This window comes from Streptococcus sanguinis (genome assembly GCF_003943655.1).
GTDB classification, from domain to species: domain Bacteria; phylum Bacillota; class Bacilli; order Lactobacillales; family Streptococcaceae; genus Streptococcus; species Streptococcus sanguinis_F.
In genome coordinates, this window is record NZ_RJMM01000019.1 from 1 (window position 1) to 46,400 (window position 46,400).

45 protein-coding genes, 2 pseudogenes and 1 riboswitch are annotated in these 46,400 nt (G+C 44.1%); of the genes and pseudogenes, 46 read left to right on the plus strand and 1 reads right to left on the minus strand.

Annotation, left to right across the window (positions count from 1 at the left end):
* The 40 genes and pseudogenes from D8886_RS08280 to recG all read left to right on the plus strand — a co-directional run.
* A pseudogene (locus D8886_RS08280) lies at window positions 1-298 on the plus strand (hypothetical protein); the annotation flags it as partial.
* Between the two features lie 95 nt (window positions 299-393).
* On the plus strand, window positions 394-954 hold the full coding sequence (locus D8886_RS08285) for a hypothetical protein (protein WP_125435066.1): 561 nt from the start codon (window positions 394-396) through the stop codon (window positions 952-954).
* Between the two features lie 198 nt (window positions 955-1,152).
* Window positions 1,153-2,469, plus strand: a complete 1,317-nt coding sequence (locus tag D8886_RS08290; protein WP_125435068.1) for an HAD family hydrolase — start codon at window positions 1,153-1,155, stop codon at window positions 2,467-2,469.
* Between the two features lie 39 nt (window positions 2,470-2,508).
* Complete coding sequence (locus tag D8886_RS08295; RefSeq protein ID WP_125435122.1) at window positions 2,509-2,943, plus strand: EutP/PduV family microcompartment system protein; 435 nt, start codon at window positions 2,509-2,511, stop codon at window positions 2,941-2,943.
* A 64-nt stretch (window positions 2,944-3,007) separates the two neighbouring features.
* On the plus strand, window positions 3,008-4,102 hold the full coding sequence (cobD, locus tag D8886_RS08300) for a threonine-phosphate decarboxylase CobD (protein ID WP_125435070.1): 1,095 nt from the start codon (window positions 3,008-3,010) through the stop codon (window positions 4,100-4,102).
* Window positions 4,095-4,961, plus strand: a complete 867-nt coding sequence (locus D8886_RS08305; RefSeq protein ID WP_125435072.1) for a GHMP family kinase ATP-binding protein — start codon at window positions 4,095-4,097, stop codon at window positions 4,959-4,961. The genes cobD and D8886_RS08305 overlap by 8 nt, the downstream gene beginning before the upstream one ends.
* Window position 4,962: 1 nt before the next feature.
* On the plus strand, window positions 4,963-6,030 hold the full coding sequence (gene cobT, locus D8886_RS08310) for a nicotinate-nucleotide--dimethylbenzimidazole phosphoribosyltransferase (protein ID WP_125435074.1): 1,068 nt from the start codon (window positions 4,963-4,965) through the stop codon (window positions 6,028-6,030).
* Window positions 6,031-6,042: 12 nt separating this feature from the next.
* Window positions 6,043-6,642, plus strand: coding sequence for a cob(I)yrinic acid a,c-diamide adenosyltransferase (locus tag D8886_RS08315; RefSeq protein WP_125435076.1), 600 nt, complete (start codon window positions 6,043-6,045; stop codon window positions 6,640-6,642).
* A 260-nt stretch (window positions 6,643-6,902) separates the two neighbouring features.
* A riboswitch (adenosylcobalamin (AdoCbl) riboswitch) is annotated at window positions 6,903-7,051 on the minus strand.
* A gap of 310 nt (window positions 7,052-7,361) precedes the next feature.
* A complete protein-coding gene (locus tag D8886_RS08320) occupies window positions 7,362-8,504 on the plus strand; it encodes a 1-propanol dehydrogenase PduQ (protein ID WP_125435078.1) in 1,143 nt (380 codons plus the stop codon).
* 96 nt (window positions 8,505-8,600) lie between these two features.
* Window positions 8,601-8,945 (plus strand): BMC domain-containing protein, encoded by a 345-nt coding sequence (locus D8886_RS08325; protein ID WP_002898216.1) that lies wholly within the window; start codon window positions 8,601-8,603, stop codon window positions 8,943-8,945.
* A 24-nt stretch (window positions 8,946-8,969) separates the two neighbouring features.
* Window positions 8,970-9,545: an ANTAR domain-containing response regulator gene (locus tag D8886_RS08330; protein ID WP_125435080.1), complete on the plus strand. Its 576-nt coding sequence runs from the start codon at window positions 8,970-8,972 to the stop codon at window positions 9,543-9,545.
* The gene (locus tag D8886_RS08335; RefSeq protein ID WP_125435082.1) at window positions 9,545-10,981 is read left to right on the plus strand and encodes a sensor histidine kinase; all 1,437 of its coding nucleotides are present in this window, start codon (window positions 9,545-9,547) and stop codon (window positions 10,979-10,981) included. The genes D8886_RS08330 and D8886_RS08335 overlap by 1 nt, the downstream gene beginning before the upstream one ends.
* Before the next feature lie 113 nt (window positions 10,982-11,094).
* Entirely contained in the window at window positions 11,095-12,528 is a 1,434-nt protein-coding gene (gene eutA / locus D8886_RS08340) for an ethanolamine ammonia-lyase reactivating factor EutA (protein WP_125435084.1), read from the plus strand.
* Window positions 12,529-12,559: 31 nt separating this feature from the next.
* Window positions 12,560-13,930, plus strand: a complete 1,371-nt coding sequence (locus D8886_RS08345; RefSeq protein WP_125435086.1) for an ethanolamine ammonia-lyase subunit EutB — start codon at window positions 12,560-12,562, stop codon at window positions 13,928-13,930.
* 16 nt (window positions 13,931-13,946) lie between these two features.
* A complete protein-coding gene (gene eutC / locus D8886_RS08350) occupies window positions 13,947-14,867 on the plus strand; it encodes an ethanolamine ammonia-lyase subunit EutC (protein ID WP_002919542.1) in 921 nt (306 codons plus the stop codon).
* Between the two features lie 15 nt (window positions 14,868-14,882).
* Window positions 14,883-15,536 (plus strand): ethanolamine utilization microcompartment protein EutL, encoded by a 654-nt coding sequence (eutL, locus tag D8886_RS08355; RefSeq protein WP_009659835.1) that lies wholly within the window; start codon window positions 14,883-14,885, stop codon window positions 15,534-15,536.
* A gap of 15 nt (window positions 15,537-15,551) precedes the next feature.
* Window positions 15,552-16,115, plus strand: coding sequence for a BMC domain-containing protein (locus D8886_RS08360; RefSeq protein ID WP_125435088.1), 564 nt, complete (start codon window positions 15,552-15,554; stop codon window positions 16,113-16,115).
* Window positions 16,116-16,121: 6 nt separating this feature from the next.
* Window positions 16,122-17,600, plus strand: coding sequence for an acetaldehyde dehydrogenase (acetylating) (locus tag D8886_RS08365; protein WP_053092753.1), 1,479 nt, complete (start codon window positions 16,122-16,124; stop codon window positions 17,598-17,600).
* A 34-nt stretch (window positions 17,601-17,634) separates the two neighbouring features.
* Complete coding sequence (gene pduA, locus D8886_RS08370; protein WP_125435090.1) at window positions 17,635-17,910, plus strand: propanediol utilization microcompartment protein PduA; 276 nt, start codon at window positions 17,635-17,637, stop codon at window positions 17,908-17,910.
* A 197-nt stretch (window positions 17,911-18,107) separates the two neighbouring features.
* Window positions 18,108-18,749 carry a hypothetical protein gene (locus tag D8886_RS08375; RefSeq protein ID WP_125435092.1) on the plus strand — a complete coding sequence of 214 codons (642 nt, stop codon included), beginning with the start codon at window positions 18,108-18,110 and terminating at the stop codon, window positions 18,747-18,749.
* Between the two features lie 23 nt (window positions 18,750-18,772).
* A complete protein-coding gene (gene eutD / locus D8886_RS08380) occupies window positions 18,773-19,399 on the plus strand; it encodes an ethanolamine utilization phosphate acetyltransferase EutD (RefSeq protein WP_002896361.1) in 627 nt (208 codons plus the stop codon).
* Window positions 19,400-19,430: 31 nt separating this feature from the next.
* On the plus strand, window positions 19,431-20,078 hold the full coding sequence (locus D8886_RS08385; RefSeq protein WP_125435094.1) for an ethanolamine utilization protein: 648 nt from the start codon (window positions 19,431-19,433) through the stop codon (window positions 20,076-20,078).
* A gap of 14 nt (window positions 20,079-20,092) precedes the next feature.
* On the plus strand, window positions 20,093-20,374 hold the full coding sequence (locus tag D8886_RS08390; RefSeq protein WP_011836570.1) for a EutN/CcmL family microcompartment protein: 282 nt from the start codon (window positions 20,093-20,095) through the stop codon (window positions 20,372-20,374).
* 16 nt (window positions 20,375-20,390) lie between these two features.
* Window positions 20,391-21,485 carry an ethanolamine utilization protein EutH gene (locus tag D8886_RS08395; RefSeq protein WP_125435096.1) on the plus strand — a complete coding sequence of 365 codons (1,095 nt, stop codon included), beginning with the start codon at window positions 20,391-20,393 and terminating at the stop codon, window positions 21,483-21,485.
* Window positions 21,486-21,502: 17 nt separating this feature from the next.
* Entirely contained in the window at window positions 21,503-21,952 is a 450-nt protein-coding gene (locus tag D8886_RS08400) for a EutQ-related cupin domain-containing protein (RefSeq protein ID WP_002898196.1), read from the plus strand.
* Window positions 21,953-22,386: 434 nt separating this feature from the next.
* A pseudogene (gene pduB / locus D8886_RS08405) lies at window positions 22,387-23,097 on the plus strand (propanediol utilization microcompartment protein PduB); the annotation flags it as partial.
* A gap of 21 nt (window positions 23,098-23,118) precedes the next feature.
* Entirely contained in the window at window positions 23,119-24,780 is a 1,662-nt protein-coding gene (locus tag D8886_RS08410) for a propanediol/glycerol family dehydratase large subunit (RefSeq protein ID WP_125435098.1), read from the plus strand.
* An 11-nt stretch (window positions 24,781-24,791) separates the two neighbouring features.
* Window positions 24,792-25,460, plus strand: coding sequence for a propanediol/glycerol family dehydratase medium subunit (locus D8886_RS08415; RefSeq protein WP_125435100.1), 669 nt, complete (start codon window positions 24,792-24,794; stop codon window positions 25,458-25,460).
* A gap of 30 nt (window positions 25,461-25,490) precedes the next feature.
* Entirely contained in the window at window positions 25,491-26,006 is a 516-nt protein-coding gene (locus D8886_RS08420; RefSeq protein WP_125435102.1) for a diol dehydratase small subunit, read from the plus strand.
* Between the two features lie 88 nt (window positions 26,007-26,094).
* Window positions 26,095-27,951, plus strand: coding sequence for a diol dehydratase reactivase subunit alpha (locus D8886_RS08425; protein ID WP_125435104.1), 1,857 nt, complete (start codon window positions 26,095-26,097; stop codon window positions 27,949-27,951).
* Window positions 27,932-28,312: a glycerol dehydratase reactivase beta/small subunit family protein gene (locus D8886_RS08430; RefSeq protein ID WP_125435106.1), complete on the plus strand. Its 381-nt coding sequence runs from the start codon at window positions 27,932-27,934 to the stop codon at window positions 28,310-28,312. The genes D8886_RS08425 and D8886_RS08430 overlap by 20 nt, the downstream gene beginning before the upstream one ends.
* Before the next feature lie 58 nt (window positions 28,313-28,370).
* Window positions 28,371-28,904: a GlcG/HbpS family heme-binding protein gene (locus D8886_RS08435; protein ID WP_125435108.1), complete on the plus strand. Its 534-nt coding sequence runs from the start codon at window positions 28,371-28,373 to the stop codon at window positions 28,902-28,904.
* A 188-nt stretch (window positions 28,905-29,092) separates the two neighbouring features.
* Entirely contained in the window at window positions 29,093-29,806 is a 714-nt protein-coding gene (locus D8886_RS08440) for an MIP/aquaporin family protein (protein WP_125435110.1), read from the plus strand.
* 133 nt (window positions 29,807-29,939) lie between these two features.
* On the plus strand, window positions 29,940-31,139 hold the full coding sequence (locus D8886_RS08445; protein WP_125435112.1) for an acetate/propionate family kinase: 1,200 nt from the start codon (window positions 29,940-29,942) through the stop codon (window positions 31,137-31,139).
* 275 nt (window positions 31,140-31,414) lie between these two features.
* Window positions 31,415-33,934 carry a preprotein translocase subunit SecA gene (secA, locus tag D8886_RS08455; RefSeq protein WP_125435114.1) on the plus strand — a complete coding sequence of 840 codons (2,520 nt, stop codon included), beginning with the start codon at window positions 31,415-31,417 and terminating at the stop codon, window positions 33,932-33,934.
* A gap of 20 nt (window positions 33,935-33,954) precedes the next feature.
* A complete protein-coding gene (locus tag D8886_RS08460; protein WP_002919532.1) occupies window positions 33,955-34,986 on the plus strand; it encodes a 3-deoxy-7-phosphoheptulonate synthase in 1,032 nt (343 codons plus the stop codon).
* 1 nt (window position 34,987) lies between these two features.
* Entirely contained in the window at window positions 34,988-36,019 is a 1,032-nt protein-coding gene (locus tag D8886_RS08465) for a 3-deoxy-7-phosphoheptulonate synthase (protein WP_125435116.1), read from the plus strand.
* A gap of 107 nt (window positions 36,020-36,126) precedes the next feature.
* Window positions 36,127-36,489, plus strand: coding sequence for a holo-ACP synthase (gene acpS, locus D8886_RS08470; protein ID WP_002903921.1), 363 nt, complete (start codon window positions 36,127-36,129; stop codon window positions 36,487-36,489).
* Window positions 36,479-37,585: an alanine racemase gene (gene alr / locus D8886_RS08475; protein WP_009659698.1), complete on the plus strand. Its 1,107-nt coding sequence runs from the start codon at window positions 36,479-36,481 to the stop codon at window positions 37,583-37,585. The genes acpS and alr overlap by 11 nt, the downstream gene beginning before the upstream one ends.
* 105 nt (window positions 37,586-37,690) lie before the next feature.
* Window positions 37,691-39,706: an ATP-dependent DNA helicase RecG gene (gene recG, locus D8886_RS08480; protein ID WP_125435118.1), complete on the plus strand. Its 2,016-nt coding sequence runs from the start codon at window positions 37,691-37,693 to the stop codon at window positions 39,704-39,706.
* A 716-nt stretch (window positions 39,707-40,422) separates the two neighbouring features.
* Here recG and D8886_RS08485 read toward each other — a convergent pair.
* The gene (locus D8886_RS08485) at window positions 40,423-41,385 is read right to left on the minus strand and encodes an asparaginase (RefSeq protein WP_125435120.1); all 963 of its coding nucleotides are present in this window, start codon (window positions 41,383-41,385) and stop codon (window positions 40,423-40,425) included.
* Window positions 41,386-41,565: 180 nt separating this feature from the next.
* Between D8886_RS08485 and D8886_RS08490 the strand changes: the two genes are divergently transcribed.
* The 6 genes from D8886_RS08490 to D8886_RS08515 all read left to right on the plus strand — a co-directional run bounded on the left by D8886_RS08490 (window position 41,566) and on the right by D8886_RS08515 (window position 46,338).
* Window positions 41,566-42,963 (plus strand): Cof-type HAD-IIB family hydrolase, encoded by a 1,398-nt coding sequence (locus D8886_RS08490; protein WP_048774157.1) that lies wholly within the window; start codon window positions 41,566-41,568, stop codon window positions 42,961-42,963.
* A 77-nt stretch (window positions 42,964-43,040) separates the two neighbouring features.
* Complete coding sequence (locus tag D8886_RS08495; RefSeq protein WP_002910455.1) at window positions 43,041-43,391, plus strand: TIGR04197 family type VII secretion effector; 351 nt, start codon at window positions 43,041-43,043, stop codon at window positions 43,389-43,391.
* Window positions 43,392-43,394: 3 nt separating this feature from the next.
* Window positions 43,395-43,742 carry a DUF3958 family protein gene (locus tag D8886_RS08500; protein WP_002910452.1) on the plus strand — a complete coding sequence of 116 codons (348 nt, stop codon included), beginning with the start codon at window positions 43,395-43,397 and terminating at the stop codon, window positions 43,740-43,742.
* Window positions 43,743-43,744: 2 nt separating this feature from the next.
* A complete protein-coding gene (locus tag D8886_RS08505; RefSeq protein ID WP_002910451.1) occupies window positions 43,745-45,520 on the plus strand; it encodes an RING finger protein in 1,776 nt (591 codons plus the stop codon).
* An 11-nt stretch (window positions 45,521-45,531) separates the two neighbouring features.
* Complete coding sequence (locus D8886_RS08510; protein ID WP_002898147.1) at window positions 45,532-45,855, plus strand: hypothetical protein; 324 nt, start codon at window positions 45,532-45,534, stop codon at window positions 45,853-45,855.
* Window positions 45,856-45,915: 60 nt separating this feature from the next.
* Window positions 45,916-46,338 carry a DUF4304 domain-containing protein gene (locus tag D8886_RS08515; RefSeq protein ID WP_002910450.1) on the plus strand — a complete coding sequence of 141 codons (423 nt, stop codon included), beginning with the start codon at window positions 45,916-45,918 and terminating at the stop codon, window positions 46,336-46,338.
* Window positions 46,339-46,400: the final 62 nt, after the last annotated feature.

Sequence of the window (46,400 nt, forward strand, 5' to 3'; positions counted from 1 at the left end):
CCTTTTTATCTTTGCTTGTGGCCTCTATGCTTGGTATTATCTCCCAAAGAATCAAGGAAAAGTCTGGACTTTTAATCAAGTAAAAGAGGGAAATAGAAAGAAAACATGGTGGAATAATTTTGCTGTAGCTTTTGCGGGTGCAACAATCATTCCCTCTCTCCTAACAGGCTATATTCAGATTGCTTTTGGTGTTTTATTGGGAATTTTGTTGACCTTGACTTTGCCAGCTGTCATAGTAGATGCGGTTTATGCAGCTATTTATATAAGGAAGCATCCGAAAAGTGATGAACTAATTTGAGGTGTTTTTAGTAACTGACAAAAAGTTGAGTGGTGTACCGAATATACCCAATATAGTTAAACAATGATAAAAAATATACTTTAAAAGGAAAATGAATGAAGAAATATTCTAATTTAGTAAACTTAGGCTGGTATCAGGGTAAGGCCCTTTATTATGATTTAGAGAAGGAACAATTAAAACTATCTAACGTTTTACAAAATACTGAGAAAATTCAGACCTATACCCCTGCCTTTATACTGATAGTTGGTCCATTGTTAAAGATGATAGCAAAGAAACTTGTAGTAGATTCTTTTAACATTCGATTAATAATACTAATTTTAACCATCTTTCTTACTGGGATTATTACTAGAATGGCAATGGTTTCTATGAAAAAGAAAACCACTTTTTCTATAGTAAATTTAGAAAGTTCTGAGGGAAAGGAGTTTATAGAAAAAGCAAAAAAACATTATAAAGTAATTAGAATAACACAATTACTTGGTACCCCATGTGTGGTACTACTTTCCATATTGTATTTAAAAGATGGTGAGATGATGATGATGATACTCGGTAGTATTTTAAGTTATGCGCTTATTATGATTCATTTTGACTACCAAATGTCTAAACGTAAGAAAATCTTGCAACATTTAGAAGAAAACTTTGCTAAGGTAGAGAAATAATTTTTCTCTGCCTTTATTTTTTTACAAATCTGAAAGCGCTTCATTGACAAAGTCTGTCAGATAGTTTATAATATAATAACAGTATAGAAAATGGCAAGGAAGCCTGATTTGATCGCAATGAAGCGAGTGTTTCAGAATCAAAGGGGTTTTCTATGCCATTTTTTTGCGCACTATTATTTTTTATGGAGGATTGTTTCTATGCGGACAAAAGGAATTGTGCTGCTTTGTAGTTTGGCTTTGCTTCTGGGAGCTTGTCAAGCGGGGAATAACAAGACGACGACGGAGTCATCCTCGGCTAAGACAGAGACAACGGATAAGGACAAGGCTAAGACTTTGGATAAGGGCGTTTGGGAAGACAAGCTTTATGCCCGTCTGACCAAGCTCATCAAGGAAAATGGGAACACCAGCTCTAGCTATGATAAAAATAAAAAACCTTATGCCGTCTTTGACTGGGACAATACGACAGTCATTAACGATATTGGCGAAGCAACCTTTACCTATCAAATTGAAAATCTGGCCTTTAAGATGACGCCGGAAGAATTTGACCAAGCAGTGCGGACCAATATACCGAGCGACGATTTTGTTGAAGATTTCCATAACAAAGATGGTGAACCAGTGAACATTGACAAGATTGCGGCTGACCTGCTTTCTGACTACACGGTTATTTACAATAGCTATAAGGGAATGCAAGGAGACAAGTCTCTGGAAGAAGTCAAAAAGACCGATGAATACCAAGACTTTGCTGCTAAACTCCGCTATCTTTACGAAGCGATTGGTGATACCTTCAGCTCTGACATCAGTTATCCATGGGTGACCTACCTCTATGCAGGTATGACTTCTGAAGAAGTTCAAGCTCTATCTGAAAAGTCTATTGACCAAGCTCTCCAAGACAAGCTAACTTCTGAAACTTGGGAAAGTCCAGAAGGCTTGAAAGGTGAGTCAGGCCAAATCACTGTGACCTTCAAGCGCGGTGTTCGCTCAGTCAAGGAAATGCAAAATCTCTATAAGACTCTGATGGCTAACGGCATTGATGTCTATATCTGCTCAGCGTCTTATATTGATGTGATTATCCCTTATGCTAGCAATTCTAAGTATGGCTACAATATTCCTAAAGAAAATGTTACTGGTATGCGCCTGAAAAAGGATGATAAGGGTGTGATTCAGCCAGAATATGATACCAACTATGCTCAGACTCAGGGTGAGGGCAAGACAGAGACTATTAAGAAACTGATTGCTGTCAATCATGATAATCAAGAACCAATCCTGATTGCCGGTGACAGTAATGGCGACTATGCTATGCTCAAGGACTTCCCTAAACTGCAAATGGGTATTATCTTCAATCTTTTGAGAGATCCTAGCAAGGGAATCGGTCTTCTGCAAACCAAGGCAATTGAAACTTACGGCCAGGAAGATGCCCTTTACTACCTGCAAGGCCGCGATGAAAATAAAGGTGTACTGCTCAACGGCAGGGAAACTATCAAACTAGATAGTAAGGAAGCCCAGCTAAGCAGATAGCAGGCAGTTCCCTGTCATAGAGAGGAATGGATGCAAAATATGAAAAAAATCATGTTTGTCGGTCCAGTCGGAGTGGGTAAGACTACTCTGACCCAGCGACTGAAAGGCTTGGAGCTAAGCTACTTTAAGACTCAGGCTATTGAGTTCTATGATGCCATCATTGACACGCCTGGAGAATTTCTCCAGCATCGTAAGTATTATAATGCTCTGAACGTGACGGCAACGGAGGCTGATGTGATTGGTCTCTTGGTGGCGGCTTCCAATCAGATGCAGACCTTTCCTCAGGGCTTTTCTTCCCTCTTCAATAAAGAAGTGATTGGCATTGTCACCAAGATTGATATGGCTAAACAGCCAGAGCAAATCGAAAAAGCACGGCGGCAGCTGAAAGCGGCTGGAGCCAAGGAAATTTTTGAAATATCTGCGACGGAAAACGAAGGGATTGATAGTCTTCAGGCTTATCTGGAGGCAGACTAAGGACGAAAAAGCCGAATATGGTATACTAGATTCTAACAAGGAATCGAGGAAGGAATGTCTATTTATGAAAGTAGAGCACGGTGGGAATGCGGCAGCTTTGGCTGAGGAATTTGGTTTTTCTCTAGAAGACTGTCTGGATTTCAGTGCCAATATCAACCCTTTGGGGATTTCTCCGCGGCTGAGGGCTTGTCTGACCGAGTCCATTGATTGGCTGGTTCATTATCCAGACATCAGCTACAGTCGCTCCAGAGAGCTTTTGGCACATCATCATGGACTAGAAAAGGACAAGGTCCTGTTGGCAAATGGTGCGGTAGAAGTCTTTTATGAGCTGGCCCGCTTCCTGCGTCCAAAAACGGTCCTGACTCTGAGTCCTACTTTCATGGAATATGAAAAAGCCTTTTCGCAAGTGCAGGCCAAGGTGGAGCGCTTTAGCCTTCCTTCTCCATCCTATGAGTGGAATCTAGCTGACATGTTGCCAGCCTTGGATTCACTGACTGCAGGAGACGCTGTACTCATCTGCAATCCCAATAATCCGACGGGTACCTTGATTCAGCGTACTGAGTTAGAAAAGCTAGCTGAGGATCTGCAGGAGCGGCAAATCTTTTTGATACTGGATGAGGCTTTTATGGACTTTCTGGACGATGAGGAGGACTATAGCTTCGTCTCACGTCTGGCCACCTATCCAAATGCAGTAGTGGTGCGGTCTCTGACTAAGTTTTATGCCATTCCTGGTCTGAGATTGGGCTATGCTCTCAGCTGTCATCCAACTTGCTTTGATGAGATAGAGGGGAGCCGCGCTCCTTGGTCGGTCAATGCTATGGCGGATCACGCCCTACCTGTCCTTTTGGAAGACCAGACCTATCAGCAAGCTACCAAGCAGTGGCTTCGAGTAGAAAGAGACTTCCTTTTTCAAAGACTGACTGCATTTTCACAGATTCGGCCGGTCACGCCTAGTGTCAACTATATCTTCTTTGAGTATTTGGGGCAGCAGGACCTGCGTCAGGAGCTTCGGCAGAGAAAGATTTTTATCCGTTCCTGTCAAAATTATCATAATCTGACAGACCGGCATTACCGCATAGCCATCCGCAGCCATCAGGAGAATGAACAGCTTCTGGCTTGCCTGACAGAGGTCTTGGCGAAAGAGGCTCCTTATGACTAAGGGGATCGTGTCTTGTCCGGGTTCCTGCGGTGAATTATTTCAAGGTCTAGTAGGAGAGCAAGAGGTCCTGCTCTCCTATGGGATTGAGAAGCGTAGTCGGGTTAGATTGGACGGAACTTCGTCTCTCGCAAGGCAAGCTCAAGGTGAAAAGGTAAGGCGAGCTTTGGAGCTCCTGCCTGAGTCCAATGATTTCTCTTTTGTTCAGGAGTCAGACCTGCCTATCAGCAAGGGCTATTCTAGCAGCACAGCAGATATGGTTAGCTGCCTGCAGGCAGCTGCTCTGGGGCAGAAGCAGCCTCTAAAGGCATCAGATTTGACTTATCTCTGTGCCAAGATTGAGCCTACTGACTCGGTTGCTTTTGCGGACTGGACGGTCATTAATCCCCTGACTGGTCAAGTGGTCTGGCAGACAGACTGGCGACCGGAGCTCTATGTTTATATCTTGGAGCCTGTGGAGATGGTGACAACTCTTGACTTGGTTCGGATGAAGGACAGTCCTAGCTATCCGCTTGAGGAGTCAAAGCGCTTGCTTCCTCTCTTTCAGGCGGCTTGTCAGGAGAAGAGTTTGGAAAAACTTGGCCATTTAGCGACCTATAGTGCTTTGTTGAACAACCAACGGCTGCCCAAGCCCTATCTGGAAGAATTACTGAATTTGGTAAAAAAATACCAATGCTTAGGGATCAATGTTGCCCATAGTGGCACATTAGTTGGTCTGCTGCTGAGCAGGGAACAGCTAGAAGTCTTGCCCAAGCTAGAGGCTGAACTAGCTCGCTCAGCCAGCGGGGCTTATTATCAGACTCGGACCTTGAGCAGGATTATTTTTGAAGGGGTGCAGCCGGTCAGGGAGGAGATAGACTAGTTTGAAAGACTTAGAAAAAATTATTGAGCAGATTCTTCCGATAGACAGAGACAAACTTCAAGAAGGCCAGCGCTACTGTGATCAGCTAGGAAAGCCGCCAGGTTCCTTGGGAAAGCTCGAGACTATCTATGCTCGCTTGCATGCCATGTTTTCTGGTCCCATTGATTTGGAGAAGAAGATTGTCCTCGTCTACGTAGCGGATAATGGCATCGTGGCTGAAGGCGTTTCAGCCAATCCTCAGGAAACGACCTATACTGTTGCTCGTAATATTCTAGCAGGGAAATCAGGCCTGTGCGCTATTTCCAAACATGCAGGTTCAGACATCTGCCTAGTAGACATTGGCTGCAAGAAGGATATTTTTGAGGAAAATAAGGACAAGGTCTGTCATGGGACGCGTAACATGCTCAAGGAGCCGGCCATGGCCCGCGAGCAGGCTATAGCGGCAATTCTAGTCGGCTACAAAAAGACAGAGGCCTTGATTAAAGACGGCTATCGTCTCTTTGGAACAGGAGAAATGGGGATTGGCAACACCACCACTTCGGCTGCTGTCATTGCAGCGGTTCTCGGTCTTAAAGCAGAAGACGTCACAGGCTATGGAGCTGGTCTGACCCAGGATATGAAGGCTCATAAAACAGCCATTATCCAGCGGTGTCTTGATCGTCACGCTCCTTATGGAGATATTCTGGATCTGACCGCTAAGCTTGGTGGGCTGGATATGCTGGCTATGGCAGGCACTCATCTTGCCTGTGCCCGCTATCAGCTGCCTTGTGTAGTGGATGGCCTTATCTCTCTAACGGGGCTTCTGATTGCCCATCAGCTGACTCCTCATGTCTTGGACTATACCTTTGCTTCCCATGCTTCGACGGAGCCTGCTTACAGACTGGTCAGTGACTTTCTAGGACTGGAGCCCATGCTTTTGCTGGACATGCGGCTAGGTGAAGGTTCAGGCTGTCCTTTGGCTTTCTTTCTGCTGGAAAATGCTGTTTATACCATGGAGCACATGCCAACCTTTGCTGAAGGCAGCTTGAAAGAAGAAGATTATGTTGATATTCGCAAAAATGTGACTTAAAGGAGGAAAAATATGCAACTCTATACAAAAACAGGTGACAAGGGCTTGACTAAGCTAGTTGGCGGTCAAAGTGTTGCCAAGGATGCAGAACGAGTTAATGCTTACGGAACCATTGATGAGCTGAACTCTTGGATTGGTTATACCATTACCAAGCTGGACAAGGATGATAAGCTGAGAGATGAGCTGCTCCAGCTGCAGCATTATCTCTTTGACTGTGGTTCAGACCTCTCTACTCCTAAGGGAGTTTACCCTTATAAGGTCGATCAGCAGCTGATTGACTGGATTGAGGAGAGGATTGATACCTACTCAGAAATTCCACCGGCTCTGGAAAGGTTTATCCTGCCAGGCGGTGACGAGATTGCTTCCATGATTCATGTGGCTCGGACCATTGCAAGACGGGCAGAGCGCCATATCGTAGGGGCTATGTGGACTACAGAAATTAACAATAATGTCCTGATTTTTGTCAATCGTCTATCAGATTATTTCTTTGCCTTGGCTCGAGTAATCAACTTTACTAAAAACCAAGAAGACATCGCCTATGAAAGAGGTGCTAAGGTCTTCCACAATATCACCAAGGCAGATGTTGAGCGTTGGGCAAGCAAACGCCAGTGACAAAAAGAAACAGAAAAAGTTCTGTCTTTCCAAATTGACTCCTACTGAGTCTTGGAAGGACAGAACTTATTTTAATCTTCTAAAAAAGAAAGCCGCCTATACATCATTGTATCTTCATGCTAAGCTTCGTTGATTAGCACTAGCTTTCCAATTATTGACTCTGCTCCTTTGCAGAAAGACAAGTGAAACCTCATCTTTAGAAAATTAACGTACTTAAACGTAGAGTCAATAATGGAAACTAAGCTAAAATGTTTGTTCCAAACTGACATCACTACCTTACATCGAGGCATGAAATCTACTAAAATTTAAGAATAAAGACCTGACTTAAAGCTGAAAAGCTTATCACAGTGGCGGGACCGCGCTGGATTTTCACCAGACTTCCATATCCTTAAAAGTACTAAAATCAATTTCCTAGTAACTAGATTGTAACACCTTTCACAGGTAATTACAAGGAAAACGAATCAAATTTTAATAAAAATTTAATCCTTCAAACAAGCTTGTTTTTGAAAAGAGAAGCAGCACTAAAAACTTCTTATATTAATGACTTTTTTATTGCCATGAAAGCGCTTTTGTGTTATAATTCAATATAGTACAAAGGGGTACTGAAGATAAATAAGCAATGAAGCTATATGAAAATGCTGTGACGTGTGTAGGGGAGCAGTCTTATTTTCATATAGTTTCTTTTTGTTTAAAAATAGATACAACAGAAAGGAGAAAAAATGTATAAGATTTCCTATAAGACTGAATTGCATGTGGGCAAGGGCGCTCTGCAGCAATTAAGCCATTATAAAAACGAGCATATCTTAGTCGTTGCCGATCCTTTTTTGAAGACATCTGGCACGCTGGATGCTATTTTAGCCAACTTTGATGACAGCAATGATATTGTTGTTTTTACAGATATTGTGCCTGATCCGCCAATCGAAACGGTTGTGGCTGGTATCAAGAGTGCAGGAGACAAGCCGATCAGCATTGTGCTTTCTATTGGCGGAGGCTCTGCCATTGATGCTTCCAAGGCTATGTATTATTTTGCCAAGAAGCAGGGCGCCTTCTCAGAGGCCATTCTCATTGCTATTCCGACGACAAGCGGAACTGGATCTGAAGTGACCGACTTTTCTGTTATCACAGATGCAGACAAAGGCACCAAGTATCCGTTGGTGACTAGTGAAATTCTGCCGGATGTTGCTATCTTGGATGCGGATTTGGTTATGTCTCTTCCTAGCAACATCACAGCAGATACAGGAATGGATGTGCTGACACATGCTATTGAAGCCTATGTATCCACTGAGGCGACCGACTTCTCCGATGCCTTGGCTGAAAAGGCAATTAAGCTGGTCTTTGAATATCTGCCTAAAGCCTACAAAAATGGTCAGGATGTAGAAGCGCGTGAAAAGATGCACGCGGCATCCACTCTGGCAGGGATGGCCTTCAATACGGCTTACTTGGGTATCAACCACAGTCTGGCTCATGCGGCAGGTGCCAAGTTCCATGTTCCTCATGGTCGTTTAAACAGTATTTTAATGCCCCATGTCATTCAGTATAATGCTGGTATCGATCTTAATAATAGGGGCCGGCAGGCAGCGGACAAGACTGTAGCCAGCCGTTATCAAGATATTGCCAAACTACTGGGATGCAGTGCTTCAAGCCCTGTGTCAGGAGTAAGACAGCTGGTTGAAGCTATCAAGAAGCTGCAGAGAAAGCTGGAGATGCCAACTTCTCTAAGAGAATATGGTGTGAAAGCAGATGCTTTTGCTCAGTACAAGGTAGAAATTTCAGAAGCTGCTCTGCATGATGGCTGTACTCCGACGAACCCTCGTGTCCCTACGGCAGAAGAACTGCTTAAAGTATTAGAGAAAGCGTTTTAATCCTCTGAATTGCTGTTATGCCAAAATTATTGTATAATGATTAAGAGCATGCAGTACACTTCTGAAGGTTTAAAATCATGAAGAAGGTTTACTAAATTGGAAGAAAAACAAAGAATGATACAGGAATACGTTCCTGGGAAACAAGTGACCTTGGCGCACCTTATCGCTAATCCTGATGAAGTCATTTTTGAAAAATTGGGATTGCAGGCAGAAATCAAGGATGCGATTGGAATCTTGACGATCACTCCGAGTGAAGCGGCTATCATTGCGGTTGATATTGCGACCAAGGCTGCGGATGTTCAAGTTGGTTTTGTGGATCGTTTCAGCGGCTCTGTCGTGATGACAGGTGATGTTTCTTCTGTTGAGGCAGCTCTCATTGCCGTTTTACAAGGTCTGGAAGAGATTTTGGGCTTCTCCAGTACTGTCGTAACGCGGACATAAAAAATCAAACTGTCGAGGGGAAGTATGAAGGGCAGAATACTAATTGTTGATGATGATCCAATTGTAAGATTAGATATCCGAAATATATTAGAAGCAGCTGATTATGAAGTGGTGGCTGAGGCATCCGATGGCTTTGAGGCTATTGATTTGTGTCAGAAATATCGTTGTGACTTGGTCATGATGGACATCAAGCTTCCGCTTTTGGATGGCCTGACAGCGGGTAAGAAGATACTCGAAGATGCTTTAGCCTACAGTGTGATTCTACTGTCAGCCTACAGTGAAGAACACTATGTTCAAAAAGCTAAAACCAATGGGATTAGTGCTTACTTGGTTAAACCTTTGGATGCCAAGTCCTTGATTCCTATGGTAGAGGTCTGCATTGAGAAAGGCCGCCAGCTTCAGCAGATGTCCAATGAAATGGTCAAGCTGTCAAAAAAGATAGACGATCGGATTGTGATTGAAAAGGCCAAAGGCTTACTGATGGCTCGTGATCATTTGTCAGAGCCAGAAGCTTTCAAACGCATTCGGACAATTAGTATGCAAAAGAGAGTGCCAATGATTGAGATTGCTAAATTGCTGGTGCTCCAAGATGATGTGTAATGATGTATAAAGATAAGATAAAGCAGCTTTGTCAGGAACAGACAAATTTGGATGAGGCTGATATCGAGCATCTTGTCCAACAGGCTGACGAATTATTGAAAAACTCAGCTTATGCCAATGAAGATGTCTTCATTGACGTAAAGAATATCTTTTCGGAACATGCCATTGTCATCTTTCACAAAAAACCGGAAAGCAAGCTCAGCTTGTACGAAAACTCGGTCGTAGGTGCTATGGCCTATCTGGAAAATGAGCCAGGTGTTATCCGGACCTTGGAGACGGGCGCTCCCTCGATTGGGCTTTCGGCCAGATCGCAGGAGGGCTTAGCCATCCACCAGACGGTCTTTCCGATAGTGAGAGAAGAGCGCGTCATCGGAACGCTGATTATCGAAAGAAATGCTCCTCAGACTTTACCGGACCACTTTTCTTTAGATAAAGAGAACGACGGTTTTGAGTTACGGAGCACTCCTGAGATTTCAGCTCAAGAGCAGTTTGTTTTATTTGATCATATTGACGAAGCTTGTCTGGTCTTTGACCAGCAGGGTTATCTCAAGTATTTCAATCAAGCAGCTGCCGACTCTTATCGTCATAAGCTGGGCTATATGGACTCGATTGAGGGAATGCATTATAGCAATCTGGTCTTAGACAGTCTGACTTTTGAAGAAATCCAGCAACTGGGACCGCAAGCCCCTCAAGAAAAACCTCACCAAGTTGAGGTACATTATGGCACATATTGCTTTTTGGTCAAACGCTATTTGCTGGCTGAGAGTGAAAATGTGGTCATGATCTGTAAGGATATTACAGACATCAAGGAAAAGGAAGCGCAGCTCTTAACCCATACAACTACCATTCGTGAAATGAACCATCGGGTAAAGAATCACTTGCAAACCGTTGTTTCCTTGCTGCGACTACAGGCTCAGCAAAGTCCAGGAGCAGACACCAAAAAAGCTCTTAATGACAGTATGAATCGTGTGCTCTCCATAGCTGCGACTCACGAGCTCCTGTCTTCTCAGCAGGATGACAGCATTCAGATTGAGCATCTGCTGAAGAAAGTTATCGAAAATGTTCAGCGCTGTTTTTCTGGGCATAGGGAAATAGCCCTGACCTACAGCTTGGAACCGGAACTCTGTCTTGACAGCAGCCGGGCTACTTCACTGGCGCTAATCGTCAATGAATTACTGCAGAACAGCTATGAACATGCTTTTAAGGACAAAAAATATCCAGAAAAACAGCAAATCCATTTGCAGGTTGGATTTAAAAATGATATAATAACTTTAAAAGTACTGGATAATGGTAGCGGTTACAATCAAGAGCATTCCTTTGAGAATCATTTGGGTCTACTCTTGGTGGAGCGCTTTGTCCAAGGAAAATTGTTTGGAACCTTGTCTATCCACTCAGACCATGAGGGGACGATAACGACCATTCGTTTTAAAAAATAAATACTACCAGACTAACAATGATGTCAGTCGAAAAAAGCAATGACGCTTGAAGAATGTAAATGAACTCTGTTTGTTTGCATTGCTTTGAGCGTCTTTTTTTGGAGGTTTTTAGTATGTCAGATAAAATTTTGAGTGTGGGGCTTGATATCGGGACAGCCACTACACAGCTGATCCTTTCAGAGCTTACCATCGAGAATATTGCTTCTGTGTTTACTATTCCTCGTGTCTATATTACAGATAAAAAAGTTCTTTATAAAAGTGAAATTATCTTCACACCAATTTCGGATCAACTTTTGATCGAGGTAGATAAGATCAAAAACTTTGTTCTGAATGAGTATGCGAAAGCAGGCATTCAGAAAAAAGATATTCAGATGGGGGCAGTCATCATTACTGGTGAGACAGCTCGAAAGGAAAATGCCAGTCAGGTGCTGCAAGCCCTGAGTGGCTATGCTGGTGACTTTGTCGTTGCGACGGCCGGCCCAGACCTTGAGAGTATCATCGCTGGTAAAGGGGCCTGCAGTCATCAGTATTCCCAAGAGCATCATACATCAGTGGTCAATATTGATATTGGTGGGGGGACTTCCAATCTGGCAGTTTTCCGAGAAGGAGATGTGATTGATACAGGGTGTTTTGATATCGGAGGTCGGCTGATAAAGATGGATCCGCAGACCCAGCGGATTAGCTATATTGCTCCAAAACTGCAGACTATCATTGCAGAGCAGGGACTTCAGTTGGCAGTCGGTGAAACGGTCCATCGGGCTGATTTGGATCGGCTGATTCAAGAAATGGTCTCCGTATTAGAACAGTCTGTAGGAATTGACAATCACAGTCCTTACTATGAGCTCCTACAGACCAACCACGGTCTCAAGTTGAACTATGATCTCCACTGTGTATCTTTCTCAGGTGGTGTAGCTGATGGAGTATACTTGGAAACGACCTCGGCGGATGATTTCCGCTATGGGGATATTGGTATCCTGCTAGGCAGGGCGCTGAGAAAATCCAAGATTTTTGATCAAAAGAAGGTCATCCAGTCAGCTGAGACCATCCGGGCAACCGTTGTCGGAGCCGGCAGCCATACGACCGATGTCAGCGGCAGTACCATCACCTACATCTCCGATATCCTCCCTATTAAGAACATTCCAGTTCTCAAACTGGCTGCTTCTGATGAGCATGAGGACAAGGAGGGGCTGCAGCAGATTATCAAGGACAAGGTAGCCTGGTTCACACTGGAAAATGAAGTCCAGCAGGTGGCTTTGGCAATCAATGGAGAAAAAAGCCCAAGCTTCGCCCGAGTTTTGGAATATGCAGAGGCTATTGTCAAGGGAATGAGCGAAAGCATTGAAAAGAAAATTCCGTTGCTAGTGGTGGTCAGAGAAGATATGGCCAAGGTTCTAGGCCAATGTCTCTTTGCTCAATTGCCTAAGGATTATCCATTTGTCTGCATTGACTCAGTGGATGTTCAAAATGGCGACTATATCGATATTGGTAATCCAGTCATTGAAGGATCGGTCTTACCAATTGTCGTGAAAACATTGGTGTTTAATTAAACTTTTATTTACACAAAGGAGGAAGTAATCCATGATTTTGAAAACAAAATTGTTTGGTCGGCTTTACGAATTTAAATCCGTAAAAGAAGTGCTGGCCAAATCCAATGAGTACAAATCCGGGGATCAGCTAGCCGGAGTAGCAGCAGAATCTGCCGAAGAGCGTGTCGCTGCTAAGGTTGTACTAGCTCAGCTGAAACTGTCTGATTTGTTCAATAATCCAGTAGTGCCTTATGAAGAAGATGAAGTAACACGGATTATCATTGACGACGTCAATCTTCGTACTTACGAAAAGATTAAGAATTGGACAGTAGAAGAATTGCGTGAATGGATCTTGGATAACAAGACTAAGAACGTAGATATTCAGTGGCTGTCTCGTGGGTTGACTTCTGAAATGGTAGCAGCGGTTGCTAAGTTGATGACCAACTTGGACTTGATTGTAGCTGCCAATAAGATTGTCATTACCAAACATGCCAATACAACGATTGGTATGCCGGGAACATTCTCTTCTCGTCTTCAACCAAACCATACCACAGACGATCCAGACGGTATCATGGCTTCTACTATGGAAGGTTTTGCTTATGGATGTGGGGATGCTCTTTTGGGATTGAACCCAGTAGACGACTCTGTGGAAAGTACCAAACGGGTCTTGCATAAGTTTAACGACTTCATCGAAGAGTACAAGATTCCAACTCAGCACTGTGTGCTAGCTCACGTTACTACTCAGATTGAAGCTATGAATCAAGGTGCTCCGACAGGATTGGTCTTCCAGTCTATCGCTGGTTCTGAAAAAGGAAATGAAGCCTTTGGTTTTGATGCTAAAATCATTCAAGAAGCTTGGGATACAGCTCTGAAAGTGGGAACAGCTGCTGGACCGAATGTCATGTACTTTGAAACAGGTCAAGGTTCTGAACTTTCATCTGACGCTCACCATGGAGCAGACCAAGTGACTATGGAAGCTCGTTGTTATGGTTTCGCTAAACGCTTCGATCCATTCTTGGTAAATACCGTTGTTGGATTTATCGGACCTGAATATCTCTATGATTCTAAGCAAGTTATCCGTGCTGGTTTGGAAGACCACTTCATGGGCAAACTGACTGGTATCTCAATGGGTTGTGATATCTGTTACACTAACCACATGAAGGCTGACCAAAACGACGCTGAAAATCTCTTGGTTCTTCTCGGAGCAGCTAACGTTAACTACATCATGGCGATTCCTCATGGTGACGATATTATGCTTAACTATCAAACAACTGGTTACCATGAAACAGCAACCATGCGTTCACTTCTCAACAAACGTCCGATTAAGGAATTTGAAGAGTGGATGGAAAAAATGGGCTTGATGGAAGATGGCCACCTGACAGAAATCGGCGGAGACGGCTCCATCTTTATGAAATCAAATTAGCAAGGAGGAAATCATTGTGGATGAATTGCAATTAAAAGAAATGATTCGCTCATTGTTAAATGAGATGGGCGGTGACTCAGCTGTTAAAGAAACAGCAGCGACTGACCAGAACAAAGCTGAAAAACCTGCAGTTTCTCTGCAGGAAGAAGTCAAACAAGACACTTCAGTGATTGAAGATGGCATTATTCCGGATATAACAGAAGTAGATATCCAGGAACAGTTCTTAGTTCCGAATGCCATCAATGAAGAAGCTTACCGGAAAATTAAGAAATTTACTCCGGCACGTCTGGGCTTATGGCGGGCAGGCGATCGCTACAAGACACAAAGTGTTTTGCGTTTCCGTGCAGACCATGCGGCAGCTCAGGATGCGGTCTTCTCCTATGTTTCAGATGACTTTATCAAGGAAATGGGCTTCATCCCTGTACAGACCAAGGCGACTACTAAAGATGAATATTTGACACGTCCAGATTTTGGCCGGGTCTTCCCTGAAGATCAGCAGGCGATTATCAAGGAAAAATGCAAACCTAATGCCAAAGTTCAGATTGTCGTTGGTGATGGTCTTAGCTCATCAGCTATCGAGGCTAACGTCAAAGACTTCCTGCCAGCTCTGAAGCAAGGTCTGAAAATGTTCGGGCTGGACTTTGGCGAAGTACTCTTTATCAAGCATGCTCGGGTTGCAGCTATGGACCAAATCGCAGAGCTGACTGGTGCAGAAGTTATTTGTATGCTGGTTGGTGAGCGTCCAGGTCTGGTAACAGCTGAGTCCATGAGTGCTTATCTGGCTTACAAGCCAACAGTTGGTATGCCGGAAGCGAAACGGACCGTTGTTTCCAATATTCATAAAGGCGGAACACCAGCCGTTGAAGCTGGAGCCTATGTAGCAGAAATCATTAAGAAGATTCTTGATAATAAGAAATCAGGAATTGATTTGAAATAATAGGAGGTAGTGGCTTTGAAAAATGATCGATTAGGTGCAAATGTATTAAGTGCCCTTCTGATTTCGAACGTGGATGCAGGTTTGGCAGCTTCTTTGGAGCTTAAACCACATCACAGAAGCCTGGGAATTATCACTTCTGACTGTGATGATGTCACTTATGTAGCCTTGGATGAAGCAACCAAGGCAGCAGATGTCGAAGTTGTCTATGCTCGCAGTATGTACGCTGGTGCAGGCAACGCTTCAACTAAGCTGGCTGGTGAAGTCATCGGTATCTTGGCTGGTCCAAACCCAGAAGAAGTTCGCAGCGGTCTGGATGTAGCAGTCTATGAAATCGAAAATGGGGCTAGCTTCTACAGTGCCAATGATGATGACAGCATTCCTTATTTTGCACATTGTATCTCTCGTGCGGGCTCTTACCTGTCAGAGGGAGCTAATGCAGAAGAGGGAACAGCGATTGCTTACTTGATTGCTCCACCGGGTGAAGCTATGGTGGCACTGGATGCAGCTTTGAAAGCGGCAGATGTGCAGGTTGGAGCCTTCTATGGACCACCAAGTGAAACCAACTTTGCCGGCGGACTTCTGGTCGGATCACAGTCAGCCTGCCGAGCTGCCTGCGACGCATTTGCGAATGCAGTTATCGCAGTAGCAAATGATCCTAAAAGTTATTGATTAGGAGTTGATTAAATGGCAGATAGAGCACTAGGTTTAATTGAAGTAAAAGGTTATCTAGGTGCTGTAGTTGCGGCAGATGCGGCTTTGAAGGCTGCCAATGTATCATTGCTTAATATTGAAACGGTCAAAGCTGGTTTGAATACGGTTCAATTAATAGGCGATGTCAGTGCAGTCCGCTCAGCGGTTGATGCGGCAGTTGAGTTGGTACAGGATAAACCTTACTATCTGGCCAGCCATGTAATTTCTAGGTTGGATAACCAGACAGACCTTCTCTTTGTACCAAAGAGAAACAGTAAAACAGCTAAAAAAGAGATTGCTTCTACGGCGGAAACAATCCCTTCAGAAAAAATCAAAGAAAAGCCTCAGCCTGTAAAGGAAACTAAGGCTAAACCAGCAGAGAAGCTTGAAGGAGAGACAAGGACCTACACCAGAGAAGAACTGGAAAAACTAAAAGTCGTCGAACTACGCAGCCTTGCCTATCATCAAGAAGGTATCCGTCTCAGCAAGAAAGAAATCAAATTTGCCAACAAGAAACTTCTCGTTGAGACTTTGATGGAAACAATAGGAGAGGAGTAATTGCGGATGTTTTTAGAAGATAAAGATTTGGTATCGATTCAGGAAGTAAGGAATTTGATTCGGGATGCAAAGAAAGCCCAAGCAGAACTTGCTAAAATGAGCCAAGAACAAATTGATACCATTGTAAAAGTAGTAGCGAAAGCTTGTTATGATGAGCGTGAACGTCTAGCGAAGATGGCAGCTCAGGAAACAGGCTTTGGCCGCTGGGAAGACAAGGTATTGAAAAATGCTCTTGCTTCCAAAGGTATTCTTGAAGAAATCAAGGATATGAAAACGGTTGGGGTTCTCAACGAAGACAAGGAAAAGAAAGTCTTGGAAGTTGGAGTTCCAGTTGGTGTCATTGCTGGCTTGATTCCATCAACCAACCCGACCTCAACGGTTATGTATAAGGCTTTGATCGCTTTGAAGGCAGGAAACAGTATCGTCTTCTCTCCTCACCCAAATGCTCTTAAGTGTATTGAGGAAACAGTGGAAATCATCAAGAAAGCTGCTAAATCAGCTGGCTGTCCGGATGGAGCTATCAGTGCGATTCATCGTGTATCCATCGCAGCTACAAATGAGTTGATGCGACACAAGGATACAAATCTCATTTTGGCGACTGGTGGAAATGCCATGGTCAAAGCGGCTTACTCATCTGGTACACCAGCAATCGGTGTAGGTCCTGGTAATGGTCCAGCCTTCATCGAAAGAACAGCAGATGTGCCAAAAGCAGTTCGTCAGATTTTGGATTCTAAAACCTTTGACAATGGTGTGATTTGTGCATCTGAGCAGTCTATCATCGTCGAAGAAGATATGAAGGAAAAGGTTGTAGCAGAGTTCAAGAAACAAGGTGCTTACTTTGTTCCAGCAGAAGATGCTAAGAAACTGGGCTCCTTCATTATCCAGCCGAGTGGTGCGATGAATCCGAAGATGGTTGGTAAAACACCTCAGGTGATTGCTGAGTTAGCTGGTATTTCAGTTCCAGCTGATGCTCGGGTCTTGATTGCAGAAGAAACAGGCGTCGGCAAGCAGTATCCATATTCTATGGAAAAACTGGCTCCAGTCTTAGGCTTCTATACTGTCAAGGACTGGTTGGAAGCTTGTGAGCTGAGCATTAAGATCTTGCATCACGAAGGTGCAGGCCACACTCTTGCTATTCACAGTCAAAACGAAGAAATTATTCGTGAATTTGCACTGAAAAAACCAGTATCTCGTCTGCTGATCAATACGCCAGCAGCTCTGGGTGGTGTCGGTGCAACGACTGGTCTCTTCCCAGCCTTTACTTTGGGTTGTGGAGCTGTGGGTGGCAGCGCGACATCTGATAATGTCAGCCCGCTCAATCTCTTCAATATCCGTCGTGTAGCTTACGGAACAGCTGAACTGTCAGACCTGCGACAAGCAGAAAATATGGCAGTGGAAGAACCAAAAGCAGTAGCAGTTGACGGATCAAACGAAGAAGAACTGGTAACCTTGTTGGTTCAACGCGTATTGGAAAAACTAAAATAGTCAATATTAAACATTAAAATTGGAGGATACAATCATGGCAATCACAAATGCATTAGGAATGGTAGAAACAAAAGGACTCGTCGGCGCAATCGAAGCAGCTGATGCAATGGTTAAAGCCGCTAACGTAACTTTGATTGGTAAAGAACAAGTCGGNGCTGGATTGGTAACNGTNNTNGTTCGTGGTGATGTCGGCGCAGTNAAAGCAGCGACAGATGCTGGAGCAGCTGCAGCTGAAAACGTTGGTGAATTGATTTCAGTTCACGTAATTCCACGTCCACATGCTGAAGTGGAAGTGATTCTGCCCAAATAATCTGGGACAGATAAATATTTGCTGAAAGGGCCTGTATTGTAGCGTTTAGGCTTGATGCAGGCCCCTGAGGCAAATAGAATACTCAGTGAAAATGAAGCTTATGGGCAGTAGCTCTATACGTAAACGAAAATGTTGATTTTCGAAGAGTATCAGATTGATTTTCACAGAGTATCAACGGAGTAGAAGGATGTGAATACATGTCAGTTTTTACAGAAGCTAAGATCAGAAAGCTTTATAGAGAATCCGTTCTCGCTGATAACGGTGTCTTTGAATTAAACAAAGATGAAAAACTGACGCCAGCAGCCAGAGGTTTTCTCAATGATCACCATATTCGAATTGTCTGTTCAGGTCAGACCAAAGGGAAAACAGACTCAGCTGCTGATGCTATCAGGGTGCCGATTACAAACCTTGAGGACTCTGCTGTGTATCCACGACTATTTAGACTGACTAAACTTTATACTTGCTTTTTGAAGAACCAGAGAGAATTGCATCAGGCTTTTCAGGATGAAAAGTGTGAGCAAGTTGGCCAACTATTGAATATAGTAGAACAAATCGTTGGCCATCATATTCTGGATGATATTTCTGATTACCAGACAGACCTGCCTAGCAATGCAGAATTGCAGGCCATTCGGGTCAGTCGACAGCTCGATCAAGAGACGGTTATGATGAGTTACCAAGAACCGACTTGGCAGCTGAATTGCTATGAAACATATATCGAAACGACCCTCCTGCGCAAAGAATTGGAGCAGGCTGCTGATGGTGACAGAGATCAATTTGCTTGTAAGGTTTCTCAATTATTAAAATCAATTGAAGTCTTGCTCTGGTTGATAGCAAGCTAATAACAAGAGAAAGAAGAACAGCAATGACTTTAGAAAATTTGGTAAATAAAGTAATTGATAAAGTTCAGGAAGAATTGCAGGGGTCATTTGAGGTAGAAGCGAGCGGACGTCATGTCCATTTGAGTCAGGAAGATTTGGAAGCCTTGTTTGGTCCCAACTATCAATTAACAAAAGCAAAAGACCTATCACAGCCAGGCCAGTTCGCTAGTCAAGAAAGGCTGACAGTTGTCGGTCCAAAAGGCGCTTTTCACAATGTGGTTATTCTGGGACCTGTTCGCAAACATTCTCAGGTAGAAGTTTCTCTGACCGACTGTTTGCAGCTGGGCACCAAGGCTCCCATTCGCGAAAGCGGCGATATCGAAGGAACACCGGGCGTCATTTTGGCTCATGGAGACAAGGCAGTTTGTCTGGATAAGGGCCTGATTGTAGCTAAGCGTCATGTTCATATGACACCGGAAGATGCTGAACGTCTGAATGTAAAAAATCATGAGATTGTACAAGTCAGAGTAGAAGGTGCTCGTCCGCTGATATTTGATGATGTAGTCATCCGTGTTAGTCCTAAATTTGCGACTTATATGCATATTGACTACGATGAAGCTAATGCCTGTGGTTTCAAAAAAGGAACACGCGGACGGATTATTAAAAAATAAGTCGTATGAGCAAATAAAAGGTAGGTAAAGAATGGAAAATCTAGATCATTTGGTAGATTTGATTACAGACCGCCTGATGGAAAAGTTGAAGAAAAAGCCTCAGAACCCCTCAGTATACGTCATTGGAGGCGATAAGATTCCTGACTTATTAGAAGGGGAAGGCTTTCAAGTCGTAAAAGATTCTTGCACAGCAGAGATTGTTGTTGTTGAGTCGCTTGGTTTTGATGCTTTTCTAAGACTCTCATCCCTTTGCCCTTTAGCGGTGGAGGAAGCAGTCATTTTAAAGAGTCTTTTGAAAGGCAAAAAAGTCCTAGTGTCAGACAGCGCCTTTGCTATTCAGCAGTACAAGCAATCTTCTAAAATGCACTTGTATCAGGAACTGCAGGGACAGCGCGAAAAGCTGATCCGCTACGGTCTGCAATTTTATAAAGAAGGCCAACTCTTAGCACTCCTAGAAAGCAATCATGCTGAAGAGCCTCGTCCGGCTGAAAAGCGGGCGGTGACAGAAGAAGTCAGCCAGAAGGCTAAGGCTCCGATTAAGACGGTTTTGCTGACAGAGAAAAAGCTGAGAGAAATGGGCTTACCTGAAAATGGAAGCTTTAAAATAGAAAAAGGAATGATTGTGACAGCCTTGGCGAGAGATTATCTAAAACGTAAAAAAATAGAAATCATAGAATAAAGGAGTGGGTAGAGATGTTTGTTGGTAAAGTAAAAGGAAGCCTTTGGGCGACTAGAAAAGACGAAAATTTAAATGGTTTGAAATTTTTAGTGGTCGAACGGCAGCTAAATGAACATCAAAGTGACCCAGCTCTGCTTATTGTGGCCGACTGCATCGGTGCAGGCGAAGGAGACCAAGTAATGGTAACCACTGGCAGTTCTGCCCGTATGAGCCTGAATAAGGTAAATATACCTGTGGATATGGTTGTTGTGGCTATCATTGACAAGGTTGACTATCACAGTGATGAAGAATATTAGAAACTAAGGTAATGTTATGAGTATCAATGAAATTATCATTTATATCATGGTTCTATTCATGCTGATCGGTGCAGTGGATAAATGTATCGGTGGCAAACTAGGACTAAGTGAAAAATTTGAAGAAGGTATCATGGCTATGGGAGCTTTGGCTCTGTCTATGGCTGGGATTATGGTAATCGCTCCCCTCTTGGCGGATGTCTTGAAACCGATTGTCGTGCCTTTGTATGGCTTGGTGGGCGCTGACCCGTCTATCTTTGCGACAACCTTCATTGCCAATGATATGGGAGGAGCTCCTCTGGCTCTCAGTCTGGCTCAGGATCCAGCAGTAGGAAATTTTGCTGCCTTTGTACTGGGCTCTATGATGGGGCCAACCATCGTCTTTACGATTCCAGTTGCCTTGGGTATTATCGAAAAAGATGACCGTCCGCTTTTGGCTCGCGGAATCTTATACGGTTTGGTAACTGTTCCGATTGGCTGTCTCCTCGGAGGACTTTTCGTACCAGGTCTGCCTTTTGGAACCTTGATTGTCAATCTTATTCCGATTATCATTGTATCTGCTCTGATTTTCGTAGGATTGCTTTTGGCACCTAATGCCATGATCAAAGGTTTTGAAGTGTTTGGTCAGATTATTGTTATCTTGGCAACGCTTGGTTTGGCCTTTGGTGCAGCTCAACTCCTGACTGGAAATGAGTGGCTCATCAGCATTTATCCAAAAGGTGCTGAAACACTGAAGGAAGCCTTTGAAGTTGTCGGAACGATTGCCGTAACCTTGGCTGGAGCCTTTGGTCTGGTAGCTGTCTTTACCAAGGTAGCCAACAAACCACTTTCTGCTATCGGAAAATCCCTAGGAATGAACGAAGTTGGTGCAGCTGGTTTGGTAGCTTCTCTGGCTAATAACATTGCCATGTTCCAGATGATGAAGGATATGGACAAACGCGGTAAGATTATCAACGTAGCCTTTGCCGTATCTGCTTCCTTTGTTATCGGAGATCACCTAGGCTTCACAGCTGGTCAAAAACCGGAAATGATTGTGCCGATGATGATTGGTAAATTTGTCGGCGGTATCACAGCGGTATTACTGGCTTTCTTCTTAACGAAGAAGGAAGCTTAGACTTGGAGGTATGAAGTATGGCAGATATTAATCGTTCTGACCTAGAAACATTGGTTCGTAAGATTTTATTGGAAGAATTAGCCACTAAAGATGGTGGGAAGAAAGTCAGCAAGGCAGGCGTAGCTTCTATCGCCCTGCCAGGTCTAGATGTTCGTCCAGAAGATCGCTTGGATACAGGTGATTCCAGCCATCAGGTTTATACACGAGACTTGCTGACCTTAGATGAGAGTCCAAGATTGGGCTTGGGTCTGATGACCATGGAAAAGACAACTTTCCCTTGGCATCTGGACTATGATGAAGTGGACTATGTTATTGAAGGGCGTCTTGATATTATCGTTGGTGACGAAGTCATGACAGCTGGCCCTGGCGAAGTACTCTTTATCCCTAAAGGCAGCGACATTCAGTTCTCTGTCAGAGATAAGGCCCGCTTTATCTATGTGACCTATCCGGCTGACTGGCAAGGCTAGTTTGTTGGAGAATTGAACTATCAGATTTACTAGAATGGCAGGACAGCGGCCTGCTGTCCTGCCATTCTGTAATGATGGAAAATAAAAAAACAGATAAAAGATGAGCAACCCTGCGAAAAGTTTATCATCTGTTATCTGCCTCTGCGATTGTTATTTCTGAAGGGAAAGGCCTGTCAAGTATATTTCTTGTAGGCTTAGCTTGGCATTCCTAAAAAAGTTGGTTAGGCTTTTTTGGAGAACGCGGAAAAATCTTCCTTTTTAAAAAACAACCATACTCATTTTAACAGAAAACCTTAGAATAATCTATTCTTTTGACCCAAAAAAAGTTAAAAAAAGGAATCAGAAAGAGGCGAATAGCTATGGTGTTTCTCTTATCTGATTTTCCTATTCCTTAAAATTGTAAGCGCTTCAAAAAATATGTCAGCGAAAGGAGCTGTCTTATGGAAAACAAATGCAATATTACAGAATTTGTCGGTGTTAATCCGATAGGCGATACAATTGGACTTGTCATTGCCAATGTGGATCAGCAGGTGCTGGATGCTATGAAGCTAGAAAAGAGCTATCGCTCAATTGGTGTAGTCGGTGCTCGTACCGGTGCGGGTCCTCATATCATGGCCGCAGATGAAGCGGTCAAAGCAACCAATACAGAAATTGTTAAAATCGAACTGCCTCGTGATACTAAGGGTGGTGCTGGGCACGGAAGTTTGATTATCTTCGGTGGTGAGGATGTATCAGATGTCAGACGAGCTGTGGAAGTAACCTTGAAGGAAGTGGATCGAACCTTCGGTGATGTTTATGCTAATGATGCAGGGCATATTGAACTCCAATATACTGCGCGTGCTAGCTATGCTTGTCAGACTGCCTTTGGTGCTGAATACGGCCGTGCTTTTGGCTTGATTGTCGGAGCACCTGCAGCTATTGGTGTTGTTATGGCGGATACAGCTGTTAAGGCTGCAAACGTTACTGTTGTCGGCTATGCTTCTCCAGGAAATGGTGGCACCAGCCACTCAAACGAAGCTATCCTCTTTATCAGTGGGGATTCTGGAGCAGTTAGACAATCAGTTATCTCAGCGCGTGAAGTTGGACTGGCACTTTTAGGCAGTATGGGTGACGAGCCAACCAACTCACAGCCATCTTACATTTAAGAGTGAGAGGGAGGAAACGGTATGAGATCCAAACGTTTTGAAGTATTAAGCGAACGCCCTATCAACCAAGATGGATTTGTAAAAGAATGGGTCGAAGAAGGTTTAGTGGCTATGGAAAGCCCCAATGATCCTAAACCCAGTATCAAAATTCAAAATGGAAAAGTGGTTGAGTTAGACGGCAAACCAAAAGAAGAATTTGACCTGATTGACCAGTTCATTGCTAACTACGGGATTGACCTGAGCCGAGCTGAAGAAGTTATTCAGATGGACTCAAGAGAGATTGCCAATAAAATATTGACACCGAATGTGCCTCGGACAGAAATCATCAAGCTGACCAAGGCCATGACTCCGGCTAAAATCATTGAAGTGGTCAATCAGATGAATATCGTGGAAATCATGATGTGTCTGCAAAAGATGCGGACCCGTAAGCAAACAGCTACACAAGCCCACGTTACCAATGTCAATGATAATCCAGTGCAGATTGCAGCAGATGCGGCTGAAGGAGCTCTGCGTGGTTTTGCAGAGCAAGAAACAACGGTTGCCGTAGTGCGTTACGCTCCTTTCAATGCCCTGTCTCTGATGATTGGCTCACAAGTAGGCCGTCCTGGGGTACTGACTCAGTGCTCTTTGGAAGAAGCGACAGAACTAGAATTTGGTATGCGTGGCTTTACAGCCTATGCTGAGACCATCTCTGTTTATGGTACAGAAGATGTCTTCACTGATGGAGATGATACACCTTGGTCCAAGGCCTTTCTGGCTTCCGCCTATGCCTCTCGTGGACTCAAGATGCGCTTTACTTCCGGTACAGGGTCTGAAGTGCAGATGGGACAAGCCGAAGGCAAGTCCATGCTCTATCTGGAAGCTCGCTGTCTCTATGTCACGAAAGCGGCTGGAGTTCAAGGAACTCAGAATGGATCAGTTAGCTGTATCGGTATTCCAGCAGCTGTTCCGAGTGGTATTCGGGCAGTCGTTGCTGAAAACTTGATTGCCAGCATGCTGGACTTGGAATGTGCTTCATCAAATGACCAAACCTTTACTCACTCAGACTTACGTCGCTCTGTTCGGACTTTGATGCAGTTTGCGCCAGGTACAGACTTTATCAACTCTGGCTACTCTGCTACACCAAACTATGACAATATGTTTGCCGGATCTAACTGGGATGCGGAAGACTTTGACGACTACAATGTCTTGCAACGTGACCTGCGGGTAGACGGTGGTCTTCGTCCTGTACGTGAAGAGGAAGTTGTGAAGGTTCGGAACAAGGCAGCACGCGTTATGCAAGCTCTTTTCAAAGGCTTGGGCCTGCCGCCGATTACCGACGAAGAAGTCGAAGCAGCGACCTATGCTCATGGCTCTAAAGATATGCCAGAACGGGATAAGGTTGAAGATATCAAGGCTGCTCAAGGTATTCTGGAACGCGGCGTTCAAGGGGCTGATTTGATCAAAGCCTTGGCTAATAATGGCTTCCCAGAAGTTGCCAATGAGCTGCTCAATTTGTTCAAGCAACGTGTAGCAGGGGATTTCCTGCAAACATCTGCTATCTTTGACCGAGATTGGAATGTTATTTCAGCGGTGAATTCACCGAATGACTATGTTGGTGTCGGTACAGGCCATCGTCTGGTCGGCGAAGAATGGGAAAAAGTCAAAGATATTCCTAAAGCGATTGACCCGCGTGATGTATAGGAGGAGCTAAGATGACAGAGATAAATGAAACTTTACTGCGCTCCATTATTGCAGAAGTGATGAAAGAGATGAGCGCCAATACCAACGAAACAGTTGCTAAAACAAGCGAAAAGCCTGCCACAAAGCCTGTGTCCAATGAAAAAGCTGTCATCCGTACAGTTGGTGTGGCTAAGCCTAGCCAGTCAACGGATGAAGTCGTTATTGCAGTTGGACCTGCCTTTGGGGAACAGCAGGTGAAGACAATGGTGGACATTCCTCATACGGAAGTGCTGCGGCAGCTGGTAGCCGGTATCGAAGAAGAAGGGCTTAAGGCTCGCATTGTCAAGGTCTATCGTTCTTCTGACGTTGCCTTTGTAGCGGTAGAAGGAGACCACTTGTCTGGTTCTGGCATTTCTATCGGTGTTCAGTCTAAGGGAACAACGGTTATTCACCAACGTGATTTGCCACCGCTCAGTAATCTGGAACTCTTCCCGCAGGCACCTTTGTTAACTCCTGAAACCTATCGTTTGATTGGTAAAAATGCTGCTAAGTATGCCAAGGGTGAAACACCAAATCCGGTGCCAACCCTTAACGACCAAATGGCTCGTCCTAAGTACCAGGCATACTCAGCCTTGCTGCATATTAAGGAAACGAAACTGGTTAAAAGAGGAAAACCAGCTGATGAATGTCAGGTGATTTAATGCATATGATGTCTACAAGGAGAAATCAGAATGAGTGAATCAGTAGAAACATTAGTAAAACAAATATTAGCCGAGCTAAGCGATAGCGGCTCAGCTAGTCAAGGAGCAGCCAATCGTCCTATCAGTTCTGATGAAGCGACAGCGGCTGATTATCCTATTTCTAAAAAACACCCAGACTGGATAAAGGTTGGTCAGGATAAGAAATTCGAAGATATTACACTGGAAAATATCTTGTCTGGCTATGTAAAAGCAGAGGATTTGCGGATTAAGCCGGAGATTTTGATCAAGCAAGGTGAAATTGCTAAGAATGCCGGCCGTGAAGCAATCCAGTATAACTTTTCTCGGGCTGCCGAACTGACCAAGGTTCCGGATGCGCGTGTGCTGGAAATCTACAATGCCCTGCGCCCTTACCGGTCTTCCAAACAGGAATTATTGGACATTGCCAATGAATTGGAAAACCAATATGGAGCTGTTATCTGTGCGGGCTTTGTCAGAGAAGCCGCTGAAAATTATGAGCGCCGCAAGAAGTTGAAAGGCGACAACTAATCCGGTTTTATCAAGGCTATTTTGGGGTTGAAAAAAGATTATTGTCAAATGCTACTCAAAATAGCCTAATCTTGGTGGAGGTGAAAATGTGAAACGAATCATTGGAGTAGACATAGGAAATTCTTCGACCGAGTCTGCCTTAGCTGAAGTGCAAGATGATGGAAGCATTCACTTTCTTGCCTCAGCCATTGCGGATACAACAGGTATCAAAGGAACCAAGGAAAATGTCCACGGGATTTATCAATCTTTGAGAAAATTGATGGAGCAAACATCCTTTGAACTGGGACAAGTTGATTTGATTCGGATCAATGAAGCGACGCCTGTTATCGGTGATGTTGCCATGGAAACCATCACAGAGACAGTCATTACAGAGTCTACCATGATTGGTCATAATCCGCATACTCCAGGCGGTCTGGGTCTGGGGATTGGACTGACAGTGGATATTCTCGATTTGGTTCATCATCCGATTGATGGGAAATACATCGTGGTAGTACCGAAAGTCATTGATTTTGACTTGGTTGCCCAGCTGATCAATGCCTATCTAGCCAAGGGCTATCAGATTACTGCTGCCATTCTGCAGGCGGATGATGGGGTTTTGGTCAACAACCGCATTAGCCAGAAGATTCCAATCGTGGATGAGATTCTCTTTATTGACAAGGTTCCTTTGGGCATGCAAGCTGCTGTTGAAGTGGTAGAGCAGGGGAAGGTGATTTCTCAATTATCCAATCCCTATGGCATTGCGACGGTCTTCGGCTTGAGTGCAGAAGAGACGAAAAGCATCGTTCCCATTGCCCGTGCCCTCATTGGCAACCGCTCAGCTGTCGTGATTAAGACACCAGCAGGCGACGTTCAGGCTCGGACGATTCCAGCAGGTAGTATCCAAATTATCGGCAAGGAGCATACCTTAAAGGTGGATATTTCCAAGGGTGCCGATGAGATTATGGAGAAAATCGTCTATGCTGGCGAGATTAGCAATGTTGTCGGAGAAGCGGGAACCAATGTTGGAGGCATGCTTGAGAAAGTGCGCCAAACCATGGCTGACTTGACCGAGAAAGAGCCTTCCGACATTTATATCCGTGACTTACTGGCCGTCAATACTTTTGCTCCGATTTCTGTGCGCGGTGGTGTGGCTGGAGAATTTTCTATGGAGCAGGCTGTCGGCATTGCCTCTATGGTAAATTCTGACAAGCTGCAAATGTCCATCATTGCCCAAGAAGTCGAACGTGAGCTGGGGATTAGCGTGGAAATCGGTGGAGCAGAAGCTGAATCAGCTATCCTCGGAGCCCTGACTACACCAGGGACGGATCGCCCCTTGGCTATTTTGGACTTAGGAGCAGGCTCGACAGATGCTTCCATTATTGATAGTAGGGGTCAAATCTTAGCTGTCCATCTAGCCGGTGCCGGTGATATGGTAACCATGCTGATCAATTCGGAGTTGGGACTGGAAAATCATCATCTGGCAGAGGACATCAAACGATATCCTCTGGCCAAGGTAGAAAGTCTTTTCCATATCCGGCATGAAGACGGCACTGTTCAATTTTTTGACAAGCCGCTGTCTGGAGATTTGTTTGCCAGAGTCGTCATCGTCAAGGAAAATGATGAATTTGTTCCTATTGATGATGGAGACTACTCTATCGAAAAAATCAAACTCGTTCGACAGTCTGCCAAGGAAAGAGTCTTTGTTACCAATGCAGTTCGGGCTCTCAAGCGTGTCAGTCCTACTCAGAATATTCGAGACATTCCTTTCGTTGTCATCGTAGGTGGCTCAGCTTTGGACTTCGAAATACCTCAGCTAGTGACCGAAGCTCTCTCTCAGCATGCCATTGTAGCTGGTCGAGGCAATGTGCGTGGATTGGTGGGACCTCGAAATGCAGTAGCGACCGGACTGATTTTGACCTATGTCAGAGAGAAATGGGGGGCCGGCTATGGAATTAGCTTATACTAGAAAGCCTACCATTAGGCTGATAGCTACGGACAATGCTCCTGCGGATAAGGTGGCACAAATCGGCTACGGTATCGAAGAGGAAGGTATCCCTTTTAGTCTGGTCAGTCCAGATGAAGTTAGCGATTCTGTATCACTAGCGCATGTGGCTGCAACTCAATCCCAGCTTTTAGTAGGGATTGCCTGTGACGGGCGAGACGCAGTCCTCCATTATCGTAACTTGCCACTTGAAAAATTTATCTATCGTATCAAAGATTATTCCGCTATACCGAACCACGTCTTGCGCCTATTTGGCTCAAATGCAGCACGCTTGGTTAAGGGTGTCCCGTTTAAAAAATCTGACCTGTTAGAAGCATCTTTTTGACTTGTTCCGATCAATTCAAAAAGATGTCCGTATCAACTACTGAAAAGAGGTGAAATGGATGGCTAGAGATAGAGAGAAAGACGAGCTCAGCAGTCCAGAACTATCAAGCTGGGGAGGAAACTCAGAATTGCAGGACAGCATTATCCAAAAAGTCCTTGCCAGATGCCAAACCTTACTGGATAAAGAGCCTCTTCTTTTCACAAATATCTATCAGGATGCCTGGGAATTGGTAACAAGGGCCAGACGCAAGGCTGAAGAGCTGGGACTAGCTGTCGTGATAACGGTGGTTGATCCAGCAGCACAAGTCGTGATGACCTATCGTATGGAAAATGCCTTGTTAGTGAGTAACGATATGGCTTATAAGAAAGCTTACACAGCTGTTGGCATGAGGATGCAGTCCAAGGATTTAGCACCTTTAACTCAGCCTGGCCAGTGGCTCTACCAGCTGGAAACGATGACTGACAATAAGGTCGTTAGTTTAGCTGGTGGCATTCCTGTTTATTGCCAGTCAGAGATGATTGGCGGTATCGGCGTCAGCGGAGGAAGTTCTGAAGAAGACCAGTCCATTGCTGAGTATGCTGTGGGACTTTAGAGCAGCAAGCTGGCTAATTAAATAATATCAGAGGAGAGAATACCACTTGCAATCCATGCTTTGGAGCTAGGGATTTTCTCCTATTTTACGAGCACATTTCTCTTATGCTTTCTTATCATCTATATTGCCCTGTAGAAGCAATATAGATGAGAGAGTATAAAGTATTTCGAAATGAAGGAGTATGGAGTATGGAAAAATATTTAGGTGAATTTTTGGGCACCATGGTTCTGATGGTTTTTGGGAATGGAATCGGAGCGTCTATCAGTCTTAATAAGAGTATCGCAAAAGGTTTCTCTCCCAATTGGTTTACCGTTGTATTTGGCTGGGGCTTAGCAGTGACCTTGGGTGTCTATACGGCTGGATTTTACAATACTGGCGGTCACCTTAACCCAGCTGTCACTATTGCCTTTGCGGTGGGTGGCATCTTCCCTTGGGAGCAAGTGGTGGGCTATATCATCGCTCAGATTCTAGGTGCCTTTGTCGGAGCGGCTATTGTAGTGCTCTTCTATTATCCCCATTTCAAAGAAACCAAGGCAGAAGAAGGCAACTCAGTTGGCGTATTTGCTACTGGACCAGCCATCCAGAATCCAGCATTTAATCTGATCAGCGAAATCGTTGCGACTTTCTTCTTCATCTTTGCACTTTTGATGATAACGCACGGCGAAATCACGCCCGGACTCACTCCACTCTTAGTTGGCTTCCTCATTATGGCGGTCGGCTTGTCTTTGGGTTCGACGACAGGTTTTGCCCTCAACCCAGCTCGGGACTTCGGTCCGCGCCTTGCTTATGCCCTCTTGCCAGTTCCGAATAAAGGAGATGCAAACTGGGCTTATGCTTGGGTGCCAATTGTAGGGCCGACTATCGGTGCTGTCTTGGCTGTCTTAGCAGTCAATGCTATGTAATATATAAAATAGTAAATAAGCTAGCCGACCATTTGAAGCTAGCTTATTTATCTAACAAGCAGCAATGAAAAGTTTCAGTTTTCAAAAAAACGTTATTTAAAAAATCACTGTTTTCATTGCTCAGGAGAAAAATATGTCTAAAAAAATTTTTGCGATTAATGCGGGCAGTTCGTCATTAAAATTTCAACTGCTCAGTATGCCTGATGAAAGCCTTTTGGTGAAAGGAATTTTTGAAAAAATTGGCTTAAAGGAAGGTATTTTTAAGATTGAATTTGAAGGTCAAAAAGAAAAGGAACTGCTGGCTATTCCTTCGCATCAATTTGCTGTGGATTACCTGCTGAACTTTCTTTTGGAGCGGAAGCTGATTGCTTCTCTGGACGAGATAGATGGAGTCGGTCATCGCGTAGCCCATGGCGGCGAGTCCTTTGATGATTCTGCTTTGATAGATGAGCGAGTGCTATCCATCATTGAGAAGCTGTCCTTCTTGGCTCCTAGCCATAACCCTGTCAACTTGGTAGGGATTCGAGCTTTCCAAAAGGCCTTGCCAGAGACAGGACAAGTGGCTGTGTTTGATACAGCCTTTCATCAAAGCCTTTCAGAAGCCTATTATCTCTATCCTCTTTCCTGGGATTACTATCATAAATACAGTCTGAGAAAGTATGGTTTCCATGGAACGAGTCACAAGTATATTGCTCAAAAGGTAAAGGAGATTTGGGAGGGGCAAGGAGAAGCTGCGGAGCATTTGAAGATTATCAACTGCCATTTGGGCAATGGTGCTAGTATCTGCGCCATTAAAAATGGTCAGTCTGTCAATACTTCAATGGGATTCACCCCCTTGGCTGGCCTGATGATGGGCTCCCGCTCCGGTGACATAGATCCCATGATTCTTCTTTTTTTGCTAGAACAAGAAAAATTATCAGCTCAGCAATTAAGCGATGTCCTCAATAAAGAATCCGGTCTGCTGGCTATCTCCCAGCTCAGCAATGATTTAAGAGATGTTCTGGAAGCTTGTGACAGAGGCGATGAAAAAGCTAGTCTAGCAGTCAATATGTTTGTCAACCGTATCGCTCAGACCATTGCAAGCTACATCACAGATTTAGATGGTCTGGATGCCTTGGTTTTCACTGCTGGAATCGGTGAGAATTCAGCCTTGATCCGCAGCTTAGTTGTTCAAAAGCTCAATTGCTTAGGACTTTCTTTAAATCAGGCAGCTAACGAGCAAGGTCAGCTCTTTATTCAAAATTCTCAGTCTCAGGCTAAAATTCTTATTCTTCCAACCAACGAAGAACTGATGATTGCCCAAGACACCATGCGTTTGCTGGAATTTAAGTAGCCGAAAGAATAGTAGAATGTTCAAGGAGCGCAGGAATAACTTTCTATATTAACAAGAAAAAACCAGTTTATCCTTGTGTTGTTTAGACTCGAAAAGACAGAGTAAGGCCTCTGTCTTTTCTTTTTTAGCTTAGATATCCTGCCATCTTCCAGTTCTGTAAGCACAGTCTGCTGGAGCTTTTTTGCTTTTTTCATTCTTGAAAGATATAGGAAAACATGCTATAATGAAAAGAACATTCTAAAAATCAGAAAGATTATTATATAGTAAGGAAAAAAATGGCGAATATTTTAAAGACTATCATTGAAAATGATAAAGGTGAATTAAGAAAATTAGAAAAAATGGCTGATAAGGTCTTGGCTTATGAAGACGAAATGGCGGCCTTATCTGATGAAGAACTTCAGGCAAAAACAGAAGAATTCAAGAAACGCTATGCTGATGGCGAAACTTTAGATCAGCTCTTATTTGAAGCTTTTGCGGTTGTCCGTGAAGGAGCTAAGCGAGTGTTGGGACTCTTCCCTTATAAGGTTCAGGTTATGGGAGGAATCGTTCTCCATCATGGTGACGTTCCAGAGATGCGTACCGGTGAAGGAAAAACCTTGACAGCGACAATGCCAGTTTACTTAAACGCCCTTGCAGGCAAAGGTGTGCACGTTGTCACAGTCAATGAATACCTGACTGAGCGTGACGCGACCGAAATGGGTGAACTCTACTCTTGGCTGGGCCTTTCTGTCGGTATCAATCTGGCGGCTAAGTCTCCATCTGAGAAGAAAGAAGCATACGCTTGCGACATTACCTATTCAACCAATGCTGAGATTGGCTTTGACTACCTGCGTGATAACATGGTAGTCCGCGCTGAAAACATGGTACAGCGCCCACTCAACTATGCCTTGGTCGATGAGGTGGACTCAATCCTGATTGACGAAGCTCGGACACCATTGATTGTATCTGGACCGGTTTCTTCAGACACCAACCAGCTTTATCATATGGCTGACCACTATGTCAAATCTCTGGATAAGGACGACTACATCATCGATGTTCAGTCTAAGACGATTGGTCTGTCTGACTCAGGTATTGACAAGGCAGAAAGCTACTTCAAGCTGGACAATCTCTACGATATTGAAAATGTTGCCCTGACTCACTTTATCGACAATGCTCTGCGAGCTAACTACATCATGCTCCTTGACATTGACTATGTGGTCAGTGAAGATCAGGAAATTCTGATTGTCGATCAGTTTACCGGTCGGACTATGGAAGGGCGTCGTTACTCTGACGGTCTCCACCAAGCGATTGAAGCCAAAGAAGGTGTGCCGATTCAGGAAGAAACAAAGACTTCTGCTTCTATTACTTATCAGAACCTCTTCCGTATGTATAAGAAGCTGTCCGGCATGACAGGTACAGCCAAGACAGAGGAAGAAGAGTTCCGCGAAACATATAACATTCGTGTTATTCCGATTCCAACCAACCGTCCGGTAGCACGTATTGACCATTCTGACCTGCTCTACCCAAGTATTGATTCTAAGTTCAAGGCAGTTGTTCAGGATGTTAAAGAGCGTCATGAAAAAGGCCAGCCTGTTCTGGTCGGTACTGTTGCGGTTGAAACCAGTGACTATATTTCTAAGAAATTGGTAGAAGCTGGGGTGCCTCACGAAGTTCTTAATGCGAAAAACCACTATAAAGAAGCACAAATTATCATGAACGCCGGCCAACGTGGTGCGGTTACTATTGCGACCAATATGGCCGGACGGGGAACCGACATCAAGTTGGGTGAAGGTGTTCGCGAACTGGGCGGTCTCTGTGTTATCGGTACAGAGCGCCATGAAAGCCGCCGGATTGACAATCAGCTGCGCGGACGTTCAGGCCGTCAGGGTGATCCAGGTGAGTCACAATTCTACCTGTCACTGGAAGATGAGCTTATGCGCCGCTTTGGCTCAGAGCGCATTAAAGCCCTGTTGGATCGAATGAATCTTAGTGACGAAGATTCTGTTATCAAGTCTGGCATGCTGACCCGTCAGGTAGAGGCAGCTCAGAAGCGTGTCGAAGGAAATAACTACGATACGCGGAAACAAGTCTTGCAGTATGATGACGTGATGCGTGAGCAACGGGAAATTATTTATGCTGAGCGCCACGATGTCATTACTGCTGATCGCGACCTCAGTCCTGAAATCCATGCTATGATTAAACGGACTATCAATCGCATCGTTGATGGTAGCAGCCACTCTGATCAGGATGATAAGATTGAAGCAATTTTAAACTTTGCTAAGTATAACTTGGTTTCAGAAGATTCTATTTCAGACAGCGATTTGGAAGGCAAGTCTGACCAAGAAATCAAAGATTATCTGTTTGAACGCGCATTGGAAGTCTATGACAGTCAGATTGCTAAGCTAAGAGACGAAGAAGCAGTACGTGAATTCCAGAAGGTCTTGATTCTGCGCGTGGTGGACAGCAAGTGGACTGATCATATCGATGCCCTTGATCAGCTGCGCAATGCTGTTGGATTGCGTGGTTATGCACAAAATAACCCAGTTGTCGAATACCAAGCAGAGAGCTTCCGTATGTTCAACGACATGATTGGATCCATCGAGTTTGATGTGACTCGTCTGATGATGAAAGCGCAGATTCATGAGCAAGAGCGCCCTCGGACAGAGCGGGCTATCAGTACCACAGCTACCCGCAATATCTCTGCCAAGGCGCCAAATATACCTGATAATATAGACCTGTCTAACGTAAAGAGAAACGACCCTTGTCCATGTGGCTCTGGCAAGAAGTTCAAGAACTGTCACGGCCGTAAAAAGTAAGCGTAAAAGAAGGAGAATAGATGACCTTTAAAGCAACCAGTCAACCCATTGATGTGGCAGAAGTTCGCCAACTTGCTAAGCTAGAAGGCGACATGCTCGCTCGCAAGGAAAAGCGTGACCGAGAGTTAGAAGCAATTCTGCGTGGTCAGGATGACCGCATTCTCTTGGTCATTGGTCCCTGCTCTTCAGATAATGAAGAAGCGGTGCTGGAGTATGCCAAGCGTCTATCTGCTCTCCAAGAAGAAGTAAAAGACCGCATTTTCATGGTCATGCGTGTTTATACTGCCAAGCCTCGGACGAATGGAGATGGCTACAAAGGGCTTATTCATCAGCCTAATGCGACCGCAGCTCCAAGTCTGATTAACGGCATCAAGGCAGTCCGCAATCTGCACTATCGGGTTATTTCCGAGACAGGCATGACCACGGCTGATGAGATGCTCTATCCAGAAAATCTGCCTCTAGTAGATGATTTGATTTCTTACATGGCTGTAGGAGCTCGCTCGGTCGAAGACCAGCAGCACCGTTTTGTAGCTAGTGGAGCGGATCTACCGACTGGCTTGAAAAATCCGACTTCTGGCAATCTCAATGTCATGTTTAACGGCATCTATGCAGCTCAGAACAAGCAGAGTTTCCTCTTTTCAGGTAAGGAAGTCGAAACATCTGGCAATCCTTTGGCGCATGCCATCTTGCGCGGTGCCCTCAATGAATACGGCAAGAATATTCCTAACTACTATTATGATAACCTGCTGGACACCATTGCCCAGTATGAAAAAATGGGCTTAGAAAATCCCTTTATCATCATTGATACCAATCATGATAACTCTGGTAAGCAGTATCTGGAACAGGTTCGTATCGTTCGCCAGACGCTGATTAACCGGGACTGGAATGAAAAGATTAAGGCTACAGTACGTGGCTTTATGATCGAGTCTTATCTGGAAGACGGTCGTCAGGACGAACCAGAAGTCTTTGGCAAGTCCATTACTGATCCTTGTCTGGGCTGGGCCAATACGGAACAGCTGGTTCGTGAAATTTATGATACATTAGGAAAATAGTATGGCATTTATCGAAAAAGGTCAGAAGATTGACATTGAGCAGATTAAGTCCAGAACCAGACTGACTGGTCAGGACTTGGTTCATAAAAACAAGCGAGACCAAGAACTAGCTGAGATTCTCAGTGGGGAAGACGAGCGTATTCTCTTGGTTATCGGTCCTTGTTCATCGGACAATGAAGAGGCTGTGCTGGAGTATGCCCGCCGTTTGTCAGAGCTGCAGAAGAAGGTCGCGGATAAGATTTTTATCGTCATGCGGGTCTATACTGCTAAGCCGCGGACCAATGGGGATGGCTATAAGGGCTTGGTTCATCAGCCGGATACTTCTAAAGCACCTAGCCTTATCAATGGTTTGCAGGCAGTTCGTCAGCTGCACTACCGCGTCATTACAGAGACTGGTCTGACGACGGCTGATGAGATGCTCTATCCGTCCAATCTTGTGCTGGTAGATGACTTGGTTAGCTATCATGCTGTGGGTGCCCGCTCAGTTGAAGACCAGGAGCACCGTTTTGTGGCGTCAGGTATTGACGCTCCAGTCGGCATGAAAAATCCAACTTCTGGCAATCTAGGGGTTATGTTTAACGCTGTCTATGCTGCACAAAATAAGCAGACTTTCCTGTTTCATGGCCAGGAAGTAGAAACCTCTGGGAATCCTTTGGCTCACGTTATTCTGCGTGGGGCTACCAATGAATACGGTAAAAATATCCCAAATTTCTACTATGAGAATATGCTGGATGCCATTTCCTACTATGAAAAGATGAGCTTGGAGAATCCTTTCATCGTCATCGATACCAATCACGATAACTCTGGCAAGCAGTATCTGGATCAGATTAGGATTGTGCGTCAGACCTTGCTTAATCGGGATTGGAACGAAAAGATTAAGAGAGCGGTTCGTGGTTTTATGATTGAGTCTTATCTTGAAGATGGCCGGCAAAATGAGCCGGAAGTCTTTGGTAAATCCATTACAGACCCTTGTCTAGGCTGGGACAATACTGTTCAGCTCATTGAAGAAATTTACAACACTTTAGATAAATAAGGAAAATTGAAAGGGACAGTCTTGACCTGTAAAGAGGACTAACTGTCGGGTGAAGACGAACTCAGCTGGCGGTCCAGCTGAGTTTTGTCGCCTTTCCAGAGAATGATATGATAAAAGGACACGGAATTGACATAGAAGAACTGGCTGCCATTGAGCGAGCCTATCTGAAAAATGCCCGCTTTGCAAAGAAGGTGCTGACCGAGGCGGAGCTTTCTCGTTTTGAGGAATTATCCGGCAAGCGGAAAATCGAATTTCTAGCTGGCCGTTGGGCTGCCAAGGAGGCTTTTTCTAAAGCTTGGGGAACTGGTATCGGTAAGCTCAGGTTTCAGGACTTGGAGATTTTAAACGACCGTCAGGGAGCACCTTTTTTCAGCCGTTCACCTTTTGCTGGCAAGGTTTGGATTTCGATCAGCCATGCTGCTGGCCTAGTTACAGCCAGCGTTATTTTGGAGGAAAATGATGAAAGCTAGTCTGCATAGACCCAGCAAGGCAGTGATTGATTTAGCTGCTATTGCTTTTAATATTAGACAATTGAGTACCCATCTGCCTCAGACGACAGAGAAGTGGGCTGTCGCCAAGGCAAATGCTTATGGCCACGGAGCTATTGAGGTTTCTAGGCACATTGAGCCCCTTGTAGATGGCTTTTGTGTGTCTAATATCGATGAAGCTTTGGAGCTGCGCTCAGCTGGCATTGGCAAAAAAATTCTGGTGCTAGGAGTATCAAATCTGTCTGCGCTCCCGCTGGCTAGAAAGGGAAAGGTCTCTCTGACTGTAGCCAGTCTGGAGTGGTTGGATTTAGCTTTAGCTGCGGAAAAAGACTTAACAGGATTGAAGTTTCATATCAAGATTGACTCTGGTATGGGGCGGATTGGTTTTCGAGATAGTCAGGAAGCTCAGGAGGCAATCCATCGCTTGCAGGCTGCTGGGGCTGTCGCGGAGGGAATTTTTACCCACTTTGCAACGGCAGATGAAGCGGAGCACCATAAGTTTGAAGCCCAGCTGACTCGTTTTCATCAGATCTTATCTGAGCTGGACAGTGTTCCTCCTCTCGTTCACGCTAGTAATTCTGCTACCTCTCTCTGGCACAGTGAGACTGTTCTAAATGCCGTCCGGCTGGGTGACATCATTTATGGCCTCAACCCTAGCGGAACTGTTTTAGAACTTCCTTATGAATTCAAGCCAGCTCTGTCGCTGGTCTCAGAATTGGTGCATGTCAAGGAAGTTGAGGCTGGAGCAGATGTTGGCTATGGAGCCACCTACACCAGTAAGTCTCAAGAGTGGATTGGCACTATTCCTTTGGGTTATGCAGATGGCTGGACGCGCGATATGCAGGGCTTTGATATCTTGATTGATGGTCAGCGTTGTCCGATTGTCGGCCGCGTTTCCATGGACCAAATTACAGTGCGCCTGCCTCAGGCTTATCCCCTTGGCACGCCGGTTGTGTTGATTGGAAATAGCGGAGCGGAGACCATTACGGTGACAGATGTGGCAGAAAAGCGTGGCACCATTAACTATGAGGTAGTTTGCTTGATTAGCGACCGTGTACCGAGGGTATATAAAGACTAAGAAGATTAATGCAGGGAACCGCTTGAAGTATTTGATAATGCTCTAGCTTGGTCACCCTGTCTGTGATGCCAGCATCGCAGCAGTATCAGAACTGAAAGAGGAATTATGAATTTACACCAACCTTTGACGGTTCTGCCTGGTGTGGGACCGAAATCAGCAGAAAAATTTGCTAAGCTGGGTCTAGAGACCTTGCAGGATTTACTGCTTTATTTTCCTTTTCGTTATGAGGATTTTAAGAGTAAGAATGTCCTAGACTTGGAGGATGGAGAAAAGGCGGTTGTTTCTGGTCAGGTCGTAACCCCGGCCAATGTCCAGTATTACGGCTACAAACGCAACCGCCTGCGCTTTACCATCAAGCAGGGAGAAGTCGCTCTGGCAGTTAATTTCTTTAACCAGCCTTATCTGGCGGACAAGATTGAAGTAGGAGCGAATATAGCCGTCTTTGGCAAGTGGGACAAAGCCAAGGCCAGTCTGACTGGCATGAAACTGCTGGCTCAGGTAGAGGACGACTTGCAGCCTGTCTATCGGCTGGCTCAGGGAATTAGTCAGGCCAGTCTGGTCAAGCTGATTAAGACTGCCTTTGACCAAGGACTGGACTTGCTCTTAGAGGAAAATCTGCCCCAGCCCCTGTTGGAACGCTACCAGCTAGTGAGCAGAGTTGAGGCTGTGCGGGCTATGCATTTTCCAAAGGATTTGGCGGACTACAAGCAGGCTTTGAGGCGGGTCAAATTTGAAGAACTCTTTTATTTCCAAATGCAGCTGCAGGTCTTAAAGAGAGAAACCAAGGCTGTCAGCAATGGATTGAAGATTGATTGGCAGTTGGATGCTGTGGCCGAGAAAAAGAAGAGCTTACCTTTTGAACTGACTTCAGCTCAGGAGCGCAGTCTGACAGAGATTTTGCAGGATTTGCGATCGCCTGGCCACATGAATCGCCTGCTGCAGGGCGATGTGGGAAGCGGAAAGACAGTAGTCGCTGGTCTGGCTATGTATGCTGTTTATACAGCTGGCTTTCAGTCAGCTCTGATGGTTCCAACAGAAATTTTGGCTGAGCAGCATTTTGACAGCCTAGCTCAGCTATTTCCAGAATTGAATCTGGCCCTGCTAACTGGTGGGATGAAAGCAACAGAACGCAGAGAAACCTTGGCAGCGATTGAAAACGGTCAGGTGGACATGATTGTCGGAACCCATGCCCTGATTCAGGAAGGAGTCCGTTACCATGCATTGGGCTTGGTCATTATTGACGAGCAGCATCGCTTTGGGGTGGAGCAGCGCCGGATTTTACGGGAAAAGGGAGACAATCCTGATGTCCTCATGATGACGGCGACGCCTATTCCCAGAACCCTTGCAATTACAGCATTTGGTGATATGGATGTATCTATTATTGACCAGATGCCTGCGGGACGCAAGCCTATTATCACCCGCTGGGTCAAGCATGAGCAGCTGGAAGTCGTCCTGGACTGGCTGAAAAAAGAGCTCCACAAGGGCGCTCAGGTCTACTTTATTTCTCCTTTGATTGAGGAATCAGAAGCGCTGGATCTTAAGAATGCCATTGCCTTAGAAGAAGAACTGACAGCCTATTTTGAACAGCAGGCCAAAGTGGCTCTGCTTCATGGCAAGATGAAGAGTGAGGAAAAAGAGGCGATTATGCAGGACTTCAAGGAAGGACAGACTGATATTCTGGTCTCTACCACGGTCATTGAGGTCGGAGTCAACGTCCCTAATGCTACGGTGATGGTCATCATGGATGCGGACCGCTTTGGACTCAGCCAGCTTCATCAGCTAAGAGGCCGTGTTGGCCGAGGGAGCAAGCAGTCTTATGCCGTCCTTGTTGCCAATCCCAAGACGGAGTCGGGCAAGCGCCGCATGAAAATCATGACTGAGACGACCGACGGTTTCCTGCTGGCTGAGGAGGATCTGAAAATGCGAGGCTCTGGAGAAATCTTTGGCACTCGGCAGTCTGGTATTCCTGAGTTTCAAGTGGCAGACATCGTAGAAGATTATCCGATTTTAGAAGAAGCCAGAAAGGTTGCCAGCCAGATTACAGCTGATCCGAACTGGCGGACAGATCCTAATTGGCACTTGATTGCTCTTCATTTGGACAAGAAAGATTACCTAGATTAAGAGTTCTTTGGATTAAGTTTCCTGCAAGTTATTTATAAGTAGGCTTTAAGTTTGAGGGATTATACTATTGTCATATCAAAGAAGGAGGTAGGACCAATGACAATGTAAACATCCCTTAAAATCCTGTAACCAAAGCTTGAAGATTAGAAGACCTGCGAGGTATGAGCCACTCAAAGAATAAGAATAATTTAGAATTTTTTCATCATAAATCTCCTAACAAATCACAAGCTTCACCCAATCGGTGAAGTTTTTTTTGTATTTGGTTGAAAAGACTTGTTCGTTTCAAATAGTAGATAGGGATTGCTGCCGGATTTCTTTGACTATAAGCTTTCCCTAAGAAATCTATAAGAGATTCTTAAGTTTAGGGCTGTATCCTTATATCCAAGTAAGAACAAAAAGATTAGGGACCAAACTTGAGGTCAAACACTCCAAGAGATTCGTTTTTGCTCTTAAAGAATGAATGATAAGCGAGGTAAAAGTTATGAAAGTTACAATCAAAGTCCACTATCCGAAGACATTTAAGCAAGCTCAGAAAATGGAGGTGACCTATGGTAAGTGATTATATTTTTGAAATTCTAGAGTCTCTGTTTGAGGTTATCTTCTAAGTCCAGCGATTCAATGAAGTTTGCCCAGCTTTAGAATACGAAAGAGTCAAAAAAGTGCTAAGCAGTCTTAGCACTTTTTGATTTAAAAAACATAAATAGGAACTTTTTCTCTCAGCCTTCCATATAATCTCGGAGTTCTTGACCTTTGAGTCCAGCATTCAGGGCGATGAGCAGTTTGATTCTGGCTTTTTGGGCATTGAGCTCCTTGACGAAGAAGATACCAGCCTGGTGCAGTTGAACGCCACCTCCTTCATAAGCATAGACTGGCTCAGCAATCCCGTTGAAGCAGCGAGAGACCAGAGCGATTGGCAGTCCGGCTGCTATCATATCAGCCAGCTTGTCAGCTACTTCCTTGGGGAGGTTGCCAGCACCGAATGCTTCTATGATGAGGCCGTCTATCTTGTCTAAATCCAGCATGTCCAGAAGATCTGTCTTCATACCGGCATAAGCTGGAATGATGGGCACCAGACCAGAAATGCTGTTCAAGTCAAAGCGGACCCGAGGCTCTGCTGTTTTAAAGTAGAGAATTTCCTGCTTCATAATCAAGCCAAGCGGTCCGTGAGTCGGCGTTTGGAAGGTGCTGACATTGGTCGTGTGGGTTTTGGTTACATACTTGGCAGCATGTGCCTCATCATTCATAACGACAAGCACGCCTTTATCACTGGCTTTTTCATCACTAGCTACCCGCAGGGCTGTCAGGTAGTTATAGACTCCGTCACTCCCCAGCTCATTGGAACTGCGCATAGCTCCTGTCAGAACGACCGGAATCTTTGGCAGCTGCATAGTATCCAGAAAGTAAGCCGTCTCTTCTAAAGTGTCTGTCCCATGAGTAATGACTACTCCGTCAAATTGGTCAGCACTGGCTTTGATTTTCTGGTAAAGTTTGAGCATGTGCTGGGGCGTGATATGAGGACTGGGAATATTAAAAAAGTCAACGGCTTCCGTCTCAATCCCCTCAAGCGGAACAGTCACATGGTTCATAGGGTTATCAGCATTGGTAACGACAGCCCCAGAGCCGTCAGCCTGCATGGAAATGGTTCCTCCTGTGTGCAGGACCAAGATTTTCTTTGTCATAAATCCTTTTTCTCCTTGTAGTCATGATGCAGATTCGAAAACTTACATTCTGTTTTCATAGAGTTTTCAATCCTGTTGCATAGGTATTACTCCAGCTTTTCTTTTCTGCAATTCATGTGATTGTATGTCATTTTTGTGTTATAATTTATTGTATCATAAAAGGAAAGAATGAGAAAATCAATGGAAGTAAAGGCCGTCTTTTTTGATATTGATGGGACACTGGTCAATGACAGTCGAACGGTTTTGAAATCTACAGAAAAGGCTATTCAGAGTTTAAAGGAGCAAGGAATATTAGTCGGTTTGGCAACCGGCCGCGGTCCTTTCTTTGTCAAACCTTTTATGGAGCAATTGGACTTAGACTTTGCTGTGACCTATAATGGCCAATACATTTTTTCAAGAGACAGGGTAATTTCTGCCAGTCCTATTGACAAGCAGAGTTTGCGGAATTTAATCGCCTATGCTAAGAAGCATCGGAAAGAAATTTCCTTGGGGACGGCTGAGGCTATGCTGGGCTCCAAGATTATGTCCTTCGGCATGAGCCCTTTCTCCCAGTGGACTAGCCGCTTCATCCCTAAGCGAATGGCGCGAACAGTCAGTCATGGATTTAATAAGGTCATCAGCAAGGCCTTGCCCCAGCATGAAAAGGATCTTCTACAGCTGATACAAGAGCCGATTTACCAAGCATTGATTTTGGCCAGCCCGGAAGAAAGCCGTAAGATTGAAGCAGACTTTCCTGATTTGAAATTTACCCGCAGTAGCCCCTATGCGGTCGATATTATCAATAAAGACACGTCTAAGCTAGAGGGGATTCGCCGAGTAGGCAAGGAATATGGCTTTGACATTCATCAGGTCATGGCCTTCGGTGACTCTGACAATGACTTGGAAATGTTATCAGGAGTTGGTCTCTCCATTGCTATGGGAAATGGCACCAGCTCGGTCAAGGAAGTGGCCAAGCATACAACTAGCAGCAATAGTCAGGATGGGATTCACAGGGCTTTGGAGCATTTTGGTATCCTAGCGAGGGAAAAGGTCTTTACCAGCAGTGACCATCACTTTAATAAGGTTAAAGAGTTCCATAGTGTCATGGATGAAAGCACTCAGGAAGAGCCGATTGCTTGGTCGCCTCAGGACGCTCGCTATCGGGCAGGTTTTAAGCTAGAAGAGTTGGTTGAGTTTCTGCGAGCAGCTAGTAACTCAGAGGAAGACTTTAACAGTTCTGTAGCCTATCTCCATCAAGCGCTTGACAAGGCTGCTGACAAGGTTCGCTCCAAGAGTCAGGCTGAGGTTTCTCTAGTCGGTCAGGTAGATGCCTTGATTGATACTCTTTATTTTACTTATGGCAGTTTTGTACTGATGGGAGTAGATCCAGAGCAACTATTCGATATTGTCCATCGGGCTAATATGGGCAAGATTTTCCCAGATGGGAAGGCTCACTTTGACCCCGTCACCCATAAAATTCTCAAACCAGATGATTGGGAAGAAAAATACGCTCCTGAAGGAGCTATCAAAGAAGAACTGGAACGACAGATTCAGGCCTACCAGCGTACCATAGAGCAGAAAGAAGAAAACAAAGAATAAATGTTTGGAGAGCAGAAATTTTTTGCTCTTTTTTTATTTTATGGTACAATAAGAAAAAAATGTAGAGGAGAGGACGGATGGATCAATACCAAGTTAAGAGCGACCTATCAACAGCAGCCCGTCATGCAACAGCAATCGGAGATGCAAATTTCCTGCAGATGATGGCTATTACTCGAGATTCGCAGACAACCGTTGCTGGAAATTCTAATGCAAATGCAGGGATTTCAAATGTTGAGAACCTACAAGGGCAGCTCGGGGCACACATTACAAGTATTATTCAGAATGTTCATAGTGTAGCAGCAGAGTTTGAGGATAAGGATGCTATGATTCGTCAAAGTCTGACTACTAACTATTTACCGCCTAAAAAGGAACCGACAGTCACTAAAAAAGATTTAGGTCTGAATACCTTGACTGCTTTGGAGGAATAATCAATGCAGGAAGATAAGCGATGGACTGCCTTGTTGGCCAAGGAGCGGAGGCTTGCTGATCATGAATGGGAACTCTATCAAAAGTTGGGACAGGCAAAAACTCAAGAAGAAGATGTATTGTGTCAGTTGGATTCTATGGGGACGTGGTTTCATGATTTGTCTTATGATTTCGAAGGAAGTCGATATTACAGTAAGATAACAGATTATCAGCTAGATTTTTCTCATCGAAGTAGACGGCTAAAGCTTGATATAGAGGATCAGATACAAAAACTGCGGAAAGTTCATCAAAACGCAGAAAATCAACTAGAAGAAGTCTACAAAGAGAAGCGTGCCTTAGCTGGCGAGGAGTAAGGATGAGTATTGATATGTATTTAGAAGCTGCTCGAACGCAGGCAGAAAGCCTTGGAAGAGCGGTTGAACAATGTTTGGGGCAGAATCTTAAATTAATAAGCGTTTTATCAGCTTTTCATAATGAGGATGAACTAAAAGGTAAAGCGTATGATTCTGCCAAAAATCATGTTGTCGGAACGGTCATCCCGATTGTTCAGGGAGTCATTCTCTATCAGGAAGCGATAGCCTTAGCTTGTCAAAATTTTGTTAGTAACTACACGGCAGAAGTAGACGGTAAGAGCTGGCGCCAATCAGAACTGGAAGAGAAAATTCGTTTTGCAGAACAGCAACTGGCAGAGTTGGAACGCAAATCGCAACTCTATTCAAATAATAAGGGTATGTCTATTGTGGATTTCAGTGCTTCCATCGCTGTTGCAGAAAGTGCTAGGCAAGTCTTCCAAGAAATTCTGGATAATTTGCTTACTTTTAATGAGAGTTCGCCAACTATTTTCGCGGAAGCAGAGACTTATTTAGTAGCCGCATCTACTGGCCTGTCTCAGGCAGCACAGAGCTGGGATGCATCTACTCAGACTTATCTTCCTCCTCGCCGAGATGCTGATCTCAGCTGGAAAGGTACCATCAATACTGGATGGACTAAGCGGCAGGAGAGAATAGAGGAGACGAAGAGTCAACAGTCTTTCGTGAAATATATTGACGAATTGTCATTTTCCAAGATGGAAGAGCGATATGGTAAACTTATCAGTGAGTACGAAAGCTATCTCAATACTGGTTATAACTTTCCTCAAAGAGCCGATTTGACTGCAGAACAAATTAATTATATTTATTCTCGATATCAGTATTTGAGAGAAGGGGGAGGTGCGATATATATTGAAAGTGAAAGTTCAAAAAAAATGAAGGCAAATCTTCTAGCATCTGATAAAGAAGAAGTAGATGGTATGTCGTTAGTTGAGCTAGCGGATAAGTATCCAGAATTTTTACGTGGAAGAATAAGTATCGAATTTGACTATATCTTCATGTCAGATGAGGAAAAAGCAAAGAAAGATTATAGTTATGTTCGCTTCAACCAATTAATGAACGCTGAACCGATTGATTGGCGTGATCCAGATTACGCTGCAAAGCGGAATAAATATATTCTTGAAACAGGAAAAAATCCAAGTACTAATGAACCGGCTACAGAAGCTGAAATCATCACAGCAAAAAACTACGGATGGGTCAAAGCTATTCCAGATACGGTTGCTTGGACAGATATGATGGTTGGATCTTATGTGGGGCATCAAGTCTACAATGGGAAGCCTGTTTATGGAATTGATACAAATTTTGCAGGTGAGTTAAGGAATCCAATCGTAAGTAGTCAGACAGTTTTTGGTCCTCAACTTCCATCAAAGAATTGGACACTAGAATTGCCGAAAGTTGAAACTAAGACAATTATGGGAAGTCAGTCGATGGTGTCGGAGATTAATCCAGGAGGGAATACTGATGCTCCTGCTATAAACACTGGAGGCGTAGAAGTTTCCAATAATTTGAAGTTTAATTTGAATGATATAGATAGCTTTGATAACGCGAATATTAAAAGTGTTGAAGCTTTTTTAGACAATGAACTTCAAGGTTATAGGAAAGCGCCTTTGAAAAGGGGCGATGGAGTGAGATATTATGACGGTAAAGGAAATTCATGGCAATTAAATTATGGATATGAGAATGCGACAGATAATATACATGGAAAGCCATATTTGAAGACTACCTATAATGGGGAAATTGTTAGAATTCCATTACAAAAATAAAGGAAATTAAGATGGATAAAATAGATTTAATTGAATTACTACAATCATTTTTAGAAGAAGATGCAATAGTGAGTAGAATATTTTCATACTTTTGCCTAAAGAAAAATTATAACATTGCTTTATTGAATGATATTATCTCAATTGGATTGAGAGAGAATATACTTATTATTATTAATTCTAGCGATGAGCAAATTGAATACGACCGTATTGAATGGAAAAAAGATAATACTTATCAGGAAGTGGTTTTTAGAAATCCAGAAAAATATGTTCCAGTTTTGTTTTCAGAAGCTATTTTAATTCCTGAGCCTTTCTCACAATTTTTAAAGTCTTGTTGAGTGAATTGTATTTATGAAAGATAAGGGTGTCTTAGATACTTACTAATAAAGAGGTAAATTATGAACAAAACAGAATTCAAAAAAATTGTTGGCGAAATTTTGAAATCACATAGTTTTGCTTATGAAAATAAATATTATACATTTGAAAATACTGATTTAAAGGTATTTATTGGCTTTCAAAAATCTAACTTTGAGAACTCTTTCTATATCAATTACGGCTTTTTAATCAAAGGCATTTATGATGGGAAATTACCTCTATATAAACAAGGTTTGGAAGACTTTGGTGGTAGATTTGTTTATCAGAACCTAGATAGCTATAATCTAGAGAAGATAACCTCAGAAAGTTTAGTGGCTTCTATTAATAGTAATATCAAAATGTTGATTCATCCTGCCTTTGATGATGGACTAGCAAACTATTTTGAGTTGTACCCTCACTTCAAGTTTCTTTGTAAAAAACGTGTGAAAGAATATCTGGGCTTCTAATTTTTAATGAATAATACAGAATTCAAAAAAATTGTTGGCGAAACTTTGAAATCACAAAATTT

Coding starts and splice junctions, on each gene's coding strand:
- D8886_RS08285 (WP_125435066.1), top strand. CDS start 394: ATGAAGAAATATTCTAATTTAGTAAACTTAGGCTGGTATCAGGGTAAG.
- D8886_RS08290 (WP_125435068.1), top strand. CDS start 1,153: ATGCGGACAAAAGGAATTGTGCTGCTTTGTAGTTTGGCTTTGCTTCTG.
- D8886_RS08295 (WP_125435122.1), top strand. CDS start 2,509: ATGAAAAAAATCATGTTTGTCGGTCCAGTCGGAGTGGGTAAGACTACT.
- cobD (WP_125435070.1), top strand. CDS start 3,008: ATGAAAGTAGAGCACGGTGGGAATGCGGCAGCTTTGGCTGAGGAATTT.
- D8886_RS08305 (WP_125435072.1), top strand. CDS start 4,095: ATGACTAAGGGGATCGTGTCTTGTCCGGGTTCCTGCGGTGAATTATTT.
- D8886_RS08315 (WP_125435076.1), top strand. CDS start 6,043: ATGCAACTCTATACAAAAACAGGTGACAAGGGCTTGACTAAGCTAGTT.
- D8886_RS08320 (WP_125435078.1), top strand. CDS start 7,362: ATGTATAAGATTTCCTATAAGACTGAATTGCATGTGGGCAAGGGCGCT.
- D8886_RS08330 (WP_125435080.1), top strand. CDS start 8,970: ATGAAGGGCAGAATACTAATTGTTGATGATGATCCAATTGTAAGATTA.
- D8886_RS08335 (WP_125435082.1), top strand. CDS start 9,545: ATGATGTATAAAGATAAGATAAAGCAGCTTTGTCAGGAACAGACAAAT.
- eutA (WP_125435084.1), top strand. CDS start 11,095: ATGTCAGATAAAATTTTGAGTGTGGGGCTTGATATCGGGACAGCCACT.
- D8886_RS08345 (WP_125435086.1), top strand. CDS start 12,560: ATGATTTTGAAAACAAAATTGTTTGGTCGGCTTTACGAATTTAAATCC.
- D8886_RS08360 (WP_125435088.1), top strand. CDS start 15,552: ATGGCAGATAGAGCACTAGGTTTAATTGAAGTAAAAGGTTATCTAGGT.
- D8886_RS08365 (WP_053092753.1), top strand. CDS start 16,122: ATGTTTTTAGAAGATAAAGATTTGGTATCGATTCAGGAAGTAAGGAAT.
- D8886_RS08375 (WP_125435092.1), top strand. CDS start 18,108: ATGTCAGTTTTTACAGAAGCTAAGATCAGAAAGCTTTATAGAGAATCC.
- eutD (WP_002896361.1), top strand. CDS start 18,773: ATGACTTTAGAAAATTTGGTAAATAAAGTAATTGATAAAGTTCAGGAA.
- D8886_RS08385 (WP_125435094.1), top strand. CDS start 19,431: ATGGAAAATCTAGATCATTTGGTAGATTTGATTACAGACCGCCTGATG.
- D8886_RS08390 (WP_011836570.1), top strand. CDS start 20,093: ATGTTTGTTGGTAAAGTAAAAGGAAGCCTTTGGGCGACTAGAAAAGAC.
- D8886_RS08395 (WP_125435096.1), top strand. CDS start 20,391: ATGAGTATCAATGAAATTATCATTTATATCATGGTTCTATTCATGCTG.
- D8886_RS08400 (WP_002898196.1), top strand. CDS start 21,503: ATGGCAGATATTAATCGTTCTGACCTAGAAACATTGGTTCGTAAGATT.
- D8886_RS08410 (WP_125435098.1), top strand. CDS start 23,119: ATGAGATCCAAACGTTTTGAAGTATTAAGCGAACGCCCTATCAACCAA.
- D8886_RS08415 (WP_125435100.1), top strand. CDS start 24,792: ATGACAGAGATAAATGAAACTTTACTGCGCTCCATTATTGCAGAAGTG.
- D8886_RS08420 (WP_125435102.1), top strand. CDS start 25,491: ATGAGTGAATCAGTAGAAACATTAGTAAAACAAATATTAGCCGAGCTA.
- D8886_RS08430 (WP_125435106.1), top strand. CDS start 27,932: ATGGAATTAGCTTATACTAGAAAGCCTACCATTAGGCTGATAGCTACG.
- D8886_RS08435 (WP_125435108.1), top strand. CDS start 28,371: ATGGCTAGAGATAGAGAGAAAGACGAGCTCAGCAGTCCAGAACTATCA.
- D8886_RS08440 (WP_125435110.1), top strand. CDS start 29,093: ATGGAAAAATATTTAGGTGAATTTTTGGGCACCATGGTTCTGATGGTT.
- D8886_RS08445 (WP_125435112.1), top strand. CDS start 29,940: ATGTCTAAAAAAATTTTTGCGATTAATGCGGGCAGTTCGTCATTAAAA.
- secA (WP_125435114.1), top strand. CDS start 31,415: ATGGCGAATATTTTAAAGACTATCATTGAAAATGATAAAGGTGAATTA.
- D8886_RS08460 (WP_002919532.1), top strand. CDS start 33,955: ATGACCTTTAAAGCAACCAGTCAACCCATTGATGTGGCAGAAGTTCGC.
- D8886_RS08465 (WP_125435116.1), top strand. CDS start 34,988: ATGGCATTTATCGAAAAAGGTCAGAAGATTGACATTGAGCAGATTAAG.
- acpS (WP_002903921.1), top strand. CDS start 36,127: ATGATAAAAGGACACGGAATTGACATAGAAGAACTGGCTGCCATTGAG.
- alr (WP_009659698.1), top strand. CDS start 36,479: ATGAAAGCTAGTCTGCATAGACCCAGCAAGGCAGTGATTGATTTAGCT.
- recG (WP_125435118.1), top strand. CDS start 37,691: ATGAATTTACACCAACCTTTGACGGTTCTGCCTGGTGTGGGACCGAAA.
- D8886_RS08485 (WP_125435120.1), bottom strand. CDS start 41,385: ATGACAAAGAAAATCTTGGTCCTGCACACAGGAGGAACCATTTCCATG.
- D8886_RS08490 (WP_048774157.1), top strand. CDS start 41,566: ATGGAAGTAAAGGCCGTCTTTTTTGATATTGATGGGACACTGGTCAAT.
- D8886_RS08495 (WP_002910455.1), top strand. CDS start 43,041: ATGGATCAATACCAAGTTAAGAGCGACCTATCAACAGCAGCCCGTCAT.
- D8886_RS08500 (WP_002910452.1), top strand. CDS start 43,395: ATGCAGGAAGATAAGCGATGGACTGCCTTGTTGGCCAAGGAGCGGAGG.
- D8886_RS08505 (WP_002910451.1), top strand. CDS start 43,745: ATGAGTATTGATATGTATTTAGAAGCTGCTCGAACGCAGGCAGAAAGC.
- D8886_RS08510 (WP_002898147.1), top strand. CDS start 45,532: ATGGATAAAATAGATTTAATTGAATTACTACAATCATTTTTAGAAGAA.
- D8886_RS08515 (WP_002910450.1), top strand. CDS start 45,916: ATGAACAAAACAGAATTCAAAAAAATTGTTGGCGAAATTTTGAAATCA.